51 protein-coding genes and 1 pseudogene (2 of these 52 only partly in view) are annotated in these 57,671 nt (G+C 70.4%); 18 read left to right on the top strand and 34 right to left on the bottom strand.

The genetic code is table 11. The features are described 5' to 3' along the window. The 15 genes from F4553_RS18555 to eno all read right to left on the bottom strand — a co-directional run. A protein-coding gene (locus F4553_RS18555) for a DUF58 domain-containing protein (protein WP_184837726.1) crosses the window boundary here: on the bottom strand, positions 1-918 show its 5' portion. Its footprint begins 468 nt before the window's first position; 918 of the gene's 1,386 nt are visible here — the first part of the coding sequence; its start codon is at positions 916-918; its stop codon lies beyond the left edge, outside the window. Positions 919-929: 11 nt separating this feature from the next. Next, positions 930-1,955, bottom strand: a complete 1,026-nt coding sequence (locus F4553_RS18560) for an AAA family ATPase (RefSeq protein ID WP_184837728.1) — start codon at positions 1,953-1,955, stop codon at positions 930-932. Positions 1,956-1,957: 2 nt separating this feature from the next. Then, a complete protein-coding gene (locus F4553_RS18565) occupies positions 1,958-2,533 on the bottom strand; it encodes a hypothetical protein (RefSeq protein WP_184837730.1) in 576 nt (191 codons plus the stop codon). Further along, positions 2,530-3,225: a DUF4129 domain-containing protein gene (locus F4553_RS18570; RefSeq protein WP_184837732.1), complete on the bottom strand. Its 696-nt coding sequence runs from the start codon at positions 3,223-3,225 to the stop codon at positions 2,530-2,532. Before F4553_RS18570 ends, F4553_RS18565 begins: the two co-directional genes overlap by 4 nt. Positions 3,226-3,242: 17 nt before the next feature. Continuing rightward, entirely contained in the window at positions 3,243-3,938 is a 696-nt protein-coding gene (locus F4553_RS18575; protein WP_184837734.1) for a uracil-DNA glycosylase, read from the bottom strand. Between the two features lie 12 nt (positions 3,939-3,950). Next, entirely contained in the window at positions 3,951-4,631 is a 681-nt protein-coding gene (locus F4553_RS18580; protein WP_184837736.1) for a dienelactone hydrolase family protein, read from the bottom strand. A 221-nt stretch (positions 4,632-4,852) separates the two neighbouring features. After that, on the bottom strand, positions 4,853-5,290 hold the full coding sequence (locus tag F4553_RS18585) for an LppU/SCO3897 family protein (RefSeq protein ID WP_184837738.1): 438 nt from the start codon (positions 5,288-5,290) through the stop codon (positions 4,853-4,855). Positions 5,291-5,361: 71 nt separating this feature from the next. After that, positions 5,362-6,354, bottom strand: a complete 993-nt coding sequence (locus F4553_RS18590) for an HAAS signaling domain-containing protein (protein WP_184837740.1) — start codon at positions 6,352-6,354, stop codon at positions 5,362-5,364. Beyond that, entirely contained in the window at positions 6,351-6,680 is a 330-nt protein-coding gene (locus F4553_RS18595; RefSeq protein ID WP_184837742.1) for a PadR family transcriptional regulator, read from the bottom strand. The genes F4553_RS18590 and F4553_RS18595 overlap by 4 nt, the downstream gene beginning before the upstream one ends. Before the next feature lie 27 nt (positions 6,681-6,707). After that, on the bottom strand, positions 6,708-7,628 hold the full coding sequence (locus tag F4553_RS42470; RefSeq protein WP_184837744.1) for a DUF559 domain-containing protein: 921 nt from the start codon (positions 7,626-7,628) through the stop codon (positions 6,708-6,710). 68 nt (positions 7,629-7,696) lie between these two features. Beyond that, a complete protein-coding gene (locus F4553_RS18605; protein WP_184837747.1) occupies positions 7,697-8,593 on the bottom strand; it encodes a Ppx/GppA phosphatase family protein in 897 nt (298 codons plus the stop codon). Beyond that, positions 8,593-9,108, bottom strand: coding sequence for an amino-acid N-acetyltransferase (locus F4553_RS18610; protein WP_184837749.1), 516 nt, complete (start codon positions 9,106-9,108; stop codon positions 8,593-8,595). Before F4553_RS18610 ends, F4553_RS18605 begins: the two co-directional genes overlap by 1 nt. Beyond that, the gene (locus F4553_RS18615; protein WP_312875256.1) at positions 9,101-9,643 is read right to left on the bottom strand and encodes a DUF501 domain-containing protein; all 543 of its coding nucleotides are present in this window, start codon (positions 9,641-9,643) and stop codon (positions 9,101-9,103) included. The genes F4553_RS18610 and F4553_RS18615 overlap by 8 nt, the downstream gene beginning before the upstream one ends. A gap of 18 nt (positions 9,644-9,661) precedes the next feature. Beyond that, positions 9,662-10,213, bottom strand: coding sequence for a septum formation initiator family protein (locus F4553_RS18620; RefSeq protein WP_184837751.1), 552 nt, complete (start codon positions 10,211-10,213; stop codon positions 9,662-9,664). 16 nt (positions 10,214-10,229) lie between these two features. Further along, positions 10,230-11,513, bottom strand: a complete 1,284-nt coding sequence (eno, locus tag F4553_RS18625) for a phosphopyruvate hydratase (protein WP_184837753.1) — start codon at positions 11,511-11,513, stop codon at positions 10,230-10,232. A gap of 173 nt (positions 11,514-11,686) precedes the next feature. Between eno and F4553_RS18630 the strand changes: the two genes are divergently transcribed. After that, positions 11,687-12,439: a hypothetical protein gene (locus F4553_RS18630; RefSeq protein ID WP_184837755.1), complete on the top strand. Its 753-nt coding sequence runs from the start codon at positions 11,687-11,689 to the stop codon at positions 12,437-12,439. On the opposite strand, the gene F4553_RS18635 is transcribed toward F4553_RS18630, so the two are convergent. After that, positions 12,436-13,383, bottom strand: a complete 948-nt coding sequence (locus F4553_RS18635) for a helix-turn-helix domain-containing protein (RefSeq protein ID WP_246466396.1) — start codon at positions 13,381-13,383, stop codon at positions 12,436-12,438. The genes F4553_RS18630 and F4553_RS18635 overlap by 4 nt on opposite strands. A 91-nt stretch (positions 13,384-13,474) precedes the next feature. Between F4553_RS18635 and F4553_RS18640 the strand changes: the two genes are divergently transcribed. After that, positions 13,475-17,641, top strand: coding sequence for a S8 family serine peptidase (locus F4553_RS18640; RefSeq protein WP_184837759.1), 4,167 nt, complete (start codon positions 13,475-13,477; stop codon positions 17,639-17,641). 110 nt (positions 17,642-17,751) lie between these two features. Here F4553_RS18640 and F4553_RS18645 read toward each other — a convergent pair whose 3' ends face one another. Next, entirely contained in the window at positions 17,752-18,534 is a 783-nt protein-coding gene (locus tag F4553_RS18645; RefSeq protein WP_184837761.1) for an SCO6745 family protein, read from the bottom strand. Continuing rightward, positions 18,531-19,163, bottom strand: coding sequence for an MBL fold metallo-hydrolase (locus tag F4553_RS18650; RefSeq protein WP_184837763.1), 633 nt, complete (start codon positions 19,161-19,163; stop codon positions 18,531-18,533). Before F4553_RS18650 ends, F4553_RS18645 begins: the two co-directional genes overlap by 4 nt. Before the next feature lie 59 nt (positions 19,164-19,222). Between F4553_RS18650 and F4553_RS18655 the strand changes: the two genes are divergently transcribed. Genes F4553_RS18655 through F4553_RS18670 form a run of 4 tightly spaced genes read left to right on the top strand, consistent with a single transcriptional unit; the run spans position 19,223 to position 22,356 of the window. Beyond that, complete coding sequence (locus tag F4553_RS18655; RefSeq protein WP_184837765.1) at positions 19,223-20,128, top strand: TIGR04222 domain-containing membrane protein; 906 nt, start codon at positions 19,223-19,225, stop codon at positions 20,126-20,128. Beyond that, positions 20,101-20,943, top strand: coding sequence for an MbnB/TglH/ChrH family RiPP precursor modification enzyme (locus F4553_RS18660; RefSeq protein WP_184837766.1), 843 nt, complete (start codon positions 20,101-20,103; stop codon positions 20,941-20,943). The genes F4553_RS18655 and F4553_RS18660 overlap by 28 nt, the downstream gene beginning before the upstream one ends. Further along, positions 20,940-21,383, top strand: a complete 444-nt coding sequence (locus tag F4553_RS18665) for an SCO6045 C-terminal-like domain-containing protein (RefSeq protein WP_184837768.1) — start codon at positions 20,940-20,942, stop codon at positions 21,381-21,383. Before F4553_RS18660 ends, F4553_RS18665 begins: the two co-directional genes overlap by 4 nt. 37 nt (positions 21,384-21,420) lie before the next feature. Then, the gene (locus F4553_RS18670; RefSeq protein ID WP_184837770.1) at positions 21,421-22,356 is read left to right on the top strand and encodes a DUF4349 domain-containing protein; all 936 of its coding nucleotides are present in this window, start codon (positions 21,421-21,423) and stop codon (positions 22,354-22,356) included. 85 nt (positions 22,357-22,441) lie between these two features. Here F4553_RS18670 and F4553_RS18675 read toward each other — a convergent pair whose 3' ends face one another. Then, complete coding sequence (locus F4553_RS18675; protein WP_184837772.1) at positions 22,442-23,647, bottom strand: amidohydrolase; 1,206 nt, start codon at positions 23,645-23,647, stop codon at positions 22,442-22,444. Positions 23,648-23,805: 158 nt separating this feature from the next. Further along, positions 23,806-25,380, bottom strand: coding sequence for an acyl-CoA mutase large subunit family protein (locus F4553_RS18680; RefSeq protein WP_184837774.1), 1,575 nt, complete (start codon positions 25,378-25,380; stop codon positions 23,806-23,808). A 179-nt stretch (positions 25,381-25,559) separates the two neighbouring features. On the opposite strand from F4553_RS18680, the gene F4553_RS18685 reads away from it, so the two are divergent. Then, positions 25,560-27,284: a serine/threonine-protein kinase gene (locus tag F4553_RS18685; RefSeq protein ID WP_184837776.1), complete on the top strand. Its 1,725-nt coding sequence runs from the start codon at positions 25,560-25,562 to the stop codon at positions 27,282-27,284. 3 nt (positions 27,285-27,287) lie between these two features. Here the strand turns inward: F4553_RS18685 and F4553_RS18690 are convergent, their stop codons facing one another. Both F4553_RS18690 and upp read right to left on the bottom strand, forming a co-directional pair. Then, entirely contained in the window at positions 27,288-28,955 is a 1,668-nt protein-coding gene (locus tag F4553_RS18690; protein WP_184837778.1) for a phospho-sugar mutase, read from the bottom strand. A gap of 25 nt (positions 28,956-28,980) precedes the next feature. Further along, positions 28,981-29,613 (bottom strand): uracil phosphoribosyltransferase, encoded by a 633-nt coding sequence (upp, locus tag F4553_RS18695; RefSeq protein ID WP_184837780.1) that lies wholly within the window; start codon positions 29,611-29,613, stop codon positions 28,981-28,983. A gap of 318 nt (positions 29,614-29,931) precedes the next feature. Between upp and deoC the strand changes: the two genes are divergently transcribed. The 9 genes from deoC (at position 29,932) to F4553_RS18740 (ending at position 41,953) form a co-directional block, all read left to right on the top strand. After that, entirely contained in the window at positions 29,932-30,882 is a 951-nt protein-coding gene (gene deoC, locus F4553_RS18700; RefSeq protein ID WP_184837782.1) for a deoxyribose-phosphate aldolase, read from the top strand. Between the two features lie 14 nt (positions 30,883-30,896). Further along, positions 30,897-32,315 carry an aldehyde dehydrogenase family protein gene (locus F4553_RS18705; protein ID WP_184840876.1) on the top strand — a complete coding sequence of 473 codons (1,419 nt, stop codon included), beginning with the start codon at positions 30,897-30,899 and terminating at the stop codon, positions 32,313-32,315. Next, positions 32,305-33,153, top strand: coding sequence for an aldehyde dehydrogenase family protein (locus tag F4553_RS18710; protein ID WP_184837783.1), 849 nt, complete (start codon positions 32,305-32,307; stop codon positions 33,151-33,153). Before F4553_RS18705 ends, F4553_RS18710 begins: the two co-directional genes overlap by 11 nt. A 105-nt stretch (positions 33,154-33,258) precedes the next feature. Further along, positions 33,259-33,999, top strand: a complete 741-nt coding sequence (locus tag F4553_RS18715; protein ID WP_184837785.1) for a DUF3800 domain-containing protein — start codon at positions 33,259-33,261, stop codon at positions 33,997-33,999. A gap of 104 nt (positions 34,000-34,103) precedes the next feature. After that, positions 34,104-35,750, top strand: a complete 1,647-nt coding sequence (cydD, locus tag F4553_RS18720) for a thiol reductant ABC exporter subunit CydD (RefSeq protein WP_184837787.1) — start codon at positions 34,104-34,106, stop codon at positions 35,748-35,750. Next, positions 35,747-37,327: a thiol reductant ABC exporter subunit CydC gene (gene cydC, locus F4553_RS18725; protein ID WP_184837789.1), complete on the top strand. Its 1,581-nt coding sequence runs from the start codon at positions 35,747-35,749 to the stop codon at positions 37,325-37,327. Before cydD ends, cydC begins: the two co-directional genes overlap by 4 nt. A 104-nt stretch (positions 37,328-37,431) precedes the next feature. Beyond that, positions 37,432-38,301: a SatS C-terminal domain-containing protein gene (locus tag F4553_RS18730; RefSeq protein WP_184837791.1), complete on the top strand. Its 870-nt coding sequence runs from the start codon at positions 37,432-37,434 to the stop codon at positions 38,299-38,301. An 80-nt stretch (positions 38,302-38,381) separates the two neighbouring features. Further along, entirely contained in the window at positions 38,382-40,568 is a 2,187-nt protein-coding gene (locus F4553_RS18735; protein ID WP_184837793.1) for a transposase, read from the top strand. 155 nt (positions 40,569-40,723) lie between these two features. Continuing rightward, positions 40,724-41,953, top strand: coding sequence for an ABC transporter substrate-binding protein (locus tag F4553_RS18740; protein WP_184837795.1), 1,230 nt, complete (start codon positions 40,724-40,726; stop codon positions 41,951-41,953). A gap of 79 nt (positions 41,954-42,032) precedes the next feature. Here F4553_RS18740 and F4553_RS18745 read toward each other — a convergent pair whose 3' ends face one another. The 5 genes from F4553_RS18745 to F4553_RS18765 form a co-directional block, all read right to left on the bottom strand. Beyond that, the gene (locus tag F4553_RS18745) at positions 42,033-42,617 is read right to left on the bottom strand and encodes a GTP-binding protein (protein ID WP_184837797.1); all 585 of its coding nucleotides are present in this window, start codon (positions 42,615-42,617) and stop codon (positions 42,033-42,035) included. A gap of 1 nt (position 42,618) precedes the next feature. Further along, complete coding sequence (locus tag F4553_RS18750) at positions 42,619-42,996, bottom strand: DUF742 domain-containing protein (RefSeq protein ID WP_184837799.1); 378 nt, start codon at positions 42,994-42,996, stop codon at positions 42,619-42,621. A 57-nt stretch (positions 42,997-43,053) separates the two neighbouring features. Further along, complete coding sequence (locus F4553_RS18755; protein ID WP_184837801.1) at positions 43,054-43,458, bottom strand: roadblock/LC7 domain-containing protein; 405 nt, start codon at positions 43,456-43,458, stop codon at positions 43,054-43,056. Further along, positions 43,455-46,913, bottom strand: coding sequence for a sensor histidine kinase (locus F4553_RS43145; protein ID WP_184837802.1), 3,459 nt, complete (start codon positions 46,911-46,913; stop codon positions 43,455-43,457). Before F4553_RS43145 ends, F4553_RS18755 begins: the two co-directional genes overlap by 4 nt. Before the next feature lie 215 nt (positions 46,914-47,128). Next, positions 47,129-48,223, bottom strand: coding sequence for an adenosine deaminase (locus F4553_RS18765; protein ID WP_184840878.1), 1,095 nt, complete (start codon positions 48,221-48,223; stop codon positions 47,129-47,131). 44 nt (positions 48,224-48,267) lie between these two features. Between F4553_RS18765 and F4553_RS18770 the strand changes: the two genes are divergently transcribed. Beyond that, a complete protein-coding gene (locus F4553_RS18770; RefSeq protein WP_184837804.1) occupies positions 48,268-49,092 on the top strand; it encodes a putative RNA methyltransferase in 825 nt (274 codons plus the stop codon). Positions 49,093-49,183: 91 nt separating this feature from the next. On the opposite strand, the gene F4553_RS18775 is transcribed toward F4553_RS18770, so the two are convergent. From F4553_RS18775 to F4553_RS18805, 7 genes and pseudogenes are all read right to left on the bottom strand, one after another. Next, positions 49,184-49,834, bottom strand: coding sequence for a DUF4272 domain-containing protein (locus F4553_RS18775; protein WP_184840879.1), 651 nt, complete (start codon positions 49,832-49,834; stop codon positions 49,184-49,186). Positions 49,835-49,869: 35 nt separating this feature from the next. Continuing rightward, on the bottom strand, positions 49,870-51,147 hold the full coding sequence (locus tag F4553_RS18780; protein ID WP_184840881.1) for a thymidine phosphorylase: 1,278 nt from the start codon (positions 51,145-51,147) through the stop codon (positions 49,870-49,872). A 131-nt stretch (positions 51,148-51,278) separates the two neighbouring features. Continuing rightward, a pseudogene (locus tag F4553_RS18785) lies at positions 51,279-51,647 on the bottom strand (cytidine deaminase); the annotation flags it as partial. Continuing rightward, positions 51,647-52,921 (bottom strand): ABC transporter permease, encoded by a 1,275-nt coding sequence (locus tag F4553_RS18790; protein ID WP_184837809.1) that lies wholly within the window; start codon positions 52,919-52,921, stop codon positions 51,647-51,649. The pseudogene F4553_RS18785 and the gene F4553_RS18790, both read right to left, overlap by 1 nt. Before the next feature lie 2 nt (positions 52,922-52,923). Beyond that, entirely contained in the window at positions 52,924-54,291 is a 1,368-nt protein-coding gene (locus F4553_RS18795; protein WP_184837811.1) for an ABC transporter permease, read from the bottom strand. Then, a complete protein-coding gene (locus F4553_RS18800; protein ID WP_184837813.1) occupies positions 54,288-55,823 on the bottom strand; it encodes an ABC transporter ATP-binding protein in 1,536 nt (511 codons plus the stop codon). Before F4553_RS18800 ends, F4553_RS18795 begins: the two co-directional genes overlap by 4 nt. A gap of 181 nt (positions 55,824-56,004) precedes the next feature. Then, positions 56,005-57,057: a BMP family lipoprotein gene (locus F4553_RS18805; protein WP_184840883.1), complete on the bottom strand. Its 1,053-nt coding sequence runs from the start codon at positions 57,055-57,057 to the stop codon at positions 56,005-56,007. A gap of 372 nt (positions 57,058-57,429) precedes the next feature. Here F4553_RS18805 and F4553_RS18810 point away from each other — a divergent pair, with 372 nt between their 5' ends. Beyond that, on the top strand, positions 57,430-57,671 hold the start of the coding sequence (locus F4553_RS18810; protein ID WP_184837815.1) for a DUF559 domain-containing protein. The gene runs 649 nt beyond the window's last position; the window shows 242 of its 891 coding nt (coding positions 1-242); its start codon is at positions 57,430-57,432; its stop codon lies off the right edge, out of view.

Below are 57,671 nucleotides of genomic sequence, written 5' to 3' on the forward strand. Positions count from 1 at the left end.
GACCCGGTCGCCCAGGGTCAGATAGTGCTCGGCGATCGCGGCGGCGGCCCGAACGGTGATGTCGAAGACGCTGGCCGTCCCGCCGATGCCGCTGGACCGGCCCGCCTCGGCGAGCACGTCGAGCAGCAGCGTCACCTCGGCATCGCGGTCGGAGAGGGTCTGCGCCACGTGGAGCTGACGGGAGCGCAGCGTCGTCCGCCAGTCGATGCGGCGCAGCCGGTCCCCCGGCGCGAACTGCCGCACACCGGCCAGCTCACCGCCCTCGCCGTGGCGGCGGGACCGGTGCTGGCCGACGAGACCGGCCGCGCGGGGCATCGCCTCGTCCGCGGAGAAGGGCTCGGTGACGGGGAAGACCTTCATGCCGAGCGAGCCGGTGACCACGGCGCGGCTCAGCAGCAGCCCGTGCCCGGCGACAGCGGTCGCGGCGGCCGGTCCGATCGAGTGCCGCCCCCAGCGCCGGGCCTGGCCGGTGAGGACCACGTCGGCCACCTCACCGGGGCTCAGCGCCGCGGTGACCGGCCGATCGGGCGCCTTGTCGGCCGTCTCGGCGTGCAGGTTGAGCCACCACGAGTGCTGGGTCCGGGCCACGACCAGGTCATAGCCGATCGCGTCGGCGTTGCCCAGGGAGAGCACCGCCGAGAGCTCGGCGCCCTCGACCGTGTACTCCTCCACCGTCGCCAGCCGCAGCTCGGGCATGGTCGCCGGTCGGCGGCTCAGCCCGAAGGCGAGTGCCAGCACGAACGGTGTCGCCACCACGACGAGGTCGATCCGGCCCAGCATCACGGCGCCGACCAGCAACGAACCGGCGAGCAGCAGCGAGCGGCCGAGGGCCCGGGTGGGCACCCAGTCGGAGCCGGTGACCCGCTCCACCCGCTGTGGCGGCGGAGGCGGCGCCGAGGGACGCAGTTGTGGCGACATGCCGGTGGCGGCTAACGCGGTGCGGGGCTGGGACGCTGACCGGGCGCGATGGAGGCGTACCCCGGGATGGCTCCGCTGGCCGGTGCGGGAGTGGACTCCAGCACCTCGGCCACGACGGCGGCGGGGTCGACCCGCTTGAGCCACATCTCGGGCCGCAGCGTGAGCCGGTGCGCGAGCGCGGGGATCGCGACGCCCTTGACGTCCTCGGGGATGACGAAGTCGCGCCCGTCCAGGGCGGCTCGCGCGCGGGCCAGCAGCAGCAGCGCCAGCGAGCCTCGCGGCGAGGCCCCGACCAGCACGGACGGGTGGTGACGCGTGTTCGAGGCGAGCGAGACGATGTAGCGGCCGATGGAGTCCTCGACCTCGATCTGCTCCAGCGCACCCTGCATCGCGAGCAGCGTGCGGGCGTCGACGACCGGATCGAGGACGACCTCCTCGCGCTGGCGGGCCATCCGGCGGCGCAGCACGTCCCACTCCTCCTCGGCGGTCGGGTAGCCGAAGGAGACGCGCAACAGGAACCGGTCGAGCTGCGCCTCGGGCAGCGGATAGGTGCCCTCGTATTCGATCGGGTTGGCGGTGGCGAGCACGTGGAAGGGCGCCTCCAGCCGGTAGGTCACGCCCTCGACCGAGACCTGCTTCTCCTGCATCGCCTCCAGGAGCGCGGCCTGCGTCTTCGGCGGCGTCCGGTTGATCTCGTCGGCGAGCAGCAGGTTCGTGAAGATCGGTCCGGCCCGGAAGGTGAAGTCGTGGCTGCGCTGGTCGTAGAGGAACGACCCGGTCACGTCGGCGGGGAGCAGGTCCGGCGTGAACTGCAGGCGGCGGAAGTCGAGCCCGAGCGCCTGGGCGAACATCCGCGCGGTCAGCGTCTTGCCGAGTCCCGGCAGATCCTCCAGCAGCACGTGGCCGCCGGCGAGGATGCCCGCGAAGACCAGCTCCAACGAGGCGCGCTTGCCCACCACCACGGTGCCGACCTGGTCGAGGACGCGCTTGGCGACCCGACCGACATCGGCGGGCGACATGATCTCCACCTGCGTCATTTCTAGATCTTCTCCATCTGGTCGATCAGGTTGGCCAGCTCGCGCGGGCTGGGCGGCCGTTTCACCGGCGTGGTCAGGAATGTCCAGAGCGGCTCGCCGACGACCCGGGCCGCCCGGTGTGGTTCCGTCGAACGAATGATGCCGTGTCGCTGGCGCAGGCGCTCGTCGATGATCTCCGCGAGTTGCGGCTGAATTTTACGACTGAACGCCCCGGCGTCCGTTTGGCACCAGTCGAGGCGGGTCTGCCAGCGCTTCATCACGTGCACCACACCGTCGGTCACCACGTCGTCCAGGGGCCCGTGCCGACCGGCGGCCCGCGGTGGCGGCGGCGGACGCACACCCGAGGCATAGGTGCCGAGAAGAACGAGGACCAGCGCGACGAGGAAGAGGAACGGGACCGGCACGGCGTAGCCGCTCATCGTCAGGCCCGCCCAGGCGAACCCGGCGAGGCAGGCGGCGAGCAGCAGCGTGCGGATCGCGACGACCCTGGTCTTCGACGCGGGCCGCGCGGCCGGATCGTCGGCGCCGCCACCGCCGCTGAAGAGGTCGTCGATGCTGGAGTTGGCGTCCTGGCTCACGCCGGCACCTCCGCGGTCAGGTCGGCTCGGAGTTGGCGCAGCGCCGCCCGCGCCTGCGCCCGCATCGTCTCGTCGACGACGTGGTGTCCGTAGCGGGCCTCGCGGTAGACCGCCGCGAAGCCGGTGAGCACCGGGGCGCTGACGCGCTGCCCCTCCAGCAGCCGCACGACGAGGTCGGTCGAGGTGTCGCCGGGCTGCCGCGCCGTGCCCGCCGCGGCGGCGGCCGACTCCAGCCGCACCCAGCAGGCGATCACCGCCCGGCGCGGATCGGCGTCGTCGTCGTCGAGCGCCTGGATGCCCTCGTCCAGCGCGGCGACGACCGAGTCGGCGGACAGCGGCTTCGGAGCGCGGCTCGGGGTGCGCATCAGCAGGCGTGCCCAGCGCTTGCGCGGAGCGCCCTGGCGCAGCAGCTGGAAGATGAGCAGGCCGACGACGATCACGACGAGGGTGAGGCAGAGCGCGCCCGCTGCGGTGCCGATCCAGCCCGGCATCTCGACATCCGAGCCGGGATCGCCCGGGCCGCCTTCCGACGCGATCGGCGGCTGCGACAGGGTCGGCCGCGCCGAGGGCGGCGCTCCGCTGCCGAGGTCCGCGGGGCGCACCGGCAGCGAGCCGAGCACCGCACCGAGACCCACGACACCCAGCAGCACCGCGACCGCGGCCAGCGGCAGCCAGCGGCGCAACACCCCCATGGCGCTCCCCGATCTGTCTAATCGAGCCCTGCAAGGCTCCGGGCCTGGGACAACACGCTGTCCAGCATGGCTGGTGTGAGCCGTCCGGTAAAGGTGTTCTGCTGCGAGACGTGATAAGAACCAAGCAGCGACGGTACGCCATCAGCCGCCCACAGACTGCCATGTCCGAAGCGCGGTCGGGGGGATGGCGGCGTCACGGCGTACACCCGGGAGAGGGCGGGCCACCACGCGGCCCAGGCGAAGGCGCCGAGCGCGACCACGACGCGCAGCGTGGGTTTGATCAACTCGACCTCGCTGTGCAGCCAGTGGGCGCAGGTGTCCCGCTCGGCCGGGGTGGGCTTGTTGTCCGGCGGCGCGCAGCGGACCGCGGCGGCGATCCGGGTGTCCACGAGCGCCAGCCCGTCGTCGATCGAGACACTCGTCGACTGGTTGGCGAGGCCGACCCGATGCATCGAGGCGAAGAGCACGTCACCGCTGCGGTCGCCGGTGAAGATCCGGCCGGTGCGGTTGCCGCCGTGCGCGGCGGGTGCGAGCCCCAGGATCAGGATGCGGGCGTCCGCGACACCGAAACCCGGCACGGGGCGGCCCCAGTAGGTCTCGTCGCGGAACGAGGCGCGCTTCTCCACCGCGACGCGCTCGCGCCACTCGACCAGGCGAGGACAGGATCGGCATCCGATCACCGCCTGGTCGAGGGCACGAAGCTCATGCGTCACAGGGGCATGCTGTCACAGGCGGGTGCGGAGGAAATCGATGGTGCGGGCCCAGGAGACCGCTGCGGCATCGCGGTCGAAGACCTCGGGCCGATCGTCGTTGACGAAAGCGTGGTGCGTCCCCGGGTAGTCGTAGACCGTGACCGATGCACCGGCCTCACCGATCGCCTCGGCGGCGAGCGTGATGCCGGGGGCGGCGGAGGTGCCGTCCTCCTCGGAGCAGTGGATCAGAGCGGCCTTGCCCGTGTAGTTGGACCACTCGGGCGACATCCGCTCCCACGGGACCGCCGGGTAGAAGCCCACGGTCGCCTTGATCTCCGGCGACAGCGTGCCCGACCACAGCGCCAGCGAGCCGCCCATGCAGAAGCCGACGGTGCCGACGCCGCCGGTCGTCTCCGGCAGCCCCGCCAGGTAGGCGGCGGCACCCGCGATGTCCTTGGCCGCCTGCGGGATCGCCAGGCCCATCATCAGCTTGCCGGCCTCGTCGGGCTCGGTCGTGGAGGTGCCGTGGTAGAGGTCGGGTGCGAGGGCGACGAATCCGGCCTCAGCAAACCGGTCAGCTAGGGCAGTGATGTGCGGGACCAGGCCCCACCACTCCTGAATGACGACGACGGCCGGGCCGTTGCCCGACGCCGGTAGCGCGAGATATCCCTCGGCTGTGCCGCCGTTGCTCGGGAAGCTCACCAGTTCGCCCATGTGGGGTCCTCCTGTCGGTCAGTCGCCATTGGCTGGTCGCAGTAGACGAGTGGCGTTCCGGGTAGCCAATCATGAAGGTAGCGAGTTCCGGAAGGTAGCGCGTGTAAAAGTCCCGGTCCAGATGGGGTGATCCTGGCCTCAGTGGAGACAGTCGCCACATCCCGGGCATGCAGAAGGTCCCGAACCGATGCAACACACCGGCCCGGGACCTGGGAAAATGCTTACTTGTCGGTCAGGCAGAGCACCAGCACGCTGGCGTCGGTCTTGCCCTCGGTGTAGACGTAGAGGTAGTCCGGAGCGGCAGCCTGGCACGCGGCGTCGGCCTCGGACTTCTTCTTGTTGTCGATCTTGCCGATGATCTTGTACTTCGCGTCGGCCTCGGTGCACTCGACGACGCTGGCGTTGTTCGCCTCCGCCTCGGTCGTGCCGGTGGCGGTGGGGACGTCGGCCAGGCACTTACCGACCTCCGCCTTCAGGCCCGGGGAGTCCGAGAGAGCGAAGTAGGCGATGCCCGCCACGGCCAGGACGACGATGAGGACGACGACGCCCACGATCTTGCCGACGATGCCGGACTTCTTCGGTGCCTCAGCCGGCTGCACGGCCGGGGTGTACGGGTTCTCCGGAGTACCCGGAGTCTCCGGGGTGGCCTGCTCGGTCATGGGGGTTCCTTTTTCGAGGGGATGCTGAGCCTCGACACCCTACCGATCCGACCACCCCGGCGCACCCCCAGCTATCTCACAGTCGGGCTCGGCGCGGGCGCGGGGTCCGCGGTCGGCTTCGGCCTCGACTCCTTCGACGGGTACGGCGTGGGGTCGACCTGCACCGGCGCGCTCGGCATCGGCTGCACCAGCGGCGCCATCTCCGGGCAGAACGGGTAGGTCCGGCTCCCCGGCTCCTCGTACACCGTGACCTGCACGTCGGATCGGGAATCGCCGAGATATGTCGCCGGCCGACCGCAGCGGTCGAAGCCGACCGTGATCTGGTTGCCCCACTGATCGAAGACCCGTACGCCGGTCAGCAGCTTTCCGCCGGCGTCGTAGACGTAAAGGTCCTCGACGCTCTCCAGCGGGCTGCCGCTCGTCTGATAGACGACACTCGGACCGTGACGGAGATCGCTGTCGAGCTCGAAGAAGCCGATCACCGCGCCGAGCGCCACCACGGCACTGCCCACCGCCACCAGCCGCTTCGGCCACGTCCCGAAGCCGCCCGCCCGGCGGCCCAGCCAGATCGAGCCCACGACGGCACCGATCAGCACCAGCAGCCCGACGAACTCGTTGCCCTCCAGGACCGGCAGCAGTCCGTCGCGGGCGTCGACGCTCGCGATCCGGCAGAAGATCATCGCAGCCGCCCAACCCCGGATGATCCACCACGCCGGGCGCAGCAGCCTGGCGTAGTCGCTGAAGCGGGGGTAGCCCAGAACTCTGCCGAGCCTGGCGTCCAGGTGCTGCGCCCGCACCCTGCCCCGGGTGAGGGCGAGGCTCCATCGCTGCTGGGAGGGGCTGACCCCACCGGCCGGGAGGGTGGCGCGGAGCTCTGCGGCGTAATGTGCGGGCGGGCCGAGCCGCTCCAGCAGGGTGCCGCCGTCCTGCTCGGCCGCCACCTCGGTCAGGTGATCGGTGAGGTCCTCCAGCAACTCGTTGCGGGTCTGCTCGGGGAGATCGGCGAGCGCGGTCCGCACCGCGGCGGCATAGCTCTCGATCTCCGTGATCGTCTCGGTGCTCACGCCACACCCCGTTCGGTCAGCAGTGCGTCCATGGTGGAAGAGAAGGCACGCCACGTCTTGCCGGAGAGCGTGAGCTGCGTTCGCCCGGCGGCGTTGAGCGCGTAGTACTTGCGGTGGGGGCCCTCCTCGGAGGGGACCACATAGGTCGTCAGCAGACCCGCTCCGAAGAGCCGGCGCAGGGTGCCGTAGACCGAGGCGTCACCGATCTCGGCGAGGCCTGATTCCCGCAGGCGGCGCAGGATGTCGTAGCCGTAGCCGTCGTCATCCTTGAGGACGGTCAGAACCGCCAGGTCAAGCACACCCTTCAACAACTGTGTAGTGTCCACGCAAAGGACAGTACTGTGCGATGCACACTACTGTCCAGAACGCTGCTGTGATGATCCGGCAGATACGACCCGCAGGAACTCTCCCCGCACGACAAGTGGTTCACGAAACAGCCGGGAACCCGAGAAGCGCACCACCTGGATCCCCAACCCGGCCAACGCGGCATCCCGGCGCAGATCCCGCTCCCGAGCCGCCGGCGCCGAATGCCACTCCGCTCCGTCCAGCTCGACGTCGGTCCGGCTCACCGGCTCGAACAGGTCGAGACAGACGGACCGGCCACCGATCCCGACCTGGACCTGGCGCCGCAGCTCCGGCATTCCCGGACCGGTGAACACCCGCTCGAACCCCCACAGCTCAAGCTCGCTGCGACAACCGGCTTTCAGCAGGCTCGCCAACCGCACAAGCCCGTGCCGTCCTCGGGTCTGCATCAGAACGCCGGCGGCCGCGAGCACCCGGTCAGCTGTGATCATCCGTCGCCCGACCGCCTCGATCACGAGGGCTCTCGCCAGTCGATGGCCGGCGAGGGTGCTCGCGTCGAGCAGGCCCCACGAGTCGGCGAGGGCATGCTCGATCCGCGAGATCGGCATCCCCCGTCGGACCACCGTCGCCACCTCCGCCGACCGTCGATGCACCCGCAGGCTGGTGTCACGCAGCCGCCGGTCCACCGGGACCAGCAGGTGCACCGGCTCCGACGGCGGAACCAGATCGGCGAGTCCCCAGACCGCCAGGGCGCTGAGATGGCTGAGCACAGCACCCGGCCCGGCATAGAGGAGTGCCGCCTGCATCCGCGCCCACCGGTCGTCGGCCGCCTCGGGCAGCGCGAGGACGCCCGGATGCACCCTCAACAGGTCACCCCGGGCGACGGCTCGCTGAACGGTCGCCGAGCCGACGTGGCGCAGCAGGTCCTGTCGGTGGATCACACCGCCGTGTGCCTGAAGGAGATCTCGCACATCGGTGAGCGTCGCCGACCGGCACGGACGCCGCCAGCGCCGTCGGACCGGACCTGTGGACAGCCGCGCTATGTGGACAGCGAGGCGGCGATGCCGTCGAGGATGTCGTGCTCGGAGACGAGGATCGACTCGGCACCGGTCTGCTCCATGATCGTGCGCAGGATCAGCGCGCCGCCGACGATCACATCCGCCCGGCCCGGGTGCATCGACGTGATGCCCAACCGCTGCTCCCGCGTCATCTCGGCGAGCCCGGCGGTCACGTGCCGGACCTCCTCGGCCGTGATCCGCGCCTGGTGGATCCGGCTGCGGTCATAGGCGGTCAGCCCCAGCGCGATCGCCGCCACCGTGGTGATGGTGCCGGCGACGCCGACGAGCGTACGCCCGGGCGGCACCACCGCCAGCGCCCCCGCGACGACGGCGCCGATGTCGGCGGCCGCGGCCTCGATCTCGTCGAGCTCGGGCGGGTCGCTGTGCAGGTGCCGCTCGGTCATCCGGACCGAACCGATGTCGGTGCTGATCGCGTGCTCGACGGAGGTCGAACCGTGGACGAACTCGGTCGACCCGCCGCCGATGTCGACCAGCAGGTAAGGCGGCTCCGACACGTCGAGCCCGGCGAGCGCCCCGGTGAAGGCGAGCCGGGCCTCCTCGTCACCGCTGACGACCTCGGGCGCGACACCGAGCGTGGCGAGCACCATCGCGTGGAACTCGTCGGCGTTGCTCGCGTCCCGGGTGGCGCTGGTCGCGACGACCCTGGTCCGGGCCACTCCGACCGCCTTGATCTCGGCGGCGAACTCCGCGAGCGCGGTCTGGGTACGAGCCAGCGCCGCCGGTGCGAGCCGCCCGGTGGCGTCGACGCCCTCGCCGAGCCGCACGATCTGCATGCGGCGGGTCAGCTCACGTCCGTCGGGCCCGAGAATGAGCACGCGGACGGAGTTGGTGCCACAGTCGATCGCGGCGACGTTCATCAGGTCTCCCGAGTGGCGAGGTGCAGCAGCATGCGCGTGTTGCCGAGGGTGTTGGGCTTGACCCGTTCGAGCGCGAGGAACTCCGCGACACCCTCGTCATAGGAGCGCAGGAGCTGCTCATAGACGGCGGACGGCACCGGCGCGCCGTCGATGGGGACGAAGCCGAAGGAGGCGAAGAACGACGTCTCGAAGGTGAGCGCGAAGACCCGGCGGATGCCGAGGTCCCGGGCGTGATCGAGGAGCGCCGAGACGACCCGGTGACCGATCTTCTGCCCGCGGACGTCCGGGTCGACGGCGACGGTGCGGATCTCGGCGAGGTCCTCCCACATCACGTGCAGCGCGCCGCAGCCGACCACCTCGCCGTCCACACTGGCCACCCAGAACTCCTGGATGTCCTCGTAGAGGGTGACGGTGGCCTTGCTCAGCAGCCGCCGCTGCGGCGAGTAGATGTCGATGAGCCGCCGGATGCCCCGCACGTCCGATGTCCGTCCGCGCCGGACCTCGACCTCACTCATCGAGGGAGTCTGCGGGCACAGCGACACAGGGTCCGGCGAGCCACCACTCGTCGGCGAGCGCGATCACCTCGTCGCCGAACGGGTTGACCCCGGGACCGGCGGCGAGCGCGTGGCCGAGGTGCACGTGCAGGCACTTGACCCGGTCGGGCATGCCGCCCGCCGAGATGCCGCCGATCTCCGGCACGTGCCCGACCGCTTCCCGCTTGGCGAGATAGTCCTCGTGGGCGGCCTGGTAGGCCTCCCGCAGCTCGGGATCGTCGTGCAGCCGGGCGAACTGCTCCTTCATCAGGCCGCCGGACTCCAACCGGCTGCAGATGGCGGTCGCCCGGGGGCAGGTCAGGTAATAGAGCGTCGGGAAGGGGGTGCCGTCGGCGAGGCGCGGCGTCGTCTCGACCACGTCGGGGTTGCCGCAGGGGCAGCGGTGGGCCACGGCCCGCGTCCCGCGAGGGGCACGTCCGAGCTGCTCGGCCACCGCCGCCAGGTCCCGCTCGGTCGCCACGTCACGAGCAGGCGGGGGTACGGCGTCACGCTGCACAGATATCCCTCACAAGAGTCATTCGTTGGCGGCGCCGACGCTGGCCCAGAGCGTCGAATACCACGGTTCGGGTGCCTTCGGCCCGGGCACGATGCCCGCATCGCGATCGGCGCCGGGCTGGTCCCAGAGTGTCACGAGGGGGATCTCCCCCGGCCGCACGTAGAAGAGGCGGCTGCGGGCCTGGATGCGGACATACTCGTCGTCCTGCCACTTGGCGGCCGTCGCCTCCAGATCCCGGATGTGAGCGCGCTGCGCCTCCTGGGCGGCCTGCATCGACTCGATCTCGGACTGCTGGGTGAGATAGACGCGCACCGGGTATGCGTACCCCAGAGCGAGGGCGACCAGGACGACGACCAGGACCGTGGCGCGGCCGGTGAGGCGACGCTCAGCCGGGGCCGAGGTCCTCGCGGCGGCACCGGCGGCGGCGGCGCGACGGGCGGCGGCGGGGCGATTGGCGGAGCGGGACGGGTCGGCGACCCGCGTGCCCGGCAGCGCCCGGCTGCGCACACTCGTGCGCGCGCCGGAACGCCGTGCGGGGCCTTGCCCGCTCGGCGTCCGGCGCTGCGTCATGTGATCAGCCTAGTGATTAAGAAGCCTTGTAGCGAGGGAAAGCAGACGCACCGGCGTAACGCGCCGCGTCGTCCAACTCCTCCTCGATCCGCAGCAGCTGGTTGTACTTGGCGACCCGGTCGGTGCGGGCGGGGGCGCCCGACTTGATCTGGCCACAGCCGAGCGCGACGGCGAGGTCGGCGATCGTCGTGTCCTCGGTCTCTCCCGAGCGGTGGCTCATCATCGTGGTGAAACCGGCCCGGTGGGCCAGCTCGACCGCGTCGAGCGTCTCGGTGAGCGAGCCGATCTGGTTGACCTTGACCAGCACGGAGTTCGCCGACTTCTCGGCGATGCCCCGGGCGATGCGGGTCGGGTTGGTGACGAAGAGGTCGTCGCCGACGATCTGCACCTTGCCGCCGAGAGCGGCGGTCAGCGCGCCCCAGCCGGCCCAGTCGTCCTCGGCCAGCGGGTCCTCGATCGAGACGATCGGGTAGTCGGTGGCGAGCTTGGTGTAATAGGCCAGCATCTCGTCGGACGACTTCGGGTTGCCCTCGAACTGGTAGGCACCGTCGGAGTAGAACTCCGTCGCCGCCACGTCGAGCGCGATCGCGATGTCGGTGCCGAGCCGGTAACCGGCGGCCTCGACCGCCTCCGCGATGAGCTCCAGCGCGGTGACGTTGGCGGGCAGGTTGGGCGCGTAGCCGCCCTCGTCGCCGAGGCCGGTCGCGTAGCCCTTCTTCTTCAGCACCGTCTTGAGCGCGTGGTAGACCTCGGCGCCGGAACGGATCGCCTCCCGGAAGCTCGGCGCGCCGATCGGCGCGATCATGAACTCCTGGATGTCGACGTTGGAGTCGGCGTGCGCTCCACCGTTCATGATGTTGAGCATCGGCACCGGCAGCAGGTGCGCGTTGGGGCCGCCGATGTAGCGGAAGAGCGACAGTCCCGAGCTCTTCGCGGCGGCCTTGGCGACCGCGAGCGAGACGCCGAGGATGGCGTTGGCACCGAGCGCGGACTTGTCCGGGGTGCCGTCGAGGTCGATCATCTTCTGGTCGATGAGGCGCTGCTCGCTCGCCTCGTAGCCGATCAGCTCGTCGACGATCTTGTCGACGATGTTCGCGACCGCCTTCTCGACGCCCTTGCCGTTGTAACGCTTCTTGTCACCGTCGCGCAGCTCGACCGCCTCGAACGCGCCGGTGGAGGCGCCGGACGGGACGATGGCGCTGGCGATGGTGCCGTCGTCGAGACCGATCTCGACCTCGACGGTGGGGTTGCCTCGCGAGTCCAGGACTTCCCGGGCTACGAATCCCTCGATGGTGGCCACAGTGTTACTCCTTGTTGATGAGTCACCGCAGGCCGCGACACTGCGGCCAACACAGTCACACCCTATAGAAGCACCTGCGCGGATCCCCCGCCGGTCCAGGAATCAATGACGTAGCCGGGCGAATCGGACATCGACGTTGCGCCGAGTTGACCTGGTAGGCGAGGCTGACCCCCATGGGTCTGGTCAAAACGTTAGGCGGGCTGCTGGTGGCCGCCTCGGTCGTGGTGCTGACCGGCTGCCAGGGTGGCGGCCCGCCCGCCCTCGACCGAGCCGATCTCGTCAGCGACCTCGCCCTGCGCGTCGACCACTCGACCACGCTCGACTACCTCGCCGAATACCAGGTCGCCGGTGGCGCGGTCGTGAGCGTCTCGCAGAGCTCGACCCCGCGGCGGACGGCGTACCGGTATCCCGGCGGTGCCCTGATCATCACGCCCAACGGCACGACGACCTGCGGCGGACGGCCCACGAGCTGCTCGACCGTCGCCCTGTCCGGAAGCAACGCCGAGCCGACCGGCCTCAGCGACCTGCCCAAGCACGGGCTCGTCTCGGCGAAGCTCGTCAGCTCGCTGCTCACCACGGCGGCGCTGGACCTGAGCGCCAACTACAAGCAGTACGAGAGCACGATCGCCGGCCGGTCCGCGACCTGCGTCGAGGTGACCAACCTGACCAGCCCGGTCACCGACTCCTTCGAGGCCTGCGTGACGACCGAGGGCGTCGTCGCGAGCTTCTCCGGCACCGTCGACGATCTCGTCATCGAGCTGGCACTCGCGCGCTACACCCGCGAGGTGCCCGAGAGCGCCTTCGCGACGGCGAGCCCCAAGCCGAGCCCGGCCGCGAGCCCGACCACGGCCGGTCCTTCGCCGACCAGGTCGCCGGTGCTCCCCGACTTCACCGAGCCGAGCATCGCGCCCAGCAACAAAAGCTAGATCAGACCGCGGCGGGTGGCGATGACCCCGGCCTGGAAGCGGTTGTCGGCCCCGAGCAGCTCGTGCAGCCTGCTGATCCGGCGGCGCATCGTGCGTACCGACCAGCCGAGCTGGCGGGCGATCGCCTCGTCCTTCAGCCCGCTGACGAGCAGCGTGAGCAGGTCGCGGTCGTCGTCGGCGAGCGGGTCGTCGGCCGGGGCCTCCAGCGGGATCGCCTGCTGCCAGCACATCTCCCAGAAGTCGATCAGCCCGTCGAGCAGGGCGGACGGCCGGATGACGGCGGCCCGGACATCGGTGAGGTCCAGCGAGAGCGGCATCAGGGCGAGCCGCCGGTCCGAGATCGCCAGCTTGATCCGCAGGCCGGGCAGCACCCGGGCCTGCTCGCCGTGCTTGACCAGCTCGCGGATGTCGCCGAGGACGCCGGGCCACTCCAGCGCCTCCGGGGCGTAGACGGCCCGGTACTTCACACCCCGGGTCAGCGCGGTCGCCTCGACGGGATTCGACGTCGTCAACGCGTAGGGCGGCCGATCCAGCGTGATCACCTCGTCGCGGGCCTCCTGCTGGAGCCGGACGAACCAGCGGCCCAGCGCCTCGCTGCCGATCGCGATCTCGACCTCGTCGGAGACACCCGCCTGCGCCGAGGCGAAGAGCCGGGAGAGCTCGTCGGCTGCGCCGCGGACCCGGTCGAGCTCCGCAGCCCGGTTGCGGATGAGCGCGCCGAGCGCCGCCTGCGGCTCGATCGCGGCGTAACGGCGCCGGGAACCGGCGAGGCGCCCCACCAATCCGTGGTTCTCCAAGCGGTCGAGCGCGCGGACGACCCGGTCCGGGGTGTGCCCGAGGTCGGCGGCGAGTTCGGCCGGGGCGGCCTGTCGCCGGGACAGTACTGCTCGGTAGACGGTCTCGTCGAAGGGGTCGACACCCGCCGCCGTCAGCTCTGATGTCATCGGGAGATCTTGGCCTACCTGTGCCACCGGCAGCAATGGGCCAGCCCTGGTCATTGTCCCTGAGTGGCACACACCACTAGGAACGGTACCTATGCGAAAGACCCCTCCAAGATCTCTGGCCGCCGGGCTGGCCGTCGCGCTCACCGCGAGCGTGCTCTCGGCGTCCGGCTCCGCGCTCGCCTCCACCACCCCCCAGGCCGAACGCCGCATGATCGTGATGCTCGCCGGTGACGCCGCCGTCACCGCCGCCCCCGGCGGCCTGCTGCGTGACAGTGGCAGCGGTGTCGCTGCGGCCCGGCGCGGCACGGCGGCCCGGCAGGACGACTTCCTCGCCCGGGCCAAGCAGTCCGGCGTGCACACCCGCGGCAACCGCAAGCTGAACCTGCTGGTCAACGCGGTCGCCGTGACCGTGCCCGCCGACGAGGTCGGCAAGCTGTCGGCGCTGCCGGGCGTCGTCGCCGTCTACCCCGACGCGCCGGTCCGGGCATACACCGACGTCAGCGTGCCGCTCATCGGCGCGACCGACGTGTGGAAGAGCAAGGACGCCGCCGGGGCCGACGTACGCGGGGCGGGGGTCACCGTCGCGATCATCGACAGCGGCGTCGACTACACGCACCCGGACCTCGGCGGCGGCTTCGGCGAGGGGCACAAGGTCGTCGGCGGCTGGGACTTCGTCAACAACGACGCCGACCCGATGGACGACAACGGCCACGGCACCCACGTCGCGGGCATCATCGCCGGTCGGGCGGCGGCGCCGGGCGGGATCACCGGCGTGGCGCCGGACGCGAGCATCCTGGCCTACAAGGCGATGAACGAGTGGGGCGAGGGGTCCACCTCCGACATCGTGGCCGCGATCGAGGCCGCGATCGACCCGGCGAACCCGCACCGCGCCGACGTGATCAACATGAGCCTCGGCGGGCCCGGCGACGGAACCGATCCGCTCGGGCAGGCCGCCACCGCAGCCACCCGGGCCGGGGTCGTCGTCGTCGCCTCGGCGGGCAACTCCGGGCCCGGTCGGGACACCGTGGGTTCGCCCGCCGCCGCCGACGGGGTCATCGCGGTCGGTGCCTCGACGAGCAACTTCCGGGTCGCCAAGGCCTACCTCGCCGGGCGCAAGCCGGAGCTGATCCAGACCTTCCGCGGCGCCCTGTCGGCGAACCCGCAGGTCAAGCCGGTCACCGCTGAGGTGGTCGACCTCGGTTACGGGGCACCCGAGGACTGGGACCGGGTCGGGGACGTACGCGGCAAGATCCTGAAATTCGAGGGGTTCGTCGCGCGTACCACCGGCGATCTTTATATCTCGGACCTGGAGCTGGCCCGGGAGGCCGAGCGGCGCGGAGCCGTCGCCCTGCTCGGCGGGCAGTCCGGCGGCGGGCCGGTGCTCGCCTCGGTGGAGCCCGGCGTAGCTCCGGTCGAGCCCGGCAAGGTACGCCTGCACGAGTCGGGCGACCTCTTCCGGATGGACAGCCTGGTGATCCTGGGCATGGACGGCGCGCAATTCGCCGAGCTCGGCACCCGGATGGCCGCCGGTCGGGTCGACATCACGATCACCAGCACGGACTCGACGGACGAGATCGCGTCGTTCTCCTCGCGCGGACCGTCGGGCACCTTCGGCCTCAAGCCCGACCTCGTCGCGCCCGGTGTCGAGATCCGTTCGACGGTGCCGAAGGCGCTGTTCGAGCCGGGCCAGTACCGGATGTCCGGCACCTCCATGGCCGGTCCGCACGTCGCGGGTGCGGCGGCGCTGCTGCGCCAGCTCCACCCCGGCCAGGCACCCGCCGATGTCAAGTCGGTGCTGATGGGGACCTCGAAGTCGCTCCGGGGCACCGGGCCGACGGCGCAGGGCGCGGGGCGGCTCGACATCGCCGCCGCGGCGAAGGCGACCCTGACGGCGCAGCCGCCGAGCATCTCCCTCGGCCTCGCCGACCTCTCCGGCGGCACCGTCGGCGGGACCACCCGGGTCGCGCTGCACAACAGCGGCACCCGGGCGATCTCCGTGCGGCTCGACGCCGACCGGCGCGGGGTCACCGTGCGACCGGACCGGGTCGCCGTGCCCGCCGGCGGCAGCGCCACCGTCACCGTCACGCTGCGGGTGGACCGGCCCGAGGCCGACACCGAGATCGCCGGTGCCATCAACGCGACCGCCGGTACGCAGCGGATCCACCTGCCCTACCTGCTGGTCGTGCGGCCGCTGATCGTGCGGGCGTCGCCCGACCCGAGCGACGGCCACTCGACCGTCTACATCGGTGCGCCGACCGGGCTCGCGGGCGTGCCGACCGTGACGGTCGACCCGCAGCACGGCCGGTCCTTCACCGTTCCGGCGAAGCTCGAATACGGCAACTGGTACCGCGCCGAGATCGACGTCGACCGGGCCGGTGCCTACGCGGTCTCCGTCCGCGGCCGTGCCGCCACCGGCCAGATGCTGGTCGGGGCGAGCGGCTTCGAGGTCACCCCGGAAAGCATCCGGCGCACCCGCTGGGAGCCGATCGGCCCCGACAGCGCGGGCGGTTCGCTCACCCTCTCCCCCGCCGCGCCGCACCAGGCGATGCTCGCGGAGGAGTACAAGGCCGGCCCGTGGCTCACCACCGACGACGGCGCGACGTGGAAGCAGCTCAACCGGCTGCCGATCGCGGTCAGCGGCGGCGAAGGGATGATCGTCGCCGATCCGCGGCACGCCGAGCGGTTCTTCTACGCCGTCAACGGCACCATGAACGGTTCGACGGTCCTGCGTACCGACGACCGGGGCACCACCTGGCGCACCCTGAACCTGCCCAACTCCTTCATCTCCGCCTTCCTCGCCGATCCGGCGGGCGCGGCGCTCATCGCGGTCACCGACGCGGGGCTGCAGGTCAGCCGCGACGCCGGTGACAGCTGGACGGCGTTCGCCACCGGGGTCACCGACAGCATCACCGACACCGCGGTCGCGGGCGGGAACCTCTACCTCGGCACGCCGCGCGGCATCTACGTCGTGCCCGGCATCGTCGCGGGCGCACCGCAGCCCACCCGCAAGATCTACGACTCGGGTACGCGATTCGTCAGCTCGATCGTCGCCGACGGCTCGGTGATCGCCGCCGAGGTCTGGAACGTCGGTGTCGTCGGCTCCCGCGACGGCGGAACCACCTGGTCGACGCTGCTCGCCATGCCGTCCGGCGGCACCGAGCTGCGCTCGTCGGGCGGGGATGTCGTGCTGGAGACCTACCTCGGCACGAGCCACGTCAGCCACGATCACGGTGCGACCTGGGTCGAGGTGCCCGCACCGTCGCGGGACGCGGCACAGCTCGACTACGACCGGTGGGCCGACGGCACCATCACGATGACGAACACCGCCGGGGTCTACCGGGGCTCGGCCGACGGCACGGGTTACCGGCGGATCGGCGTACAGGGGACGACGGCACACGCGCTCGCCGTCAGCGGTGGCGCGCTGCTCGCGGGCACCGAACTCGGCGTCTACCGCACGGCGCTGCCGGTCGCCTCCCGCGAGTGGGGTGCGATCGAGACCGAGGGCTACGTCGGCGTCGACGTCACGTTCCTGGCCGTCTCACCGAAAGACCAGAAGATCGTCTGGCGGGTACGCGAGAGCGCCTTCGGCGAGTTCTACCTCGACCGGAGCACCGATGCGGGCCTGACCTGGGAGGAGAAGGGCCGCGGCACCGAGATTCCCGACTCGCTGCTGATCGATCCGGCGGACCCCAACCGCGTCTCGGTCGGTTTCCGCAGCCTGGAGGGTGCGGGCCTCTTCCGCACCGTCGACGGCGGCACGACGTGGAAGAACCTCTACCACGACATGACCTTCACCGCGCAGGCCGGCGACCCGGCCGACCCGAAGCGGCTGTGGCTCGGCAACGAACTCGGCCTCTTCCGCTCCGACGACGGCGGCGCGACCGTGACCAAGGTCCTCGACGGGCCGGTCCGGGCGATCGACCTGAGCGGGCGGCGCATGGTCGTCGGCGGCGACGGCGTACGGGTCAGCACCGACGGCGGCCGGACCTTCCGTGCCGCCGACACCGGCCCGCTCGACGTGCACGTCTCCAGCCTCCTGCGCTCCGGCACCACGCTCTACGCCGGGACGACGGGCAGCTGGGACTACGGCGTGGCCTCCGGCGGGCGTGGCGTGCTGCGCAGCACCGACGGTGGCATGAGCTGGGAGAACATCTCCAGCGGACTGCAGAACCTGGACGTCGTGTCGCTCGCGGTCACCGGCGGCGCCCTGTATGTCGGCACCGTCAGCGGCGGCGTCCACCGGTTGCCGCTGCACTGAGGCGAGGCTCCGGGCGGCGAGCGTGTGATCGCGCTCGCCGCCCGGGCCGCGGGGCCGGAGCGCGCGTCAGGTGGCGGCCGGCCAGGGCACGGCGCCACCTGACGGGCGTTCTAACTCGAGGTCGGGGCGGTGGGGTCCCCCGCCCAGCTGAACCGGACCGGTCCCACCGCGCCGGACGCCGCGTTGACCAGCGTCGTCCACTCCAGCCGCTCCGGGCGGGTGAGGACTCCATAGGAACGCCCCACGATCCGGTCGGTCGCACCGTCGACCCAGGCCCGCCGCCGAGCGAGCGGGCCGGGCGAGGGGAAGGGCGGCTGCCAGCCGTAGGCGACCGCCGCCGCCTCGCCGGCCCGTCCCGAGATCAGCGCCTCCACCGGGGCGAGGCCACCGACCCGTGCCGCCATCAGGAAGACCCCGGCACCGTATTCACGCAGCAGGAACAGCCCGACGGCGGCGGACTCGGCGGGATCGGCGAGCGGCCGGGAGGCGGCCCGCCAGGCTGCGAAGAGCGGCAGGCCGGCCGGGTCCGCCGCCCGGACCACCCGTTTGGCGAGCTCAGCGAGGCGTTCCACCCGTGGGGTGGTCTGGAGATTCTCCGCTCCCCACCGCCGGACCTGGGTCATCACCTCGGCGGCGACCATCACCGGCGGGATGATCGCGCGAGCCGACTCCCAGCCGGCCTGCACCGCATCCGGCGCGATCAGTCCGAGGGAGGCGGCGACGAGTTCCGGCCGCACCTCGCCCAGGACCCCGCCGCGACCGGCGATGGTGAAGGCCCAGCCACTCAGCCCCAGCTCACGGGCACGCTGAAGGGTCTTGGGGCACGTCGGTGCGGCGCCGCCGAGCGCCTGGACCGAACGCCGGCTCGCCGCGACCGCCTGCTCGGGGGTCATGCCGCGAGGGTGGCGCCGGGTTCCAGTCGGGAATAGTCGCAGCCGGAGAGCATCGTCATGTTGGCGTCACCGACCATGTGCCCCATGTCGTTGAGGAGCCCGTCGTGCAGGGCGATCGCCCGGCGCGGACCGATCGCCCGGACGAAGTCCACCGACTCGGAGATCTTGAGCCAGGGCCCGCTCACCGGCACGAAGAGCGTCTCGACCTCGGCGCCGACCGGCACGTCGAACGAGTCGCCGGGGTGGTAGACCGAGCCCTCGACGAGGAATCCGAGGTTGGGCACCGGCGTCACGTCGGGGTGCACGAGCGCGTGCAGCCCGCCATAAGCCTTGACACCGAAACCCGCGGCGGTGAACTCCTGACCGGAGGAGACCTCGTTGAGAACACCCTTGAGCACGCCGAGCTTCAGCATCACCGAGGCGTGCGCGTGCACGGTCACGGTCGGCCGCCGCGCCAGGGTGTCGGCGAGTTTCTCCACGTCGAGATGGTCGAAGTGCTCGTGGGTGATGAGAACGGCGTCCACGCCGTCGAGCGCTGCGGGGCTGGCCCAGGGCCCGGGATCGATTACGAGCACGGCGCCGTCCCGCTCGACGCGTACGCACGAATGCTCAAACTTCGTCACCTTCACGCTTCACACCCTAGACGGCGCAGTGCACCATGGAGTCCCCTGACGAAGGAGCGGTCACTGTGAGCGATACGTGGGGCATCTCCGGACCCCTCTTCATCACCTTCTATGTCGGCGTACTGGTGCTGGTCGTGCTGGGCACGATCGTGCACCGGCGGTTCGCCTTCGCCGGTCGCGACGACGGCGACCCGGCCCGACTGACGCCGCAGCACATCGCCTTCCTCAACGGCGGGGCCGACAACGCGATCGCGACGTCGCTGGCGTGGCTGCACGGCCACAACGCGATCACGGTCGACGCGAGCGGGGTGGCTCAGCGCAGCGGCGGCGTCCCGATGGGCGCGACGAACCTGGACGCCGCGATCATGCAGGAGACCAGCGCCGGCCTCCGGGCCAGGTCGCTGCTCAACACGCCTCGGGTGCGCGCCGCGCTCGACGAGATCGGTGCGGGCCTGGAGCGCGACGGACTGCTCATCCCGGCCGAGGCGCGCCGCTCGGTCCGGACCGGCGTCTACCTGCTGGTCGGGCTCATCCTGCTCGGCATCTGGCGGGCGATCGACGGCGTCGCCAACGAGCGGCCCATCGGCTTCCTCGTCGCGGCCATGGTGGTCGCGGCCGTCGTCACGCTCCTGTTCCTGCTGGTCCGCCCGACCCGCACGCGGGCGGGCAGCAAGATCCTCTATCAGGTACGCCGGGAGAACCTCCACCTGCACAACCGCAACCGTCCGGCGTACGACACCTATGGGCCGGACAACTCGGCGCTCGCCGTCGGCCTCTTCGGCGGGGCGGCGTTGTGGTCCATCTCGCCGTCGCTCGCCGGGCACGCCGGGATCCCGCGCCAGACCGGCTCCGACGGCGGCTCCTCCTATGTCGGCGGCGACTCCGGCAGCGGCGATTCCGGTGGTGGCGGCGACTCCGGCGGCAGCGGCTGCGGTGGCGGGGGATGTGGCGGCGGCGGGTGCGGCGGGTGAGCTCACCCACGACCACGGGCGTGGCCGGGGTCGGGATCGGATGGCGGCCGGAGATCTCCGGTTTCGTCGAGTCGCTTCCCGGCCTCCGCTTCGTCGAGGTCATCGCGGAGTCGATCGGCTCCGTCGACCTCGGCGGGCTGCGTGACCGCGGCATCGCCGTCGTGCCGCACGGGGTCCGGCTCTCCCTCGGCGGCGCGGACCCGGTCGAGCCGGGGCGGGTGGCGCGTTTCGCCGCCGCGGCCCGGCTCGTCGACGCGAAGCTCGCCAGCGAGCACATCGCCTTCGTCCGGGCCGGCGGGGTGGAGGCGGGTCACCTGCTGCCGCTGCCCCGCAGCCGGGACGCCGTCCGGGCGATGGTCGCCAACACGCGCTGCGTGCAGGCCGAGCTCGACTGCCCGCTGGCGCTGGAGCCGATCGCCACGCTCTTCGACTGGCCGGACGACGAGCTCACCGAGGCCGACTTCATCACCGAGATCCTCGACCAGACCGGCGCGCTGCTGCTGCTCGACATCGCCAACGTCTACGCCAACGCGCGCAACCGGGGTGAGGACCCGGCGGAGCTGCTCGACCGGTTGCCGCTGGAGCGGGTGGCCTACGTACACGTGGCGGGCGGCGCGGAGCACGACGGGCTCTATCACGACACGCACACCGATCCGGTCCCGGTCGAGGTGCTCGAACTGCTCGGGGAGCTCTGCCGCCGGCATCGGCCCCCGGCGCTGCTGCTGGAGCGGGACGGGCACTACCCGGCCGCCGCGGTACTGCGGAGCGAGCTGGACGCGCTGGCGGCCGTTTCGGCGTACCCGGCGATCACATGAATTATGCGCAGCGCCAGGCGGACCTGGTGTCGTCGCTCGTGGCCGGGGCCGACGATCCGGCGGGGTTTGACGCCGCGCGGCTCGCGGCGGCCCGGGCCGCGCTGCTGCGCAAGCGGGCCGGTGAGGTCGCGGCGGCCTGGCCGGAGCTGCGGCTGGCGCTGGGGACGCGGTGGTCGGACCGGTTCGCCGAGTGGGCCCGGGACCGGCGACCGGCCGGTGCGCTGAGTGACGGATGGTCACTGGCGAGGGAACTCGGCGCCGAGCTGCCCCCGGCCGCCCGGGTGGAGCTCGCAGCGCGGGAGTGCACGCACCGCTTCGACGGGCTCGGCCCGCCGATTCCACGACGTGGACCCGCGTTGCGGCTGGTCGCGGGGCACCTCATCGTGCGGTTCGGCGGTCGGATGTGGATCTGGAACCGCAACCGCTCGTCGACCGTCTGAGGGCCACTGAATATCACCCACTCTCCCGGGGGTTCCCGTGCAGAAGGCACCACTCTTCGTCGCCGCGCTGGCGGTCGCGCTCCTCGCGGGCTGCGGCTCCTCGAACGACGGCAAAGCGCCCATGTCGGGTGGCCGTGACACCGCCGCCGAAGCACCGGCGCCCGCCGCGGGCGGCGACGCCAAGGGCTTCTCCTACGACACCGACGCCGGTGGCGAAAACGGCGCCAAGCCGCAGGAGGGGCAGGTCAAGACGGCACTGGGCGACCGGTCCATCGTCTACACCGGCTCGCTCACCGTGCGGGTCACCGATGTCGAGGTCAGCTCCGCCAAGGCCGCGACGATCGCGACGACCGCGGGCGGCTTCGTCGGCAGCGAGAAACGCATCCACACCGCGCCCGACTCGCAGGCCTTCGTGACCCTGCGCATCCCGTCGGCGAAGTTCCAGTCGGTCGTCACGGACCTGGCGGCCCTCGGCACCGAGCTCAACCGCGAGATCGCGACCGACGACGTCACCGAGCAGTCGATCGACCTCGACGCCCGGATCGCCTCGCTGCGCACCAGCGTGGAGAGCCTGCGGCGGCTGCTCTCCAAGTCAGGCAGCCTCGCCGACACCATCCAGCTCGAGCAGCAGCTCACGCAGCGGCTCGGGGAGCTCGCGTCGCTGGAGGGCAAGAAGCGCCGCCTCGACGACCTGGTGACCTATTCGACGATCACGGTCAACCTGGTCGGTCCGGCCGTCGTCATCGATCTGCCGGAGGAGGACGAGCCCGGGTTCCTCGGCGGCCTCAAGGCCGGTTGGCGGGCGTTCATCGACTTCCTGCAGGTCTCGTCGGCGGTGCTCGGCTTCCTGCTGCCGTTCCTGGTGGTGCTGGCGGTCGTGATCGGCATCGTGTGGTACCTCCGCCGCTACCGCCGCCGCGCCAAGGCGGTGACGCCGGCCGTGACCCCGGCCCCGCCCGCCGCCGTCGAGTAGCGCGACCTCAGAGCCGCAACTCTTCAAGAGTTGGTCCTCAGGCCTGGCGGCCTGAGGCACCAACTCTTGAAGAGTTGCGGCTTTGCTACCTGGGGACCTGGGTGAGTTCGGCGAGGGCGGTGTGGACCATGACGCGGATGCCGTAGCCGATGGCGCGCTCGTCCACGTCGAAGCCGGACTGGTGGGTGTCGAGCAGGCGGTCCTCGCCGCTCGGCGAGCCCGTGCCGAGCCGCACCATCGCGCCGGGCACGTGCTCCAGATAGCAGGCGAAGTCCTCGGCACCCATGCTGATCTCGGCCTCGATCACCCGGTTGGAGCCGAGCGCCGTCGCGGCGGCGGCGGCGATCAGCGCGGTCGCCTCGCGGTCATTGATCACCGGGGGTACGCCGCGGATGTAGTCGACCGAGGCGTCCGCGCCCGTCGTCACGGCCACCTCCTTGATCAGCCTGGTGATCAGGGTCGGCGCCTGCTGCCAGGCTTCTCGATTGAGGATGCGTACCGTGGCCCGGGCGAAACCCTCGTGCGGGATCACGTTGACGGCCTCACCGGCGTGGATGCTGCCGAAGACCATGCATACGCCGGCCCGGGGATCGATCCGGCGCTCCAGGAGTGCGGGGACGTCGACGACGAGCCGGGCCAGGGCGTGCACCAGGTCCGCGGTGAGGTGGGGGCGAGCGGTGTGGCCGCCCCGGCCGGAGAGGCGTACCTCGACGGTGTCGGCGGCGGCGGTGAAGGTGCCCGCGCGTACGCCGACGAGACCGGCCTTCACCTGCGGTGCGCAGTGCATGCCGTAGATCGCCGTCACGTCCTTGAGTCCCCCGGCGGAGATGACCTCCTCGGCGCCGAAGGGGAAGCGCTCGGCGGCGGGCTGGAAGAGCAGGCGTACGCGTCCCGGCAGCTCACCCCGCCCCGCCAGCTGCGACAGGGCGAGACCTGCCCCGAGCAGCACCGCGGTGTGCACGTCATGCCCGCACGAGTGCGACACCCCCGGCACCACCGACCGGTAGGCGACGTCCTTCGTGTCGGGCACCGGTAGGGCGTCGAGGTCGGCGCGCAGGGCGACGACCCGTTTCCCGGTGCCGATGTCGCAGATGACGCCGTTGCCCCGGGGCAGCAGGCGCGGCGCGAGCCCGACGGCGGAGAGTTCCCGGGCGATCAGGCCCGCCGTCTCGAACTCGTGGTGCGAGAGCTCGGGATGGGCGTGCAGGTGCCTGCGCAGGCTGACGAGCTCCGCACCGTGGGCTGCGAGCCAGCGGTCGAGCGACCATTCAGCGGTCAACGGATCTCCCATGGGCGACGCTCGATGCGCGCCACGAGTACGAGCATTCAGCGGACCGGACACGCCCGGTACAACGCCCTAAGCGCTAACCCGTCACGTTTTGCAGCAAATCGTGGCATTCGAGCCACGCAAGGGCACGTTTTGCTGCAAAACGTGACGGGGGCGCCGGATCAGAAGCGGTCCGACGGGCGGTAGACGCCCCAGACCGCCCGCAGCGCGTGGGAGACCTCACCGACGGTGGCCCGCGCCCGCAGGGCCTCCTTCATCGGGTAAAGGACGTTCGCCGTACCAGCCGCCGCGTCGCGGAGCTTGGCCAGCGCGGCCTCGACCGCGTCGTTGTCGCGCTCGGCCCGCAGGGTCTGCAGCCGGGCGCACTGCTCGGCCTCGATCGCCGGGTCGACCCGCAGCGGCTCGTAGTGGTCCTCGGTCTCCAGCGTGAACCGGTTGACCCCGACGACGATCCGCTCGGCGTTGTCGATCTCCAGCGCCACCCGGTAGGCCGACGACTCGATCTCGCGCTTCTGGAACCCGGCCTCGATCGCGTCGACCGCCGAGCCGTAACCGAAGACCCGGTCGATCAAGGCGAGCGCCTCGGTCTCGATCTCCGAGGTGAGCGCCTCGACGACATAGGAACCGGCGAACGGGTCCACGACCGCCGTCAGGTCCGTCTCATAGGCGAGGACCTGCTGGGTACGCAGAGCCAGCCGGGCCGCCTTCGCCGTCGGCAGCGCGATCGCCTCGTCGAACGAGTTGGTGTGCAGCGACTGGGTGCCGCCGAGCACCGCACCGAGACCCTGGATCGCGACCCGGACCAGGTTGACCTCGGGCTGCTGCGCGGTGAGCTGCACACCGGCGGTCTGGGTGTGGAAGCGCAGCATCCACGACTTGGGGTCCTTGGCGCCGAAGTCCTCCTTCATCACCCGGGCCCAGATGCGGCGGGCCGCGCGGAACTTCGCGACCTCCTCCAGCAGGGTCGTCCGGGCGACGAAGAAGAACGACAGGCGCGGGGCGAACTCGTCGACGCCGAGGCCGGCCGCGATGGCGGCACGGACGTATTCGATGCCGTTGGCGAGGGTGAAGGCGATCTCCTGCACGGGCGTCGCACCCGCCTCGGCCATGTGATAACCGCTGATGGAGATCGTGTTCCACTTCGGGATCTCGTCCCGGCAGTAGGCGAAGGTGTCCGCGACGAGCCGCAGCGACGGCTTCGGGGGGTAGATGTAGGTCCCCCGCGCGATGTACTCCTTCAGGATGTCGTTCTGGATCGTGCCGTTGAGCGCCTTGCCGGAGACACCCTGCTCCTCGGCGACGAGCTGGTAGAGCAGCAGCAGCACCGCGCCGGGGGCGTTGATCGTCATGCTCGTCGAGACCTTGTCGAGCGGAATCTCGTGGAAGAGCCGCCGCATGTCGTCGATCGAGTCGATCGCCACGCCGACCTTGCCGACCTCGCCCGAGGCGATCGACTCGTCGGAGTCGAATCCCATCTGGGTCGGCAGGTCGAAGGCGACCGAGAGCCCCATGGTGCCGGCATTGAGCAACTGGTGGTAACGGGCATTGGACTCCGCGGCGGTGCCGAAACCGGCATACTGTCGCATCGTCCAGGGGCGCGAGGTGTACATCGTCGGGTAGACGCCGCGGGTGAACGGGTATTCACCGGGCTCCTCGGGAGGGTTCCCGGGCAGGTCATCCGGGCCGTAGACCGGCCGAAGAGGGAAGCCGGACTCGCTCAACCGCTGCTGCGTCATACCGAGGATCGTAGGGGTGAGCACACCTGAACCGGGTGAGGCATTAGCCACATCCGTCGGGTTCACCATTCTCCGGCTTTCGCCAATCCCGGACATCGCGCAGAATAGGACGTTGCATCCCCTACACAGAGCAGCCCCTTTCCTCCCCCACACCCCTCGGCGGCGCAGTGACTTCGCAGATGCCTACCTGGAGCGGCCCACCCAACGGCGGCCGTACGGCGCCAGGCACCATGATCGGCGGGCGGTACGCGCTGCGTACCGCGCTCGGCCATGGCGGAATGGGCACGGTCTGGCGGGCGACCGACACCGTGCTGCGACGTGAGGTCGCGGTCAAGGAGGTCGTCTGCCCGACCGGGATGAGCGCCAGCGAGCGCGACTCGATGTACCAGCGGACACTGCGCGAGGCGCGAGCCGCCGCCGCGCTCGCCCACCCCAGCGTGGTGCAGGTCTACGACGTGGTCACCGAGGGCGAGCGGCCCTGGATCGTGATGGAGCTGCTCGACGCCCGCAGCCTCGCCGACATGGTGATCGAGGGCGGCCCGCTGCACCCGCGTGCCGTCGCGAAGATCGGCATCGCGCTGCTCGGCGCGCTGGAGGTCGCGCACGCCGCCGGCATCCTGCACCGCGATGTGAAACCCGCCAACGTGCTGATCACCCACGACGGCCGGTGCGTCCTCACCGACTTCGGCGTGGCCCGGATGCCGAGCGACGTGCAGCTCACCACGCCCGGCATGGTGCTCGGCTCGCCGCACTTCATCTCGCCCGAGCGCGCCATGGGCGGCCCCTTCGGCCCGCCGAGCGACCTCTTCTCGCTCGGCGTCACGCTCTTCACCGCGGTCGAGGGGCGACCGCCCTTCGACAAGGGCGATCCCCTGCTCACGATGCACGCGGTCGTCGAGGACCAGCCGCTACAGCCGGTGCTCGCCGGGCCGCTGACCGAGGTGCTCTACGGCCTGCTGATCAAGGACCCGGGTCGCCGCTGGGACGTCCAGCGCTCCCGGACCGTGCTGCGCGACCTGCTCGCCGGACCACTCGCCCAGAATGCGACAGCTCAGCACGCGACCGACCCGTGGGCGGTCGTCGCACCCCGCGAGCAGCCCTCCTGGCAGCAGCAGGACCCCGCACCGCTGGCGCCGACCGCCGCGCATCCGCAGGTCGGTGCCGGACAGGTCGGCGGGCGCGCGATGGTCAACACCGACGCGATCGCCGCGCTCACCCAGCAGCAGGCCGCCACCGGCGCGCCCAAGGCCCCGCGAGCCGCCACCGGCGGCCTGCTCGCCTCCGTGCGTGCCTGGCCGCGCAAGGTCCGCCTGGGCGTCGGCGCCGCGGTCGCCGCCGCCGCGCTCGTCACCACGGTCGCCGCGGCCAACGGCGTCTTCGCCGACGATCCCGGCTCGTCGCCCACGGCCACCGGCCCGAGCGGCGCCGCCTCGCCGAGCACCGCTGCGAGCCCGACCGTCGACGGCATCGTCTACAAGGGCAAGGGCATCCAGGTGGTCTTCCCCACCGGGTGGAAGCGCACGGTCAACAACGACTACGTGCAGTACGACGACCCCGCCAACAGCGGCCGCTGGATCCGCCTGCTCGTCAACAACGGCAAGGACGCGCAGAAGACCCTCAACAGCGCCGACAGCCAGCTCAAGAAGCGCGGCTGCGAGAGCGAGTACGAGAAGGTGGAGATCCGGGACGCCCAGCTCGCCGGGCGCCCCGGCAAGGAGCTGGAATACCTCTGCACGCCCGAGGCGAAGAACGACGTCGAGCCGATCGCCCGGCACGGGCTGTGGCGGGCCGTCGTGGTCGAGGGCAAGGTCTACCAGCTCTACCTGTCCACCACCGAAGCCGACTTCACTCTCGCGAAGCCGGTCTTCGAGACGGTGTCCGGGACCTACCAGGTCACGGCGTAGCGCTCACGGGTTCACCGACCAGATGCCGAGTGCTGCGGCGGTCTCGGTGCGCAGGGCGGTGAGGGTGGCCGCCGCGCGCTCCCGGGCCGCCGCCACGTCGCCCTCCGCGACCCCTTCAACCACCTCCAGGTACGCCTTGAGCTTCGGCTCGGTCCCGGACGGCCGGACGACGACCCGGGCGTCCGCCGTGCGCAGGATGATGACGTCGGAGTCGGGCAGCAGGTCCTCGACGGCGAGGACGGGCTCGTCGAGCAGCGTCTTCGGGGTCTTCGCCCGCAGCCGGGCCATCGCCGCGGTGATCTCGGAGAGGTCCTCGACGCGAACGGAGAGCTGATCGGTGGCGTGCAGCCCGTAGGTGATCGCCAGCTCGTCCAGCCGGTCGGCGAGGGTCCGCAGCTCCGTCTTGAGCCCGGCGGCGAGCTCCGCGATGAGGAGCGCGGCGGAGATGCCGTCCTTGTCGCGTACCTGCCCGGGGTCGACGCAGTAGCCCAGCGCCTCCTCGTAGCCGTAGACGAGGTCCTCGGCCGCCCGCACGATCCACTTGAACCCGGTCAGCGTCTCGCCGTAGCCGACCCCCCGGGCAGCCGCGATGCGCTTGAGCAGCGACGACGAGACGATCGTGGTGGCATACGTACCGTGGACGCCACGACGCATCAGGTGGTCGGCGAGGAGTACGCCGACCTCGTCGCCGCGCAGCATCCGCCAGCCCTTCGCGGTCGGCACGGCGACGGCGCAGCGGTCCGCGTCCGGGTCGTTGGCGATGGCGATGTCGGCACCGACCTCGTCCGCGAGCGCCATGACGAGATCCATCGCCCCCGGCTCCTCCGGGTTGGGGAAGGCCACGGTCGGGAAGGTGCCGTCGGGCGCGGACTGCCGGGCGACGACGGCCGGCTCGGCGAACCCCGCCCTGACGAAAGCCCTGCTCGTGACCTCGCCACCGACGCCGTGCATCGGGGTGTAGGCGATCGTGAGCTCCTTGGGCTCGTCGGCGTCGACGACCCGGGCGACCGACTCGATGTAGGCGTCCACGATCGACTCGTCGAGCAGGTCCCCGTCCGGGCCGAGCCGCACCTCGCGCAGCCGGGTGACCCCGGCGATCAGGGCGGCGATCTCCGCGTCGACGGGCGGCACGATCTGCGCACCCGCCCCGAGCGCCCCGCCGAACTGCTCGCCGAGGTAGACCTTGTAGCCGTTGTCCTGGGGCGGGTTGTGCGAGGCGGTCACCATGACACCAGCGCAGCCGCCGAGGTGCTTCACGGCGAAGGCGAGCAGCGGCGTCGGCAGGTGGCGCGGCAGCACGAGCGCACGCAGTCCGGCTCCGGTGGCGACCTTCGCGGTCTCGGCGGCGAACTGTGCCGAACCGCGGCGTGCGTCGTACCCGATGATGAGCGGACCGGTGGCGTCGCGGGCGGTGAGCCAGCCGACCAGCCCGGCCGCTGCCTGGCGGACGACGGCGAGGTTCATCCCGTTGGGGCCGGCCCGCAGCGGGCCGCGCAGGCCGGCGGTGCCGAAGGTGAGTGGTCCGGCGAACCGGTCGGCGAGTTCGCCGGCCGTGTCGGGGAGCTTTTCCAGCAGTCCCGCGAGTTCGTCGCGGGACTGCTGGTCGGGGTCGTCATCGATCCAGGCGCGGACGCGGTCGGCGAGGGCGGCGGGATCTGCGGCGTCGGTCATGCCGGTTTCATAACACAGTGACCGGTTAGAAGCGCGGCATGCCGCCGAATTGGCGGTCTCCCGCGTCTCCGAGACCCGGCACGATGAACTTCTTCTCGTTGAGCTTCTCGTCGATGCTCGCGGTGACGAGGCGGATCGGCAGGCCCGAGTTGCGCAGCCGCTCGATGCCGACGGGCGCAGCGAGCACGCAGAGCACGACGATGTCGGTGCAGCCGCGATCGGCGAGCAGCCGGCAGCAGTGCTCCAGCGAACCGCCGGTGGCGAGCATCGGGTCGAGCACCAGCACGGGCAGGCCGGTCAGGTCGGACGGCAGCGACTCCATGTAGGCGCGCGGCTCGAACGTGTGCTCGTCGCGGGCGAGGCCGACGAAGCCCATCGAGGACTCGGGCAGCAGCGCCAGCGCCGCGTCGGCCATGCCGAGGCCGGCCCGGAGCACCGGCACGATCAGCGGCGGGTTGGCGAGGCGCGTGCCCTGTGCCGTGGCGACCGGCGTCTGCACGGGGTAGGTCAGCGCCGCGAACGACCGGGCCGCCTCGTAGGTCAGCATCGTCGTCAGCTCGTGCAGCGCGGCACGGAAGGTGGCGGAGTCAGTCTTCTCATCCCGCATGGCGGTCAACCGAGACTGGGCAAGCGGGTGATCAATGACGAGTACGTCCACAGACGCACACTCTAGTCGCGCCGACAGCCGGGATGCCTCACTCTGCGCGACGCTTTGCTCTGCTTGCGCGGGGCTTTGCTCTGCTTGCGCGGGGCTTTGCTCTGCTTGCGCGGGGCTTTGCTCTGCTTGCGCGGGGCTTTGCTCTGCTTGCGCGGGGCTTTGCTCTGCTTACACCGACGCATCGGCGGGAATATCCGGACTTTCCTGGTGATGCGCCCGTGTAAGCAGAGCAAAGCCTCCCGCGGCACATCGCACACCCCCGCCCGGAATCCTTCGTTCTCAAGATCACTATCTGGGCCGATGAGTAGAGTGGGCGATATGACAACGGCGTTACAGACCCCTCTCGCCGACGTGACCAGGTCAAACGCCGCATTGCGGACGTTCCTGCACGGGCTGCCCGGAGTGGACAAGGTCGGCGCCGACGCGCGCGCCGCGAGCCTCGGCACCCGGTCGATCAAGACCACGGCCAAGGCGACCGCCATCGACCTCGCCATCCGCATGGTCGATCTGACCACCCTGGAGGGTGCCGACACCCCCGGCAAGGTCCGCGCGCTCGCGACCAAGGCGCTGCGCCCCGATCCGCTCGACCCGAGCTGTCCGGCCGTCGCCGCGGTCTGCGTCTATCCGGCGATGGTCGCCGATGTCGCGGACGTGCTCCGGGGCAGCGGCGTGCACCTCGCCAGCGTCGCCACGGCGTTCCCGTCCGGCCAGGCACCGCTGAGCGTCAAGCTCGACGACACCCGCGCGGCGGTCGCCGCCGGTGCCGACGAGATCGACATGGTGATCAGCCGCGGCGCCTTCCTCTCCGGCCGCTACCTCGACGTGTTCGAGGAGATCGTCGCGATCAAGGAGGCCTGCGGCGACGCCCACCTCAAGGTGATCCTGGAGACCGGCGAGCTCGCGACCTATGACAACGTGCGGCGCGCCTCCTGGCTCGCGATGCTGGCCGGCGGCGATTTCATCAAGACCTCCACCGGCAAGGTGCAGCCCGCGGCGACCATGCCGGTCACGCTGATCATGCTGGAGGCGGTCCGCGACTTCCTCGCCTCGACCGGCCGCAAGGTCGGCGTGAAGCCCGCCGGCGGCATCCGCACCAGCAAGGACGCGATCAAGTACCTGGTCATGGTCAACGAGACGGTCGGCGACGGCTGGCTCGACCCGGACTGGTTCCGCTTCGGCGCCTCGACGCTCCTCAACGACCTGCTGATGCAGCGCACCAAGCTCGCCACCGGCCACTACAGCGGCCCCGACTACGTCACGCTGGACTGAGGCAACCCATGGCCATCTTCGATTACGCCCCCGCACCCGAGTCGCGGGCCATCCTCAACCTGAAGCCGTCCTACGGCCTGTTCATCAACGGCTCGTTCAGCGACGGCGCCGACACCTTCAAGTCGATCTCGCCCGCGAGCGAGGAGGTCCTCGCCGAGGTCGCCCTCGCCGGTGAGGCCGACGTGGACCGGGCCGTCACCGCTGCCCGGACGGCGTTCGAGAAGGTCTGGGGACCGATGCCCGGCGCCGAGCGCGCCAAATACCTCTACCGCATCGCCCGGATCATCGCCGAGCGCAGCCGCGAGCTCGCGGTGCTGGAGTCGCTCGACAACGGCAAGCCGATCCGCGAGTCCCGCGATGTCGACATCCCGCTGGTCGCGGCCCACTTCTTCTACTACGCCGGCTGGGCCGACAAGCTCTCCTACGCCGGTTACGGCACCAAGCCGCTCGGCGTCGCCGGACAGATCATCCCGTGGAACTTCCCGCTGCTCATGCTCGCCTGGAAGATCGCACCGGCGCTGGCTGCGGGCAACACGGTCGTGCTCAAGCCCGCCGAGACGACCCCGCTGACCGCGCTGCTCTTCGCCGAGATCTGCCAGCAGGCCGAGCTGCCGCCGGGCGTCGTCAACATCATCACCGGCGCGGGTCCGACGGGCGTGGCGCTCGTCAACCACCCCGGCGTCGACAAGATCGCCTTCACCGGCTCGACCGAGGTCGGGCGGCTGATCGCCAAGTCCGTCGCGGGCACCGGCAAGCGGCTCACCCTGGAGCTCGGCGGCAAGGCGGCCAACATCGTCTTCGACGACGCCGCGATCGACCAGGCGGTCGAGGGCATCGTCAACGGCATCTTCTTCAACCAGGGCCACGTCTGCTGTGCGGGCTCCCGGCTGCTGGTCCAGGAGTCGGTCGCCGACGAGGTGCTCACCTCGCTCAAGCGCCGGATGGCGACCCTGCGGATGGGCGACCCGCTCGACAAGAACACCGACATCGGCGCGATCAACTCCGCCGAGCAGCTCGGCCGGATCCGCGAGCTCACCGATGTCGGCGACGCCGAGGGTGCCGAACGCTGGTCCGCACCGTGCGAGCTGCCCGCCAAGGGCTTCTGGTTCGCCCCGACGATCTTCACCGGGGTCTCCCAGGCACACCGGATCGCCCGCGAGGAGATCTTCGGACCGGTGCTCTCGGTGCTGACCTTCCGCACTCCGGCCGAGGCGGTCGAGAAGGCGAACAACACGCCCTACGGCCTGTCCGCCGGCATCTGGACCGAGAAGGGCTCCCGGATCCTGCAGATCGCCGACCAGCTCCGCGCCGGTGTGGTGTGGGCCAACACGTTCAACAAGTTCGATCCGACGTCGCCGTTCGGCGGCTACAAGGAGTCCGGTTACGGTCGCGAGGGCGGCCGTCACGGCCTGGAGGCGTACCTTGCCCACTAAGCCCGCACCCCGTCTCGCCGTACGCAAGACCTACAAGCTCTTCATCGGCGGGGCCTTCCCGCGCAGCGAGTCCGGCCGGACCTACCTCGTCTCCGACGCGAAGGGGAACTTCGTGGCCAACGCGGCCCTCGCGTCCCGCAAGGACGCCCGCGACTCGGTGGTCGCCGCCCGCGCCGCCGTCGGCAAGTGGTCCGGCGCGACGGCGTACAACCGCGGTCAGATCCTCTACCGCATCGCCGAGATGCTGGAGGGGCGCCGGGGCGAGTTCACCGCTCTCGGCTGCGCGGAGTCCGAGGTGGACGCGGCGATCGACCGCTGGGTCTGGTACGCGGGCTGGGCCGACAAGATCGCACAGGTCACCGGCTCGGCGAACCCTGTCGCCGGTCCCTACTTCAACCTCTCCGGACCGGAGCCGACCGGCGTCATCGCCATCGTCGCCCCGGCCGACTCGTCGCTGCTCGGTCTGGTCAGCGTGGTCGCACCGGCGATCGTCACCGGCAACACGGTGGTGGTCGTCGCCGCCGAGCAGCACCCGCTGCCGGCGATCACGCTCGCCGAGGTGCTCGCCACCTCCGACCTGCCGGGCGGAGTGATCAACCTGCTCACGGGCTCGGCGGCGGAGATCACGCCGTGGCTCGCGTCGCACTCGGACGTCAACGGGCTGGACCTGACCGGGGTGGCCGACGCGGAGCTGGCGACATCGCTGGAGGTCGCGGCGGCCGACAACCTGAAGCGGGTCCGTCGCCCTGCCCCCGAGGACTGGTCCGCGGATCCCGGCATCGGCCGGATGACCGCGTGGCTGGAGACGAAGACCGTCTGGCACCCCAAGGGCATCTGACAAGCACCACAAGATCGGCGCAACTCTTCAAGAGTTGCGCCGATCTTGTATTTACCCATCAACCCACTGCTAGCGCATATCGCAGTCGCTACCTACTATATGTGAGTGTTTCTAGCCTATGTAGATGAGAGCTACACCAAGGGCAAGTCCTGGTACTACCTGGCAGCCCTGCTGATCCCCGACCGGCAGGCGGTCTCGTTGACCGAGGCACTCGACGAGGTGGTGTCGGTGGCCGCCGCTTCCTACGGAGTGTCAGGAGAAGCCGAACTCCACGGCCACGAGGTGTTTCACGGCAAGGGGGCCTGGTCGGCAATTCCACGAGAGCAGGTCCGCGTCCGGATAAGCATCTTCGCCAGGGTGTTCCGGGCGATCGTCGACCACGACGTCAGCATCGTCCTGCGCGGAGTGAACGGCGAGCAGCTCCAAGAGCGGTATCGGCACCCGATGGATCCACACTCGATCGTCCTGAGCCACACACTGGAGCGCATCAACCACATCTCGGCGACCGCGGATGAGTTCGCCCTTGTCATCTCGGACGAAGTGCCGGAGGCCGCCAGACATCGAGCCGACCTGTCAAGCTATCGAGCTGCGAGCCTGTCCCAGATCGTCGACACTCTTCACTTCGCCCCGTCATCGTCAAGTCGCCTGCTCCAAGCCGCAGACATGGTCATCTTCATGCACCAGCGGATGGAGCGCTACACCACAGACGACTCCCGAGCGCTTCGCGTCAATAAATCACTGTGGGACATATTGGCTCCGAGCATCATCGACAGTCACTGTTGGCTGCCGATGACCGACAGAAAGCACGAGAGCCCCGCATCAGCGGGGCTCAAGGCACACCGGTAAGCCGAAGCTTCCTACGCACAAGGATACCGGCATGACTTGATATGTCAAGCACCTATCGCCGCCTACCCCCGGAGTGACCTGCGCCATCTGCTTCTATGTGAGGTATGCGTCCGTTCGATCATCGGCTGCTGCGCGCCGTCCCGGCCATCCGCCGCGACCTCGTGCTGCTGGCGCTCGGCGGGGCGGGCGTGGCCTTCGCCATCATCGCGGCCGCATACTTCCTGGCCACGGCCCTGACCGCCGCCGCCGACCTTCGATTCGACGGTGAAGCGACAGCCGGATTCGTCATCGCCTTCGCGACCAGAGCGCTGCTCACCAGCGGTTGCGGTGCCGTCGCCGCCCGGATGGCGGCGATCACCAAGGCGAGCCTGCGCGACCAGCTCATCGAGGCGGTCGGCGAGCGCGGCCCGTCCTGGCTCGTCGGCCAGCGCGCCGGTGAGCTCGCCACGCTGACCGGGCGCGGGCTGGACGCGTTGGACGGTTACTTCACCGGCTACCTGCCGCAGCTGGTGCTCGGCGTGACGGTGCCGATCGCGGTCCTCGGTACCCTCGCCGTCACGGATCTGACCAGCGCGATCGTGGTGCTCTGCACGCTGCCGCTGATCCCGGTCTTCGGCATCCTGATCGGCAGGCAGACCGCCGCCGCCACGGAACGGCAGTGGAGCAGGCTCAAGCTGCTCGGCGGTCACTTCCTGGACATGGTCGCCGGTTTGCCGACGCTGCGGGCCTTCGGTCGCGCCGAAGCACAGGTCGAGGCGGTTCGCCGGATGGCCGACGAGCACCGGGTCGCCACGATGCGCACGCTGCGGGTCGCCTTCCTCTCGGCGCTGGTGCTGGAACTGATCGGGACGATCTCGGTGGCGCTGGTGGCCGTACCCGTCGGATTGCGTTTGTTGGACGGCGGCCTCGCGCTGGCGACGGCGCTGCTGGTGCTGCTGCTGACTCCGGAGGCCTACGCGCCGCTGCGCGCGGCCGGGACCCGCTTCCACGCGAGCATGGAGGGGCTGACGGCGCTCGGGCAGGCGTTCACGCTGCTGGAGGGCGCGCGGACCCGCACCGGCAATGCCGCGCCACCGCCGCTGACGACGATCGAGTTCGTCGATGTCTGCGTGGACTACGAGCGCGGACCGGCGTTGCGCGACGTCAACCTGATCATCAACGCGGGTGATCGGATCGCGCTCACCGGACCGAGCGGCGGCGGCAAGAGCACGCTGATCGCGCTGCTGCTGGGGTTCGTGGAGCCGACCAGCGGGCGCGTGCTGATCGACGGTGTCGACCTGGCCGCGCTCGACCTCGCGCAGTGGCGGCGGCGGATCGCCTGGGTACCGCAGCGCGCACACCTCTTCGCCGCGAGCCTCGCGGCCAACATCGCGCTCGGCTCGCCCGACGCCGATCGCGCGTCGATCGAGAGCGCCGCGCACAGCGCCGCATTGACCGAGGTGATCGCCGCGCTCCCCGACGGGCTCGACACGCAGCTCGGCGAACGCGGCCACGGCCTGTCCAGCGGTGAGCGCCAGCGCCTCGCTCTGGCCCGCGCGTTCCTGCGGGCACCGGATGCCTCGCTCTTCCTCCTCGACGAGCCCACGGCCCGTCTCGACGGCCGCAGCGAGGAGGCTGTGCTCACGGCGACCACCGCGCTCGTCGCGGGCCGCACGGCACTGCTCGTGGCGCACCGGCCCGCGCTGCTCGACGTCGCGACGCGGGTGCTGTGCGTCGAGGCCGGTGCCGTCCGCGAGGGGGCGTTCGCATGATCTGGTCACTCGCCCGACCGCACTGGGCCCGGTTGCTCGGTGCGGGCCTGCTCGGTCTGCTCGCCGAGCTCGCCGGTGTCGGCCTGATGGCGACCGCCACCTGGCTGCTCATCACCGCGGCGGGCCAACCCCCGATCACCGCGCTCACCGTCGCGATCGTCGCGGTCCGCGCGCTCGCGATCGGCCGCGGCGGGTTGCGCTACGTCGAGCGCCTCGCGGGTCACGACGCGGTCCTGCGCATGATCACGGGGGTACGCGCACAAGCCTTCTCGTCGTTGTCCACTCAACCGGCCGTGCGCACCGGCGACGCGCTGAGCCGCCTGGTCTCCGACGTCGACGCCGTGCAGGACCTGGTGGTCCGGGTAGCCCTGCCGGCCGCCTCAGCCGCCGTCGTGTGCCTGATCGCCGTCGGAGTCACGGGCCTGATCTCCCCCGCAGCGGCGCTGATGCTCGCCGGTGGCCTGCTGATCACCGGCGTGGCCCTCCCGTGGCTGGCGGCGAGGTTGGCGAGCCGACAGGCGGCACGGCTGGCCCCGCTGCGCGCGGAGATGGCGATCGCCACGGTCGACCTGGCCCACGGCGCGGCCGACCTGGCCGCGTTCGGCGCCCGCGACGCCCACGCCGCAGCCGCGTCCCGCCAGGCGGCCGCCCTCGCGTCCGTGGAGCGCAACCTCTCCCGCCGAGCTTTCGCGATCGACGCACTGGCCGCCATCACCATCGGCGCGACTGCGGCCGCAGTCCTCCTGGCAGCCCAGTCCGACCAGATCAGCGGCACCCTGACCGGCGTCCTGACGGTAGGCACCCTGGCCACAGGAGAGGTCTCCCTAATCCTCCTGTCCGCGGCCAGAAAAAACGCAGAACTAACCACCCCCCTAGCCCGCGTAACGGCCTTAATTCGCGTTGATCAAGGGAAGACTCGCCGCGAATCGGACACCCCGGATGGCGAGTCTTCCCTTGATCAACGCGAATTAAGGGTGACCGACGTCAGCGTTGCCGGGCGCGGGGTTTCGGGGGTCAGCCTCTGCGTTCGAGCGGGGGATCGGATCGTCGTCGTCGGGCCCAGCGGGGTGGGGAAGTCGACGCTGCTCGGAGTGCTCGCCGGGACCGTCGCACCGACCAGCGGTTCCGTCACCTGGGGGGACGGTCCGCTGCCCTCGCCGGCGCATCGGGTGGTCGGCGGGCTCTTCGCCGATGCCGCGGTGTTCCACGCCAGCGTCGAGGAGAACCTGACCCTCGGCCGCCCCTGTACGCCGACCGAGCGCGACGATGCCGCCCGAGCGGCCGGGCTGCTGGAGTGGGTGGCCGAGCAGCCCGACGGATGGCGGACCCTCGTCGGCGAGGACGGCACCGCCCTCTCCGGCGGGCAGCGCCAGCGGCTCACCCTCGCCAGGGCCCTGCTGCACGCACCACCGGTACTCCTGCTCGACGAACCGACCGAGGGCCTCGACCCCGCACACGCCGATGCGGTGCTTCGATCGGTGCTCTCCTTCGCCGGCGACCGAGCGGTGGTCGTAGTGACACATCGCACAGCCGAGCGTGACTCGTCTGCGTTCCAGCAGGTCCTCACGCTGAGCTGACCTTCAGGGCGGGTGGGGCTGACCGAAGGGGCGTACGCCCACTAGGGTGTGCGGAGAGTCACCGACCCGACAAGAGGTTGGTCGCAACGCATTAGGAGGCCGCCGTGGCCGATGAGCCCGCCGAGTTCTGGGGTGAGCTCGGGATCGACCCGGTCGAGATCGCGCTTCCGGGCGGGGTCGGTTACACGTTGCGCGCCTACCGCGCGCCGAGCGTCGTAACCCCGACCGATGTCTCCGAGCGGGCCGAGGAGGAGGACCCCTTCGCCGCGAAGACGCGGGGCGCCCACTCCTTCGACGACGACGAGGACGAGCTGCCGCCGATCGACGAGGCGGAGCTCGCCGCTCAGGCGCTCGCCGCCGAGGCTGCCGACGAGGACTACGTCCGCCACGCGAAGTCCGACGACACCGCGCTCGACCTCGAGCCGATCAAGGACGTCGCCGAGGCTGCCGACGATGACGACGAGGACGAGGACGACGCCGCCGAGCTCGACGAGGTGCCGGTCTTCCTGAGCCACAAGGGCCGCCTGCTGCTCTTCAAGAGCGCCGCGGGCCTCGTCTCCTTCGTGAAGTCCAAGGCTCCCCACGACCTGGCGCAGCTCCCCGAGTGGAAGAACCTCGCCAAGACGATCACGGCCGCGCGCGTCGAGGCGGACGACGACGACTCTTACGAGTTGGACCTCGTCGTGGAGAACCTCCGCGGTGGTCACGACGCATGGGACAGCGACCTGATCCTCTCGGCCGGCGAGATCGCCCGCGACCTGGGTTACGCGTTGCAGCTCGACAGCATCCTCTCGATGCTCTCGCCCGGCGCACCCCTCGACGAGCTCGACGAGGCCCTGCGTGGTGCCGCCAACGGTGGCATCGGCGGATTCATGGCGAAGCGTCGAGTGAAGAAAATCGGGGCACAACAGGCAAGTCTTGGCTGGCGTACCGTGATTGGCAAGATCTCGAGCAACGTGGACTGGCGCGACTGACCCCTCGTCAGGCAGCATCATCCTTTGGCACATGACTCAGTCTCTGGCATTAGCAGGGGCCCGGGAGGAGGACGGCAACCGTGGCGCTCGTGCGGGTGTATTGCGGACTGGCTTCGGCGGATGGCGGCCACACCGGCCAGCTCGGTGACGGCGGATGGCTGACGGCGGCGGTCGTGGACGACTCGGGCAGGCTGCTCGACGTCTGCGCGATCGGTGACGACGCCGCTGGTTACGCGACGCTCGGCTCCCTGCTGGCCGAGCGGTCCAACGGGCTCTCCGGAGTCTCGGTCGCGGCCGACAGCGACGATCACCTCGTCACGATGCTGCTGACGGCAGCCGGTCGCCCCCTCGCGGTCGCAGACGACGATGCCGCCAACGACTTCGCCGAGCGCTTCGCCGACGACGAGTCCCTCGACGAGATCGAGTCCGAGCCGGCCGAGCGCCGTGCGGTCGGGCTCGCCCGCGCCCTGCAAGCCGGTGCCCTCTCCGCCACGACCGGTCCCGCACCGAGGGACCTGGCCGGTCTCAAGCCGGTGCTCACCGCGCACGCCGCCCTGGCGCACGGCCGACACGCCACCGCGGTCGCGCTGCGCGAGGTGCTCCGCGAGCTCTACCCGGCCGCGCTGCGCGCCTATCCCGACCCGGCCGAGCCGATCGCGCTCGCCGTCCTCGACGCGCTGCCCGAGCCGGGCATGCTCGTCGCACCCAGCTCCGCCCGTGGCGCGAGGGACACCGCGGGCACCGCCGACGCGGTCGCCGCCCACCTCGCCGCCGCCGGGATCGTCGACCACTCCGGCGCCGTCGAGGCCGTCACCGCGCTGCGCGTGGCGATCGCCGAGACTCCGCGCCGTGGCGGCGGCGCCAGCAAGCACCTCACCGCCGCCGTCGCCGAGGCGGTCCGGCAGGCGGTCGCCGCCGTGCGCGCTTGCGACGCAGCAGCCGCCGCGCTCGTCAGCACCCTCTCCGAGCGCATCGCGCCGCCGGCCGCCGAGCCGATCAAGCCCTCCCGCCAGCGCACCGCGGCGGCACCCGCTCCGGCGCAGGTGGTCACGCCGTTGCGTCCGGTGCGCGAGCCCTCACCGATCCCGGTCAGCCGTCGCACCCGGACACCGATCACGCCGCTCGTGGCTCCGGTCCCGGTCGCAGCCGCGCCGGTCGCACCGGTCCCGGTCAACACTCCGCCGCTCGTGCACGCCCAGGCCGCTCAGGTGCAGTCGCACCCGGCAGCCGCGCCGCTGCCGCCGGGGTTCGAGCCGACTCCCGCCGTGGGCGTCCCGGTGCTGCGCGCACCGATCGCACCACCGCAGCAGCCGCAGGTCAGCGTGCCGGTGCAGCGGATTCCCGCCGAGCGGCCCGCTCCGACGGTCGCACCCGCCGACGCCGGTGTCCCCTTCGTTCCGTCGGTCACCCAGGCCGCCATGATCCACGCTCGCGCGGAGCGCCGCCAGGAGGAGCCCCGGCCCGTCAACCCGCTCGATGAGCAGGGTCGCGGACCGGGCGCCACCGAGATCGTCCTCCCGCTGTCGCGTCCGGCGCCCGAGCCGGGCGACCGCGCCAACTGGCCGCTCGTCGCCGAGCCCGACGAGCTCGCCGCCGTGGTGCGCGAGGCCTCCACCCGGGTCACCCCGCCGTGGCTCGCCGACGATCTGGTGCTGCCCGAGGGTCCGTCGCTGCGGCTGGTGGACACCCCCGAGCTGCGGATCGACATCCGCGAGGACGACCCGCTGGGTGACGCACGCACTCGCCCCCGGGCCCGGCGCACCGCCGTCGAGCGGATCGGTGCGGAGCTCGCTCCCCCGCCCGTCGAGGACGAGGGCGACGGTGACCTGCTCATCTTCGCGACCGTCCGATCCGCATGGTTCACCGGACCGGTCGAGCCGGAGAAGTTTGACGACGGCGATGAGCCGACCTGGAACTCGCTCGCCGACTCGGGCTGGCGCGCCGCCGAGCAGGCCTCGCACCCGTCCATCGGCGACGAGACCGGCGTCGGCCTGCCGCGCCGCGTCCCGCAGGCCAACCTCGTGCCGGGTTCGCCCATCAACGCCGACCAGGACCGGCCGCTGCGGATCGTCCGCGACGCCGAGCGGATCGCTCAGCACACCTCGGGCTATTTCCGCGGCTGGCGCCGTGGCCAGGAGGTCAACGGCTACGCGGTCGGCGGCCGACCGGGCCGCGAGTCGGCCGGCGGCTGGGAGTTCAGCCGTGACACCGACGACCGCGAGGAATACCGCGACGACTACCGCTCCGCCGGTAATTACGGTCGGTAATACTCCCTGATCAGGGCCTTGTGCCATAGATCAGAATCGCCAGGACCAGGCAATACGTCGCGACAGTGAACTAAGCCACACCCTCCGAGCTTGACCTTGCTCACGGCTGCCCGCGAACATACGCGAGGAAAGTTCTCGCAGTTCGGAGGCACAATATGGGGGATCGTCCGTGGCACGGCCGGATTTCGCGGCGCGGTGCGCTCGCGGCCGGGCTGGGCATCACGATGGGTGGTCTGCTTACTGCGTGTGACGGCGGGAGCAACGAAGACGTCGTCGGCCCCACCAGCGACGGCGAGCTGGTCCTCGGCGTGAGCCTGGAGCTGACCGGACAGGGCTCGGCCCTCGGCAAGCTGCAACAGCGCGCACTCAAGATCACCATGGACGACATCAACGTCACGGGCATCCGGATCGGCGACAAGCACCGGCGGGTGCGACTCATCGTCGAGGACAACAGGGGTGACGCCGCCGTGGCGGCCACGATCGCGGGCAAACTCATCGACGAGCGCGTCTCCGCCATCATCGGCGGCATCACCGCCGAGACCTCCCTTGCGATGATCAAGGTGGCCGAGGCCCGCAACGTACCCATGCTCTCCCTCTCCGGCGCCGATGAGATCGCGCTGCCGCTGATGACGCGGAAATTCACCTACAAGCTCGCGCCCAACGCCTCCGACATCGCTCGGGTCATCGCCCTGGAGATCCAGCGTCAGGGGCTCAAGAAGATCAGCATTCTCGTCTCGACGGACGCGAGCGGCACCGCCGCCACCCGTGCCCTCAGCGTGGCGCTCCGCGCGATCCGCAGCGACGCCAGGAAGGACAACGTCCTCGACACCGTCACGCTGCCCCGCTCCGGCAAGGACCTCGGCGGCGCCGTGGCCCGCGCGATCGACGAGGGTCCTGACGCCGTCATCGTCTGGGCGACAGCCCCCACGAGCGGCGAGGTCGCCAGGGAGCTCCGCGAGGCGGGCTTCACCGGCAAGATCTTCTTCGACCCGGGCGTCATCGCGGACGACATGTTCAGCTCGTCTTATGCCGCCGCGCTCGAGGGCGCCTTCGTCTGCTCCCCCATGGTGCTGGGCGGTGCACCCCTGATCGCCAACACGCCGTCGAGCCGCGCCACGCGTACCTTCGTCAACCGCTACAACCAGGAGTTCGGCTCGTTCAGCGGTTTCGCCCCCTACGCCAGCGACGCCGTCTGGCTCGTCGCATCGGCCGCACGGCGCGCGAAGAGCACCGACCCTCGTCGGCTACGGGGTTCGCTCGAAGCGATCCCCTACGAGGGCGTGGCGGGCGCCTACGCGTTCAGCCCGATCGACCACGGCGGTCTCGCACCGGATGTGCTCACCATCTTCACGGTCCACCAGCGGGAGTGGATCCGCCTCTCCTGAGGGCGGTCTCCCCGTCAAGGCGCGAACGTCGAAGGGCCCCCACCGTGGCGGTGGGGGCCCTTCGACGTGGCAACGTGTGTCAGGCGGGGATGCCCGTACGCTGACGACGCATCGTCAGCACGTACTCCACGAGCGAGATCAGCACCTGCTTGGTCGACTCGCGGTTACGCGCGTCGCAGCTCACCACCGGCACATCGCTCGAGATCGCCAGCGCGTCCCGCACGTCCTGAGCCTGGTGGTACTGCATACCGTCGAAGCAGTTGATCGCGACGAGGTAGGGCAGCTTGCGGTGCTCGAAGAAGTCGATCGCGGCGAAGCAGTCCGCCAACCGCCTCGTGTCCACGAGCACAACCGCGCCGATCGCACCCCGGACCAGCTCGTCCCACATGAACCAGAACCGAGTCTGGCCAGGGGTGCCGAACAGATACAGGATGAGGTCACGGTCGATCGAGATGCGACCGAAGTCCATCGCGACCGTCGTCGTCTTGCCCGGCACCTGCCGATTGTCGTCCACGCCGACGCCGGCCGAGGTCATGATCGCCTCGGTCGTCAACGGCGTGATCTCAGATACCGAGCCGACCAGCGTCGTCTTGCCGACGCCGAAGCCCCCAGCGATGACGATCTTCGCCGAGGTCACCCGCCCCGAATTCGGGCGGGCCGCCATGTCAGAGCCTCCGAAGTCCACTCAGCACCCTCTCCAGCAACTCAGTGCCAACCGCGTCATTGGTCTCGAACGAGGTCGGTTCATATACCGCGACCAGGCCGTCTGCGGCCATGTCAGCGATCAGCACGCGGGCCACGCCGAGCGGCAATTGCATTCTCGCCGCAATCTCGGCCAGCGACTGCAGTCTCCCGTCGCAGAGCGACGCGATGTGCTGGTGCTCGCGACCGTGCGAACCTCTATTACCAGTCCCGGCAGACCGGCCACGCATGGTGGTCTCGACCAGAGCTTCGATTGCTATCTCCAGCCGCGGCCTGGTGCGACCACGGGTAACGGCGTAAGGCCTGACCAGCGCGCCGGTCGGCTCATCTCGTTCGGCCATATTCGCCGTTCACCCCCTCCCATTCCCGTGCGGCCAGTCCGCGACGGGTCTAGCCAATTAGCTCAGCGCGCCGGCTGCGGCCCTCGGCGGCGGGGTGAGCGCATCGCCCACCCGGTCCACCAGCAGTGCCATCTCATAGCCGACCTGGCCCACGTCGCAACTGCGCGACGCGAGCACCGCGAACGATGATCCATCCGAGATGGACATCAGGAACAAGAAACCGTTGTCCATCTCGACGACGGTCTGGAGGACTGCGCCACCCTCGAAGCACCGTGCCGCGCCCTGAGTAAGGCTGACCAGCCCGGATGAGATCGCGGCGAGCTGGTCGGCCCGGTCCCGGGGCAGATCGCGCGATGATGCTAGGAGGAGGCCGTCCGCGGACACGGCGATCGCGTGGGCGACGCCCGGTACGCGATCAGCGAAGTTGGCGAGCAGCCAACCGAGATCCTGCGTTGATGTCATGCCTCATGCTCCTTGCCAGCCTGCTGCCCGGCCGGGTTGGCCGATCCGGGGAATGATTCGTCCTGCTGGGTGCGTCCGCGCTGCACGCCGCGGTGGTAGGCGGAGAGGAGTCCCCGCACACCCTCGGGCGTCCGACGCTGCACGGCCGCCGCACCCTTTTCCACTCCGCCCGGGACGAGCTGTGCCATCGGCACACGCTTCGGCAACCCGGTCTCCGTCGTGTCGAGGGGAACCTCGGCGGCACTTGCAGCCGCTGTCGCCGCGGCCCAACCGTCGTCGGCATCTGTCTGCCAGGCCGGCATGTAGGGGGCCGGGACCTGGTATCCCGCCGGAACGGTCGTCGTCTGCGTGCTGCTCGCCATGCCTGCGCCACCCGTCGTCGTGCTCATGGGTCGCTGCTGATCTTCCCCGACGCGGGCCGAGACATCAACCGCCGGGAACTGCGCGGTCTCCGTGATGTCGACTTCGGCTTCTTCCGGGGTGATCGACTCGCCTGCGGCCGGCTTACGAGTCCGGAACCACGCCGACTCCAGTTCCCTGAAGATCGGCAGTTCCATCGTCTCGTCGGCGTACGGCGTGCGTCGATCGGGCATGGCGGGTGCTGGCGGGACGTAAGGGATGGAGCTCGGTCGAGCGGCCGCGGGGTAGCTCTCCTGCGGCGCGTCGTCCACGATCCGGGGGATCTCGGAGGTGCGGCTCATCGTTGCGGCGAGCTGCTCGGACCCGGCGGTGGTGCTCTCCAGGACCTCCTGCTGCACCGGCGGCCACACGGGCGGCGCGGGGGTGGCGCTCACCGGCACGACGCTGACAGGTGCCGCGCTCACCGGAGCGACGCTCACCGGGGCCACGCTGACCGGAACTCCGCTGATCGGCACACCGCTGACCGGGAACTCCGGCGGCATGGATCCGGCGGGCACGTAGGGGGTGCGCGTCTCGGGCGACGAGGAGGTCTGCCGGGGGATGTTGGCCTCGGCCTCGTCCCCCATGATCTCGCCGTCGACCGTCGGCCACGCGTCGGCCGAGCGGCGCTGCGGCAGCGGGTCGACATCCGTGCCGTTGCCGGCGTCCGGGGTCGGGGTGGGAGTCTTGCCGTTGGCGCCGGTCAGGTCCGACCAGGCCGGCATGGACCGGCTGCCGCCACCCTGCAGCGACGTCGGCAGGACCGGGTCGGCCGGAGCCGCCGGCGCGTCGAAGAAGCGGCCCGGCGCTGCCGGTGCGGCACCGTTACCGCTGCCGTTCGTGCTGTTGCGCCCGTTGGCGCCGCCGCCGAAGCTCGATCCCAGGCCGCCACCGATCGGGCTGCCGTTGTTGCCGTTGACCGGGTATTCGCTGCGGGCGACCGGACCGCTCTCGAGTGCGAGCGGCGCGGCGAACGGTGAGCGCGGCGGAACCTGCTGCTGGCGCGGCGGTGCCGGGATGTCCCGGTTGACCGGCTGGCCGCGACCCGCGAGGGCACGCGGCACGAGGACCGCGGTCGGCAGCGTCACGTCGGCGATGGTGCCCCGGTCGGCGGCGGGACGCAGCTCGACCTTGACGCCGTGGCGGGCGCCGAGGCGCGCGACCACGACCAGGCCCATCATGCGCGAGACCGCGACGTCGACCAGCGGCGGCGTGGCGAGACGCTCGTTGATGTCGGAGATCAGGTCCGGCGAGATGCCGATTCCGTGGTCCTCGACGTAGAGCACGGCGCGGTCGCCGACCCGGCGCGCCTCGACCATGACGATCGAGTCGGGCGGGGAGAAGGCGGTCGCGTTGTCGAAGAGCTCGGCGACGAGGTGGACGAGGTCGTTGACCGCGTGCGCGGAGACCTCGATGTCCCGGTCGACGATGCCGAACTCGATGCGGGTGTAGTGCTCGACCTCGGACTGCGCGGCGCGGAGCACGTCGACCAGGGAGGCCGGGTCGCGCTGCACGCGGGTCGAGTCGGCACCGGCGAGCACCAGGAGGTTTTCGTCGTTGCGCCGCATTCGGGTGGCGAGGTGGTCGAGCTGGAACAGCTCACCGAGGCGGTCGGGGTCTTCCTCGCCGCGCTCCAGCCGGTCCAGGTGACCGATGAGCCGGTCGACCAGGATCTGCGAACGGCGGGCCAGGTTGACGAACATCGTCGCGACGGAGGAGCGCAGTGCCGCCTGCTCGGCAGCGGTCCGGACGGCCTCGAGGTGGACCGCGTTGAAGGCCTCGGTCACCTGCCCGAACTCGTCCTTGCTGCGGACCGGCAGTGGCTCGGCGATCTGGTTGGCGACCTGTGCCGGGGAGAGCGAACTGCTCAGCGCCGGATCCCGCAGTCGGGCGACGGCCTGCGGCAGACCGTACTGGGCGACGGCGAGGGCGCCGTGGCGCAGCTCGCGCAGCGACCGGGCCATCGAGCGGGCGACGAGCCAGGCGAAGAGGATCGCCAGGAGCAGCATGCCCAGGAGCAGGCCGGTCTCGACCAGCATTCGCTGGGTGACCTGGTCACGGACCGCGGTCGCCTCGACCTCGATGTCCGCGTCGACCTTCTCCTCGACCTGGCGCATGAGGTCCGAGGCACCACTGGTGGCCTGGTCCCACGCCATGTCGTCGAACTTCAGGGTCTCGAGCGAGTCGCCGTTCAGCGCGCTGAGGTAGCCCTGGTAGACGAGGAACTCACGGACCGCGGTGCCGGAGTATTTCGTCTCGAAATACTCCTTCTCCTCGGTCGTCGCGATCGACGAGAACGACTCCAGTGCCTGCTGCCCACCGACGATGGTGCCGATGTAGTCGTAGCGCAGGAGCGGGGTCATCCCCTTCTGGTCGAACGCCTTGTGGACGAGGATGCGCTCCTTGGACAGGAACTCCTTCGCCGTGGCGATCGCCGCACCGGCACGCATCCGCTCGGACAGCTGGCTGTCGTTGGCGAGCTGGGCGGAGGACTCACGGATGCGGATCAGGTCGCCGATGATCGTCGAGTAGTCGGTGGTGATGTCGCCGGTGCTCGGCGTCCCGCTGCTGGTGCTCTTGGCGGTGATCGAGTCGCGGATGTTCTGCAGCCGGCCGAGGCCGGTGTCGATGTCACCGAGCAGGTCGCTGAAGCTCGCGGGAAGGTCGGCGAGTGCCTGCGCGCCGCGCTGGTATTCGAGCTTGTCGGCGTCGACCTTCTTGTTGATCTCGCCGAAGGCGGCCAGGGAGGTCTCCCACCTGGTCTTGTCCTTGTCCGTCGAGCCGCGCAGGATCATGCCGAGGGCACGCTCCTGCTGCAGGTCGTGCGTGAGTTCGCCGGCGTCCTGCGACAGCCCGGCAAGGATGCGGGCACGATCGGCCGCCTCCGCCGTATCCAATTGACCGACCAGACCGTTGGTCCCGACGACGATTGTTGCGATCGTCGGAACGATCATGATCAAGCCCAGCTTGGACCAGATAGGGAGATCTCGAAGTCGACCCGCCGGCCGACGGAGACGCGAAAGGACAGCATTCGCCGATCCTGGCCGCTTGCTCACGTCACCGCCCTTCCGTGCGGACCGGTGAAAGCCCGCAACCTCAGCGCCCACACATCAGCGCGAGGGCACCGCACAACTGCCGACCACACGGCCGGACCCCCGAGATTCCATCACGCCGCGTGGCAAATCAAAAGTCCAGGCTGCCCTTTATCCGCCAACCGGGCATGGTTCATCGGACAGTTCGCGCAAATCGGACGTCAAACGGGGGATGTCAATCACGCTGTGTACTGGGAAAGCAGCTTCGCGTAGGCCGGTTTGATGATTTCGTTGATGATCTTCAGTCGCTCGTCGAACGGCAGGAAAGAACTCTTCATCGCGTTGACGGTGAACCACTGCAGATCCGCCCAGCCATAGCCGAACGCGTCGACCAGCAAGGACATCTCACGAGACATCGATGTCCGGCTCATCAAACGGTTATCGGTGTTGATGGTCACCCGGAACCGCAGGTCGTGCAAGAGTCCGATCGGGTGTGCCGCAATCGATGCCACCGCGCCGGTCTGCACGTTGGATGACGGACAGAGCTCCAATGGAATGCGCTTATCGCGAACATAGGCGGCGAGCCGACCCAGCACAGCCTTTCCGTCGGCCCCGACGGTGATGTCGTCGATGATGCGTACGCCGTGGCCGAGCCGGTCGGCACCGCACCACTGCAGCGCCTGCCAGATCGACGGAAGACCGAACGCCTCACCCGCGTGGATCGTAAAGTGGGCATTCTCACGTTGCAGATAGGAAAATGCGTCGATGTGCCGGGTGGGCGGGTAACCGGCCTCCGCACCGGCGATGTCGAAGCCGACCACGCCCGCGTCGCGATAGCGCACGGCGAGCTCCGCTATCTCCATCGAGCGCGCGGCGTGGCGCATCGCCGTCAGCAGGCAGACCACCCGGATCGGCCGTCCGGCGGCAGCCGCCCGTGCCGAGCCCTCCGCGAAGCCCGCGAGCACCGCCTCCACCACCTGGGGCAGGGTCAGGCCGCGCTCGAGGTGCTGCTCCGGTGCGTAGCGCACCTCGGCGTAGACGACGCCGTCGGCCGCGAGGTCCTCGGCGCACTCGGCGGCGACCCGCCGCAGCCCGGCCTCCGTCTGCATCACCGCGACCGTGTGCGCGAAGGTCTCCAGATAGCGCACCAGCGAGCCGGAGTCCGCAGCCGCGGCAAACCACTCACCGAGGCGTTCCGGGTCGGTAGCGGGCAGCTGATGCCCGATCTCGGCGGCCAGCTCGACGATGGTGGCCGGGCGGAGCCCGCCATCGAGGTGGTCGTGCAGGAGTGCCTTCGGGGCGTTGATGATCTCGGCGAGACTGGGTGCGACCATGAGCTGACCATATCGGGCGGAGATGGCAAGGTGGAGGAAAGGGCATGAACGACCTGACCCTCGCCGCGCTTCGCTGCCCGGTCTGCGCATCACCGCTGACCGCCGCGGTGGGCGCGCTGCGCTGCGCGGCGCACGGTCACAGCTTCGACATCGCCCGCCAGGGGTACGCCCACCTCGGCGCCGGCAAGCGCCTCCCCGACGGCGACAGTGCCGCGATGGTGGCGGCCCGGATCGCATTCCTCGACTCCGGCCACTACGCCCCGCTCGCGACAACCCTGGCCGAGGCGACCCCGCGTAGGTCGGAGCTGATCGTCGACACCGGCGGCGGCACCGGCTACTACCTCGCCGCCGCGCTGGACCGGGCGATCGGCGCGTTCGGGCTGGTCCTCGACGTCAGCAAGCCCGCGCTGCGCCGGGCGGCCCGCTGCCACCCGAGAGCGAGCGCTGCTCTCGCCGATACCTGGGGCCCGCTGCCGCTCGCGGACGGCGCCGTGGACGTGCTGCTCAACGTCTTCGCCCCGCGCAACGGTCCCGAGTTCGCCCGCGTGCTCGCCCCCGGTGGCCGCCTGATCGTGGTCACCCCGGAGGCCGAGCACCTCGCCGAGCTGCGCCGGGAGCTGGGCCTGATCGAGGTCGACCCGGGCAAGGAGGAGCGCCTCGCCGCGTCGCTGCGCGACTTCGAGCTCGATTCGGAGCGCACGGTCACCTGGCCTCTGCATCTCACCCGCGCCGAGGTGGAGTCCCTGGTCGCGATGGGCCCCACGGCCCGGCACCTGACGCCGGAGACCCTGCACGGCCGGGTGACGACCCTCCCCGAGCAGACCGAGGTCACCGCAACGGTCCGCCTGAGCACCTACCGCCCGCACTAACCCGAGATCGTCGCAACTCTTCAAGAGTTGGTCCTGAAAACCCGTTAGGACCAACTCTTGAAGAGTTGCGACGATCTTGGGGGAACCGGGGTCAGGTGGAGAGGTCGATCTCTTCCCAGCCGAGTTCGGGCTCCTGGTAGGGGCCGTCCAGCACGACCGCCCACTCCAGCCCCCAGCGCCGCTGTCCGATCGCCGACGACCCCAGGTGCCCGGGCGTGTCCACGCCGTAGGTCTCGGATTCGATGAAAGCCCAGTCCAGGCAGTAGTAGAGGTCCAGCACCGCCGCGACGAGGGCGGGATCCCGGGGAGCGGGCAGCGTCCGCGCGCGCCACTCCTCGAACGTCTCGTCCGTCGCGAGGTTGGGCAGCAGCGCCGACTGCGGATCGGGCGGGCCGGTCGGGTCCAGGCGCTTGCCCGTGCCGAGCACCCAGGTCAGCGACGCGACAGCGTCCAGGTGCAGCGCGAACGACCGGTGATCGCCCTCGCTCTTGGTGATGAAGGCCCACTCGGGGTCGGTGACGTCGTCGACGAGCGCGTTGGTGGTGAGCCAGTCGACGGCGAGCTCCGGCGGCATCCCGAAGCAGCGTTCGAGCGTCACGTAGAGGATCGCCGCGCGTGCCTCGATCTCCCGGGTGGGGCGCAGGCTGACCTGGTCGCCCGGCTCCCAGACCAGCGGATAGGTCGGCGGCGGCAGCGGCAGCCCCAGCCGGGTCAGCTCTTCGATATTGGCTGCCCGGGTCAGGACCGGATCGGGTGCGGGGACGGTCGCCACCGGCGTCAGGCTACTCGCTCGATCACCAGCGGCCCGAGCGACGGTGCCGACTCCGCGATCGTGAAGGAACCCCGCGCGTCGCTCAGGGCCGCGGGGATCCGGCTCGCCTCGTCGGTACGCAGCTCAGCCAGCACATCACCCTCGCTGACCCGGTCACCGGGGCGCTTGTGCAGCACCACCCCGGCCGCAGCGCTCACAGGGTCCTCCTTGCGGGCCCGGCCGGCTCCGAGACGCCAGGCCGCCAACCCGATGCCCATGGCGTCGACGGCGGCGACGGTGCCGGCGTGCGGTGCGCGTACCACCTCGGTTTCGGATGCGACAGCGAGCCGTGCGTCGGGGTCGCCACCCTGCGCCGCGATCATCTGGCGCCACTTGTCCATGGCCCGGCCGTCGCGCAGGGCGTCCGCCGGATCGATGCCGGTGATCCCGGCGGCGCTGAGCATCTCGCGAGCCAGCGCCAGGGTGAGCTCGACGATGTCGGCGGGGCCGCCACCGGCGAGCACGTCGAGCGACTCCTGCACCTCGACGGCGTTGCCGATGGCGAGGCCGAGCGGAGTGGACATGTCGGTGAGCAGGGCGACCGTGGTAACGCCGTGCGCCTTGCCGAGTTCGACCATGGTCGCGGCGAGCTCGCGGGCCTGGTCGAGGGACTTCATGAAGGCGCCGGTGCCGACCTTGACATCGAGGACGAGCGCTCCGGTGCCCTCGGCGATCTTCTTGCTCATGATCGAGCTGGCGATGAGCGGGATCGCCTCGACGGTGCCGGTGACGTCGCGCAGGGCGTAGAGCTTGCGGTCGGCCGGGGCGAGACCCTCGCCCGCCTGGCAGATCACGGCGCCGACCTCGCCGAGCTGTCGGATGAACTCGTCGTTGGAGAGCGCTGCTCGCCAGCCCGGAATCGATTCCAGTTTGTCCAGCGTGCCGCCGGTATGCCCGAGGCCGCGGCCGGACAGCTGCGGTACGGCGCCGCCGCACGCGGCGACGAGCGGCGTCAACGGCAGAGTGATCTTGTCGCCGACCCCGCCGGTGGAGTGCTTGTCGACGGTCGGCGCGGCGACACTGCTCAGGTCGAGCCGCTCCCCCGATGCGATCATCGCGCCGGTCCACCGGGCGATCTCGGCTGCGTCCATGCCGCGCAGCAGGATCGCCATGGCGAGCGCCGACATCTGCTCATCGGCGACGACGCCCTTGGTGTAGGCGTCCACCACCCAGTCGATCTGCTCGTCGGAGAGCCGGCCACCGTCCCGCTTGGCCCGGATGATGTCCACCGCCGCGAAGCCCATGCCGTCCCCCATCCTCATCGTCCTGTCACGTTGTGCAGCAAAGCGTGCCCTCGCGCGTCAAGATGGCCACGTTTTGCTGCACAACGTGACCCGGGGCGTGGAGAGCTAGCCGATCATGTCAGGTGGTCCGGGCCGAACGCGCCCGGGAGGAGCTCACCGATGGTCGTCGAACCCTGCTCGGTCTCCACCCGCAGCTCGGCACCGCCGTGCTCGAAGAGGAGCTGCCGGCAGCGCCCGCACGGGGTCAGCGGCAGCCCGCCGCCATCGACGCAGCTGATCGCGACCAGCCTGCCGCCGCCGGTCTGGTGCAACGCGCTGACCAGCCCGCACTCGGCGCACAGGGTCAGGCCGTAGGACGCGTTCTCGACGTTGCAACCGGTGATGATCCGGCCGTCGTCGACGAGCCCGGCGACCCCGACGGGGTATTTGGAGTAGGGCGCGTACGCCTTGCCCATCGCACCGATCGCGGCCGTCCGCAGCACCTTCCAGTCGATCTCCATCAATGCCCCTTGAGATAGGGCTTCCCGTCCGCGGCGGGTGCGCGGACGCGCCCGACGAGGCCGGCCACGGCGATGATCGTCGCGATGTAGGGCAGCATCGCCAGGAACTGGCCCGGGATCGGGCTGGAGATGCCGCCGAGATAGGCGGTGAGCGCGTTGAAGAAGCCGAAGAACAGCGCGGCGAGGAAGGCTCCGATGGGGTGCCACCTACCGAAGATCATGGCGGCGAGCGCGATGAAGCCGAGGCCGGACGACATGTTCTTGTTGAAGCTGTTCGTGGCGAGCAGCGTGAAGTAGGCACCGCCGACGCCCGCGATCAGTCCCGCGCCCAGCACGTTGACGTAACGCAGGCCGAGCACCCGGACACCGACCGTGTCGGCGGCGGTCGGGTGCTCGCCGACGGCCCGCGTACGCAGACCCCAGCGCGTCTTGAACAGCCCGAAGTAGAGCACCGCGACCAGCACGAAGGCGCCGTAGGTGAAGACGTTGCCCTTGAAGAGCGCCGGGCCGATGATCGGGATGCTGCTGAGCCCGGGGATCTCCCACTCCGGCACCCTCGGCGCGAGGTTGTAGGAGGTCGAGTCGGTCCGCATGAACTGCTCGTAGAGGAAGCCCGTCAGGCCCGCCGCGAAGACGTTGAGCACGATGCCGATGACGACCTGGTCGACGAGGTAGCGGATGGCGAAGACCGCCAGGATCAGCGCGATGATCAGACCACCGATCATCGCCGCCGCGAGTCCCAGCCAGACGCTGCCCGCGATCGAGCCGAAGAAGGCGGCCATGAACGCGCCCGCGAGGAACTGACCCTCGATCGCGACGTTGACCACGCCGGAGCGTTCGCAGAGCACACCGCCGAGCGCCCCGAAGATCAGCGGGATCGAGAGGTCCAGCGTGATCTGGGCGACGCTGCCGACCGGCATGAACTGGATGCCCGTCGGGGCCACCGAGATCTGCCAGCAGAGCGAAGAGATCAGGAACGCCGCGAACGAAACCCCGGTGAGTACGCCGAAATGCCGTCCGAGCAGCAGCAGGATCGCCCCGGTGGCGAGCGCGATGAAACCGAAGAGGATCGCGCCGACCTTGCCGTTGATGTTGATGCCCGCACCCTCACCGGTGACACCGAAGGTGAAGCGGACGACGGAGCTGCTGGCGAGGGTGCCGAAGACGAGGATCGCGATCAGGCCCATCGCGGTCAGCACCGCACCGGTCTTGCGTGCTCTGGTCCAGTAGTCGACGGGTACCTCGACCGCGCCGGTCACAGTGGTCGTGGTCATGCTCACCCCTTCGCCAGGCCGGCGTGCGCGGCCACGCTCGGCGACTTCCGCAGCCGGAAGAGGGCCTTGACCAGGATCGGCGCGGCCACAAAGATCACGATTAGTGCCTGAATGACGGTCACGAGCTGCTCGGAGACGCCGGTGGTGGCCTGGAGGGTCTTGCCACCCGCCTGGAGCGCTCCGAAGAGCAGCCCGGCCGCGACGACGCCCCACGGCTTCACCCGGCCGAGCAGTGCGACCAGGATGCCGTTGAAGCCGATCTGGCCGACCACGTCGTTGGTGATGGCGAAGGGGACGCCGCTGCCGAGTGCGGCGACCGTACCGCCGAGCCCGGCGAGCGCCCCCGCGAGTGCCATCGTCAGCGCCAGCGTGGCGCCGACCTTGATGCCGGCCGTCCGCGCCGCGTCGGGGTTGTAGCCCACCGCCCGCAGCTCGAAGCCGAAGGTGCCCCGCTTGAGCAGCCAGGAGATCCCGGCCGCGGCGAGGATCGCCAGGATGATGCCGATGTTGGCGCGCAGCGACGGGTCGAAGATCTGCGGCAGCCGCGCGGACTCCTTCGCCGCCTTGCTGATCGCGTCGGGGATCTTCGGTTCCTTGATGCCCGGCTGGATGATGAACCAGGCCAGGAAGTAGAGCGCGATGTAGTTGAGCATGATCGTCACGATCACCTCGTGCGCCCCGGTGCGGGCCTTGAGCAGGCCGACGAGGTATCCGTAGAGCCCGCCCGCGAGCGCACCCGCGACCACCGCCGTCAGCACGTGCAGAACCGTGGGGAGCGAGAGCGCGAAGCCCACCGCGCCACCGGCGATCGCACCCATGATCGACTGGCCCTGGCCACCGATGTTGAACAGGCCCGCCCGGAACGGGATCGCCACGGCGAGGCCGGTCAGGATCAGCGGCGCGGCGTAGGTCAGCGTCTCCGAGATCGGGTAGAGCGCCGCCTGCCAGGTCGCCAGGTCCCAGTACCACCGGTTGACGACATCCGGGTCCAGGATCGAACCCTTGAACAGCGAGCCGTAGGCGGTGCCGATGAAGTCGAAGGTCGCCGAGAGCGTCTCGCCCGGCTGGTAGAAGAAGTAGCTCCACTGCTGCCGCAGCTCGGCGTTGCCGACGATCATCAGCAGGCCGCCGAAGAGCATCGCCAGCACGATCGCGAGCAGCGTCACCGTCACCGCGTTGTCGGCCCAGAGCTCCTGGCGGACGGCTGCCCAGAAGGTCGGCTTCGGCTCCTCGGGGGCGGCGGCCGGCGTACTCGGAGCATCGCCGGGGTGACCGGCGACGACCTCGGGCTGCACCGCGTCGGGGTGCGGGACGTACTGGTGCTGATCCTCGGGGCGCTGCGCGCGCTCGTCAGGCTCGCGGTCGGTCATGAGGACACCTCGCTGGTTATGCCCGCCATCAGCAGACCGATCTCTTCGCGGGGGGTGTTGGGCGGCACGATGGCGATGACCTGGCCTCTATACATGACCGCGATCCGGTCGGCCAGGGCGAGCACCTCGTCGAGCTCGCTGGAGACGACGAGCACCGCCGCGCCGCCATCGCGCTCGGCGATGATCCGCCGGTGGATGAACTCGATCGAGCCCACGTCGACACCGCGCGTCGGCTGGGCCACGACCAGCAGCTTCACCGGGCGCGACATCTCGCGAGCCACGATCACCTTCTGCTGGTTGCCGCCGGAGAGCGTGCCGACCGCGTGCCCCGACGAGCGGGTACGGATGTCGTACTGCTCGATGCGCTCAGCGGCGCCCGCCTCGATCGCGGCAGGCTTGAGCGAGAAGCGGGAGCCGAAGGGCGCCTCGTCATAAACGTCGAGGACCAGGTTCTCCGCGACGGAGAACTCCTTGACGAGCCCGTCCACGCCGCGGTCCTCGGGTACGTAACCGACCCCGGCCCGCAGGATCTTCCTCGTCGGCCAGCCGGTGATCGGCTCGTCCACGAGGAGGACCTGGCCGGCGAGGACGGGGCGGAGCCCCATGATCGCTTCGACCAGCTCGGTCTGCCCGTTGCCCTGGACGCCGGCGACGCCGAGGACCTCGCCCGCGCGTACCTGCAGATCGACACCCGAGACCGCCTGGTGCAGCCGGTCGTCGGCGACGACGAGGCCGACGACGTCGAGCACCGCAGCACCCGGCTTGGCGTCGTCCTTCTCGACCTGGAGGATCACGTCGCGCCCGACCATGAGCTCGGCGAGCTCGCTCTGCGGCGCGGTGGGCGGCGCGGTGCCGACGGTCTTGCCGCGCCGGATCACCGTGATCCGGTCGGCGACCGCCTTGACCTCGCGCAGCTTGTGGGTGATGAAGACGATGGACTTGCCGGTCGCTTTGAGCGCGCGCATGACCTCGAGCAGCTCGTCGGTCTCCTGCGGCGTCAGCACGGCGGTCGGCTCGTCGAGGATGAGCAGGTCGACATCGCGGGTCAGCGCCTTGACGATCTCGACCCGCTGCTGGATGCCGATCGGCAGGTCCTCGACGATCGCGTTGGGATCGACCGGCAGGTTGTAGCGGCCGGAGACCTCCTCGACCAGCTTGGCCGCTTTGCGCCGGTCCAGCACACCGCCTGCCTGCGTGGGCTCGGCGCCCAGCATGACGTTCTCCGCGACGGTGAAGACGGGGATCAGCATGAAGTGCTGGTGGACCATGCCGATGCCGGCCGCGATCGCGTCGCTCGGTCCCTTGATCTTGATGGGCTTGTCGTCGACGAGGATCTCGCCCTCGTCCGGCTGGAGCAGTCCGTAGAGGACGTTCATCAGCGTGGACTTGCCCGCGCCGTTCTCGCCCAGCAGCGCGTGGATCTCGCCGGGCTCGACGGTGAGGTCGATGTGATCGTTGGCGACGAGGTCACCGAATCGCTTGGTGATGCCGCGCAATTCGAGTTTCAGCGTGACCTCCTGTGTCGCGTCCACACCTCGGGACGACCCGAGGCGCTCTCATTCTGGGCCATCGAGGGGTATGTGCGCTCCCCCGATCGTCGACAAAATCGGCCGCCCCAGGTCGGCTCATGGAACCGTTTCCGGGGCGGCCGGTGGTACATCGGCCTCTAGCGGATGATCTCACCCGTCAGACGACCGCGTGACCCGAATCAGGTCACTTGGGCTGAGAAGGAGACTCAACCTTGATCTTGCCCGAGATGATGTCGGCCTTCAGCGCCTCGACCTCGGCCTTGAGGCCGGCGTCGATCTTGCTGTCGAAGTCGTGGTACGGCGCGAGGGAGACACCCTTGTTGGCGAGCGTGCCCTTGAAGCCGCCGGTCAGCAGCGTGCCCTTCTGGGTGGCGGCCTTGCCCAGCGCCTCCTTGACACCGTCGGTCATGTTCTTGACCACGGTGGTCAGCATGACCGAGCCGTAAGGCGTGGTGGCGAAGCCGTCGGCGTCGACCCAGATCACGGCGTACTTCGTGCCCGCGTTGGCGGCGGTGCCGAGGCCGGTGCCACCGGCGACCGGGAAGATCACGTCGGCGCCCTGGGCGACCAGCGTGTCCGACTGCTTCTTACCAGCGGTCTGGTCGGTGAAGGTGTTGGCGAACAGACCCTTCTGGGTCGCCTTGTCCCAGCCCAGGAGCTGAACGTTCTTGCCCTTGACCTCGTTGTACTTCTTGATGCCGTCGGCGAAGCCATCCATGAAGATCGTCACCGGCGCGATCGGCAGACCGCCGTAGGTGCCGACCTTGCCCGTCTTCGAGAAGCCCGCGGCCAGGTAGCCGGCGAGGTAGGCCGCTTCCTGGGTCTCGAACTCCAGCGGGTAGACGTTGGGCAGACCCGGGTTCGAGTCGACGATCGCGAACTGCTTGGCCGTGTTGGCCTTGGCGACCTTGGCCGTGGCCTCGGTCATCAGACCGCCGACGGCCTGGATGTAGTCACAGTTCTTGTTCACCAGGTTGGTGAGGTTGGGCTCGTAGTCGGTCAGCGCGTTGGAAGCAACGTTGCTGGTCTTGATGGCGCTGTTCGCGGCCTTGGCCGCCTCCATGCCCGCCCAGGTAGAGGCGTTGAAGGAGTGGTCGTCGATGCCACCAGTGTCGGTGACCATGCAAGCGTTGTAGGCAGTGCCGGCGGTCGCTCCCGGCTTCGCTTCCTCAGGCTTGCTACAGGCCGCAGCGGCAAACGCCAGGCCGGCCGTGGCGACAAGCGCCACGATCTTCATCCCACGCACAGGGCGCAAGACGGTCTCCTCTCCCATTAAGACACCGCAAACTTGCGGTGAATCCACGGACGGGAGATTACCGCTCTCCCTGCCCAATAGCGGATCATCGTGCACGGTTGTTGAGCACCCGTTATGCCCGCGTGACCGCCAGGTGTAGTTGGTCACTCAAGCGTTCACACAATCGGCGCTCATTACGTACCAAGATCCTGCACATTCCGGAAAAATACGCCCACCGGCCGCCTTGATCGCGCACTTTCCCGGAAACTGTCCCCTCGTGACCAGCCCGAGGGGCATATTTCGCGGAAACAGCGCGATCTTGAGGGTTATCCACAGGGGGTTGTTCTCGTCCGCGCAGCGGACGAGGGTAGGCGAGTGCCTCGTGTCGCTGTTCGGCCCCGGGAACTCACCGGCCGCATCTTCTCCGCCCGGTCCGCCCTCCAGCGTGGACTGCTCACCCCCGCCGACCTGCACAGCACGGCCTGGCAGCGGCTGTTCCGAGGGGTCTATGCCGACCGGGCGCTCACCATCACGCACCTGCTCCGGGTCCGAGCCGCGGCCAAGCACCTGCTCCCGGCCGACGCCGTCATCGCGGGCCGCTCCGCCGCCTACCTGCA

This window comes from Allocatelliglobosispora scoriae, assembly GCF_014204945.1.
Classification (GTDB): domain Bacteria; phylum Actinomycetota; class Actinomycetes; order Mycobacteriales; family Micromonosporaceae; genus Allocatelliglobosispora; species Allocatelliglobosispora scoriae.

Bases quoted from the DNA above. Each gene is read 5' to 3' on its own strand.
- F4553_RS18640 (WP_184837759.1), top strand. From the start codon at position 13,475: ATGCGAAAGACCCCTCCAAGATCTCTGGCCGCCGGGCTGGCCGTCGCG.
- F4553_RS18570 (WP_184837732.1), bottom strand. From the start codon at position 3,225: ATGGGGGTGTTGCGCCGCTGGCTGCCGCTGGCCGCGGTCGCGGTGCTG.
- F4553_RS18680 (WP_184837774.1), bottom strand. From the start codon at position 25,380: ATGACGCAGCAGCGGTTGAGCGAGTCCGGCTTCCCTCTTCGGCCGGTC.
- F4553_RS18585 (WP_184837738.1), bottom strand. From the start codon at position 5,290: ATGACCGAGCAGGCCACCCCGGAGACTCCGGGTACTCCGGAGAACCCG.
- cydD (WP_184837787.1), top strand. From the start codon at position 34,104: ATGCGTCCGTTCGATCATCGGCTGCTGCGCGCCGTCCCGGCCATCCGC.
- F4553_RS18780 (WP_184840881.1), bottom strand. From the start codon at position 51,147: ATGGGCTTCGCGGCGGTGGACATCATCCGGGCCAAGCGGGACGGTGGC.
- F4553_RS18805 (WP_184840883.1), bottom strand. From the start codon at position 57,057: ATGAAGATCGTGGCGCTTGTCGCCACGGCCGGCCTGGCGTTTGCCGCT.
- F4553_RS18675 (WP_184837772.1), bottom strand. From the start codon at position 23,647: ATGGGAGATCCGTTGACCGCTGAATGGTCGCTCGACCGCTGGCTCGCA.
- F4553_RS18790 (WP_184837809.1), bottom strand. From the start codon at position 52,921: ATGACCACGACCACTGTGACCGGCGCGGTCGAGGTACCCGTCGACTAC.
- F4553_RS18755 (WP_184837801.1), bottom strand. From the start codon at position 43,458: ATGACATCAACGCAGGATCTCGGTTGGCTGCTCGCCAACTTCGCTGAT.
- F4553_RS18750 (WP_184837799.1), bottom strand. From the start codon at position 42,996: ATGGCCGAACGAGATGAGCCGACCGGCGCGCTGGTCAGGCCTTACGCC.
- F4553_RS18765 (WP_184840878.1), bottom strand. From the start codon at position 48,223: ATGGTCGCACCCAGTCTCGCCGAGATCATCAACGCCCCGAAGGCACTC.
- F4553_RS18630 (WP_184837755.1), top strand. From the start codon at position 11,687: ATGGGTCTGGTCAAAACGTTAGGCGGGCTGCTGGTGGCCGCCTCGGTC.
- F4553_RS18580 (WP_184837736.1), bottom strand. From the start codon at position 4,631: ATGGGCGAACTGGTGAGCTTCCCGAGCAACGGCGGCACAGCCGAGGGA.
- F4553_RS18645 (WP_184837761.1), bottom strand. From the start codon at position 18,534: ATGACCCCCGAGCAGGCGGTCGCGGCGAGCCGGCGTTCGGTCCAGGCG.
- F4553_RS18610 (WP_184837749.1), bottom strand. From the start codon at position 9,108: ATGAGTGAGGTCGAGGTCCGGCGCGGACGGACATCGGACGTGCGGGGC.
- F4553_RS18745 (WP_184837797.1), bottom strand. From the start codon at position 42,617: ATGGCGGCCCGCCCGAATTCGGGGCGGGTGACCTCGGCGAAGATCGTC.
- F4553_RS18620 (WP_184837751.1), bottom strand. From the start codon at position 10,213: ATGACGCAGCGCCGGACGCCGAGCGGGCAAGGCCCCGCACGGCGTTCC.
- F4553_RS18690 (WP_184837778.1), bottom strand. From the start codon at position 28,955: ATGACCGACGCCGCAGATCCCGCCGCCCTCGCCGACCGCGTCCGCGCC.
- F4553_RS18560 (WP_184837728.1), bottom strand. From the start codon at position 1,955: ATGACGCAGGTGGAGATCATGTCGCCCGCCGATGTCGGTCGGGTCGCC.
- F4553_RS18740 (WP_184837795.1), top strand. From the start codon at position 40,724: ATGGGGGATCGTCCGTGGCACGGCCGGATTTCGCGGCGCGGTGCGCTC.
- F4553_RS18685 (WP_184837776.1), top strand. From the start codon at position 25,560: ATGCCTACCTGGAGCGGCCCACCCAACGGCGGCCGTACGGCGCCAGGC.
- F4553_RS18770 (WP_184837804.1), top strand. From the start codon at position 48,268: ATGAACGACCTGACCCTCGCCGCGCTTCGCTGCCCGGTCTGCGCATCA.
- F4553_RS18635 (WP_246466396.1), bottom strand. From the start codon at position 13,383: ATGACATCAGAGCTGACGGCGGCGGGTGTCGACCCCTTCGACGAGACC.
- F4553_RS18605 (WP_184837747.1), bottom strand. From the start codon at position 8,593: ATGAACGTCGCCGCGATCGACTGTGGCACCAACTCCGTCCGCGTGCTC.
- F4553_RS18660 (WP_184837766.1), top strand. From the start codon at position 20,101: ATGTGGCGGCGGCGGGTGCGGCGGGTGAGCTCACCCACGACCACGGGC.
- cydC (WP_184837789.1), top strand. From the start codon at position 35,747: ATGATCTGGTCACTCGCCCGACCGCACTGGGCCCGGTTGCTCGGTGCG.
- F4553_RS18795 (WP_184837811.1), bottom strand. From the start codon at position 54,291: ATGACCGACCGCGAGCCTGACGAGCGCGCGCAGCGCCCCGAGGATCAG.
- deoC (WP_184837782.1), top strand. From the start codon at position 29,932: ATGACAACGGCGTTACAGACCCCTCTCGCCGACGTGACCAGGTCAAAC.
- F4553_RS18665 (WP_184837768.1), top strand. From the start codon at position 20,940: ATGAATTATGCGCAGCGCCAGGCGGACCTGGTGTCGTCGCTCGTGGCC.